Source organism: Emticicia sp. C21, from assembly GCF_003418935.1.
GTDB lineage: Bacteria > Bacteroidota > Bacteroidia > Cytophagales > Spirosomataceae > Emticicia.
The window spans coordinates 980,415-1,038,085 of record NZ_QVMT01000001.1 but is presented as its reverse complement, the minus strand read 5'-3'; the positions used below and the strand labels follow the sequence as shown (position 1 = coordinate 1,038,085).

Sequence of the window (57,671 nt, the reverse complement as noted above, 5' to 3'; positions counted from 1 at the left end):
CAAACCTAATACACCTCCGGGTCAAAGACCGATGGTACAGACACACCCAAGAATGTATACGATTGAAACTTCATCAGACGGTACTAACTGGCAGCCAAGCCTGAGCACACAAAAAGGGAATGATGGCGATAATATTATTGCCTTGGCCCCAAGAAAGGCAAAGTTCATCAGAATAAAACTCGACCAGGGCATAGACAACCCGGAAGATGATATTCCGTGGACGATGAAACAACTCAAAGTATTTGAACTTAATTAATGATAGTAAATAGTATTTTCATAATCGTAAAAAAGTAAGCGAAACATAATCATCCAATGGAAAAATCAAACAATCCCTCTGTGTCACGCCGTCAGTTTTTAGGAACTGCCGCAACACTTGTTTCAGGTTCGGTATTGGCAAGCAACTCGGTTTTCGGAGCGCCTGCTTACATTAAAAACCTTTTCGGGCCTAATTCACTTATCAATGGTGTTCAGATTGGCGTTATTACTTACTCATTCAGAGAAATGCCTGACCAAAGCGCAGAAGCTGTTTTGCAATATGTGTTAGAGTCGGGTATCAGTGCCATTGAATTGATGGGAGACCCTGCCGAAATCTATGCAGGCAAACCTAAAAGCTACGTTGATATGCGTTCTGTTTTCCCGTTAATGAGAAAAAGAAACGAAAAACAGGAATTAACCGCTGAAGAAAAAAAGAAACTGGAAGATGCCGAAGCACAAATGAAATCTTATAATGCCGAAGTGGCAAAATGGAGAGCAGGTGCTTCTCTGGCTAAATTTGAAGAGCTGGGCAAAACCTACAAAAAAGCAGGGGTATCTATATACGCCTTCAAGCCAAATGCGTTCGGCAGAAACAATAGCGATGCAGAAATGGAATTTGGTATGAGAGCTGCTAAGGCCTTAGGCGCTAATCAAGTAACATTAGAGCATCCATCAAACGATGACCATACCTTGAAACTGGGTACTATTGCCCAAAAAGTTGGTGTGAAAGTAGGGTATCATGGCCACGAGCAACAAACGTATACTTTATGGGATACAGCTTTGGCGCAATCACCGGCCAATTCATTAAACCTTGATTTTGGTCACTTCGTGGCTGCAGGTAACCCGAATCCATTAGATTTCATTAAGTTAAAACACGATCGTATCGTAAGCATGCACATCAAAGACCGTCAGACTCCGGCGCATGGCAAAGGTAATGTGGTATGGGGCCAAGGAGATACGCCAATCAGAGAGGCTTTGAAATTGATAAAGGACAATAAATATAATTTCCCTGCTACAATTGAGCTAGAGTACAAAGTACCAGAGGGCTCAACTCCGGTAGCAGAAGTGAAAAAATGTTTAGAGTTCTGCAAGAATTCTTTGAGTTAACCTATGATTATTATTAAATCAGTCCCGATTTCATGTAATAGTGGAGTCGGGATTTTTTTATTAGCTGATTTACAGTGATTTAGATTGGTTTAAGAATCTCATCTATCAATTTATACTACAAAACTGGTAGCTTTTGCCATTCATAAAAAGAAATATTTAAGGGTTCGGGATTTTTTCTAAATTTATTCAGTCTTACACCCACTCATTTTTATGTTAAACTTTACTTCCTCAATAATAACGCTCCTGTTTTATCTGTTGAGCGCAGCAATTCCCTGTGCTTCGCAGGCCAATATTACCAGCGAAATAGTTGCCGATATTGAATTGCTGTTAAAAGAATATGATCGCAAAAATAAACCAGGCTTGACTGTTGGTATTATCAAAGACGGAAATCTCGTATTCCAGCAAGGTTATGGTATGGCTAACATAGCGAAGAAAATACCTAATGCACCTGATGTCAGTTATGAAATAGCCTCGGTGAGTAAGCAGTTTACGGCTGCAGCTATTGTTTCCTTAATTCAGAAAAAACAATTATCGTTCGAAGATGATATTCATAAATATCTACCTGATTTCCCTGATTATGGAAAATCCATAACCATCTATCATTTGCTTTATCATACCAGTGGCATACGGGATTATATGGTGCTGATGTGGCTGACAGGCAGAAGTTTTGAAGCAGCATTTACTAATAAAGAGGCTCTGGAAATAATTAAACAGCAAAGCAGTTTGAATTTCCAACCGGGGCAACGGTGTGTTTATAGTAACTCTAATTATATCTTGCTCGCTGAAGTTGTTCATAAAGTAAGCGGACTATCATTGAGTAAATATGCAGAGAAAGAGCTATTTGGGAAACTGGGAATGAAACAAACCAGCATTGAAGAGAGCAAGCCTGCGTCTGTGTCTTTATTGGCTTATAGTTACGGCAAAAATGAAAAAGGCTATTTTGCTTATAAAAACGGGCACAGGACTATGGGAGATGAAGGAGCAGTAACTAATCTGAAAGACATAGCTATCTGGGATAATACATTTTATGATAAAAATTCTATTAGTTTCTCTCTTTTAAATAGAGGCAAGCTGGAGAACGGCAACCTTTTAAGCTATGGGATGGGTATCATGACAGGTTCATATAAGGGCGAGCCCATACATACACATCCGGGAGCCTATTTAGGATATAGAGCCGAGATATTACGCTTTCCCCGTAAACATATTTCTATTATAGTGCTGGGTAATTCAGGAGAAATCAACCCTGAAACTATCAGCAGGCGCGTGGCTGATGTCTATGTTTTTAATGATAAAAGTAGTTTGGTTAATGAAGTGCCGGTTAAAAAATCAGGAGTAGAGAATTATTGTGCCATTATGGGTAAATACGAAGTAGCTCCGAATGTACTGATTGATATTCAATATAAAGGCGGTGTATTGAGCGGACAAATAACCGGGCAACCAATGCTCATACTTACACCGGATACTGAAAATAGTTATAATGTTAGTAACGGTGATAAAGTAATTTTTGATAATAAGGTAGGCGGATTAATGCAGCAATTAACCGTGGTACAAAAACAGGGCAAAACCACAGCCACACGATTAGCCACAGTTACGCCCGATTTGTTTAAAAAGTATGTAGGCGAGTATGAGAGTGCTGAGCAAAAAGCTATCTATACATTTTATGCCGACAAGAATGCACTATGGTTTAAAGTGGGTACTAATGCTCCTGAAAAAGCAGAGATATTGAAAAAATACAATAGGCTACAATTCAGCTATCAGAATCTGGAAAGTGCTACAATGGTTTTTGAAGCAAATAGTGCAGGAGAGATTGAAGGTTTTACCTTAAGTTCTGGAAGAATAAACGGATTGAAGTTTGTGAAGAAAAAATAGGGGCTAATAACTTGTGTGCAGTTAATTTTAATGAAACATTTTGACAAAGTACAACGTTTCTTTAGAGTGGGAGAAATGAGAAAATTAAATATCCGAGTAACAAACATGATAAAAGTCCGTGGCCTGAAAGTAATAGTTTTAAGCTTAACCTGCTTAGCTATTGGCCTTATTAGCTGTCAGAATAAATCCAAACAAAATACTATGCAAACCGAAGAAATTAAAAAAGGAAATCCGTATTATTCACATATCGATAAAATGCCCTTGCATGTAAGTGATGCAGAATGGAAGAAAGTATTAAGTCCTGATGTATATGCTATTATGCGTCAGAAAGCAACTGAAAGGGCGTTTACCGGAAAGTACTGGAACTATACAGGCAAAGGTACCTATTATTGTGCTTCTTGTGGCAATAAGCTATTTCGTTCTGATGCCAAATTTGCCAGTATGTGTGGTTGGCCAAGCTTCTTTGAGCAGGAAGACGAAAGCAGCGTGGTATACGAGGAAGATTATTCGCATGGCATGCATCGTACAGAAGCCCTTTGCGGCCGTTGTAACGGTCACTTAGGCCACTTGTTTGATGATGGTCCTGCACCTACGCACAAACGTTATTGCATGAACTCCATTGCGTTGGATTTTGAGCCAGATGATAAAACGCAGGTGGAATCTAACTAATGAAACACTTACAAACAGGGCAATTTCATGGGCAAACCAATCGCACTATTGCATTGGAGGGCATTACTTTGACTGATACTGAATATACCCTGGATAAAGTAGACTGGCATTATCATGAAAATGCCTATTTTACTTTTATTCTGCAAGGCAAAGTGATAGAGGGTAATAAGAAAGAAGTCTATAATTGTAATGCAGGAAGTCTGTTGTTTCATAACTGGCAGGAGCCTCACTATAATATTAAACCACCTGGCTTTACCCGTGGCTTTCATATCGAATTAACCCATCAATGGATTAACGATATCGACTTTAGTTTGGATAAACTGATGGGTAGTCTGAATATTTCGAACCCTGCATTGAAGTTGATATTATATAAGATTTTTATAGAATCTAAAACGGATGATATAACAGCTCCTTTAGGCGTTCAGACCTTATTGTTACAATTATTGAGTCAGATGGAAAGAGATAATGAAAGCACCATCTACAAGAATCCGACATGGGTAGGGCAGTTGAAAGAATTATTGCATGATACTTTTGCCGAGCAATGGAGCCTCAATGAATTATCTGCCGAATTAGGTATCCATCCGGTTCACCTTTCCAGAGATTTCTCTAAATACTTTCATTGTAATATAGGTGAATATATCAGAAAGCTGAAAGTGGAGAAATCACTGTCGCTACTTTCTCAGAAAAACAAATCACTGGCTGATGTAGCTTTTGAATGCGGTTTTGCCGATCAGAGCCATTTTGGTCGCTGCTTCAAGGCCATCAACGGCATAAATGCTTTAGAATACCGTAAAAATGTTTTGAATTAGCACCTGATGTTAATTCTGTTCTATTTTTTGAGATTAGGAGATGTGTACCTTTGTAATTCAAAATAAAATGAAAAATGAAAAAGCTACTCTTAATCTTATTTACTTTCTACGCTGCCACTGCAAGCGCACAAATCAAAGATATTGTTCAAACCGATGGTTTTGTTAATCCTTTACACAAGGCCAATGTCGGGCGAATTGCCTTTCTGCCGAGCGATATTCCTATCGACCAATTAAAAGAAAGTGATTTCCTGACCAGTTTTGAGCTGAAATATGTATCTGATTTGAGCATCAGACCATTTCTGGGTAATTCAATCACCAATTATCTACACCAACTAGCACCAGATATTCTGGCCGACGAAATCATTACAAAAGGTAATTATCAGTTTTCTTTTTATGTCGATGGCAAACTTATCTACAAAGAAAATCTGCATCACGGTGCAGGCTTGAAAAAGCATACGACTACGACCTTTAGAGTACCCATAACTACCTCAAAAGGAGAAGACTGGTGGGCGGTTTATATGTTTAACCGATTCATGCTGAGAGGTGGCGAAGATGCTCTTACCGATGGAACACATCAGTTCAGATTAGAAATGCGCCCTTATATCAAATTAGGAGAAGAAGTAAAAGTAGGAGATTTGATTGCGCAGGGAGAAATCAAACTCATTATTAAAACGCCCGAACTTACACGGGAGCAGATAGCTGTACAGCCGATTCAACCAAATTCAGGCTGGGAGGTTTCAAAGGCTTCTATTGACGTATCAAAGATTGAGGAAATGAACAGACTGATTGCCATTAATAAGTTGAAAGAGATTTCAAGCGTTGTTGTGATAAAAGATGGTAAACTGCTTCTGGAAGAGTACTTTAATAAGGCTGATAGAGGCACTTTGCACGATACCCGTTCTGTGGGTAAGTCGTTTACCTCTACCATGATGGGCATTGCTATTGGTGAAGGCTATATCAAAGACGAAAACCAGACGCTGGACCAATTTTATGATTTAAAGAAGTATGCCAATTATAGCCCTAAAAAGGATAGTATAAAAATTAAGGACTTACTCAGAATGAGTTCGGCTTTTAATGGCTCTGATAGCGATGGTGCTTCTCCGGGCAATGAGGAAAATATGTATCCGACTGATAACTGGGTAAAATTTGGGCTGGATTTAGGAATGGACGACAAGAAAGTCAGCGGTAAGCAATGGGATTATTTTACTGTAGGTGTGGTTTTATTGGGCGATATCCTCAACAAATCAGTACCTGAAAGTCTGGAAAAGTATGCGGATAAAAAACTTTTTGCTCCTTTAGGCATTAAAAACTACGAATGGCAATATACTCCACAAAAGGTAGTAAACACAGCCGGAGGTTTAAAGCTGTCAGCTTTAGGTTATGCCAGATATGGACAGCTTTACCAGCAAAAAGGCAAATGGAATGGGAAACAGATTATTCCTCAAAACTGGGTCGACAAATCCTTTACCAGATACCTACCTATTCCGGGCAGAATTAATGAGTATTATGGCTATTTATTCTGGAACAAAACCTTTACTGTCAACGGTAAAGATTATGAAACATTCTATTGTGCAGGTAATGGCGGAAGCAAAATCTATGTCTTCAAAGATTATCCGTTAACAGTAGTCATTACAGCCAAAGCCTACAACCGCCCGTATGGTCATTCACAGGTTGATAGAATGATGCAGGAATATATTTTACCTTCGGTGGTGCGGTGATTAGAATGTTTTTTTCGTAGAGACGTCGGTTCGCCACGCGATTGCGATACGTCTCCAAGGGTCTGTCTATTTAAAAAAGCGAATTTAGGGCAAAGTATTGAAAGAATAAAGAATTATACTCCTATTGAAATACCAATGGAGACGCCTAAAAGTCGTCTCTACAAATGGTAAATATTTTCATTAGCTTTGTAAAATTATACAAAGCCATATGAAGAATCACCTGGTCTGGATATTATTACTTGGAAACCTAAACTTTGCTCACGCTCAAATGAAATTTATCAAAGGGCAGGAAAGAAGTATGCAGCAGATATTGGCAGATGCCAAAGCTAAAAATCAGATTATTTTTGTAGATGTGTATGCCACCTGGTGCGGGCCATGTAAGTGGATGGACGAGCATACTTTTGCCGATGCCCGTGTGGTAGAGAAATTCAATAAGCAATTTGTCAATTTTAAAGTCGATGGAGATACTTCCGAGGGACAGGTAGTCAGAAATCTTTATAAAGTAGGGGCTTACCCCACTTACCTGTTTATTGCTCCCGAAGGAAAAGTTCTCCATCGAATAGAGGGTGTAATGCCCTCGCAGATGTTAATGGACGAAGCTGATTTTGCCGCTAAACGCGCGACGACAAATTAAGCTAAATCTTCAAAACGTTCTAACATCAGAATAGACGCCTGAGGTAGAATAACATATTTTTCGCCCTCATACATTACCTCAATGGCATGGCGCTGTAAGTAAATAGCCAAATCACCCTCTTGCGCCTGTAGAGGCATATATTTTACCTTTTCTTCGGTTTCTTTCCAGGGCTCGTCTTCGGTTTGTTGCGGTAACGGGTAGCCCGGCCCAACCTTAATGATGTAGCCTGTTTGCACTTCTTCTTTTTCGGTTACGGTAGGGGGAAGGTATAAACCCGAATTGGTTTTGTCAGAAGGATTATTTGGTTTTACCAACACTTTATCGCCTACTACAATCAGTCTTTTTAATTTGTTATCTGCTGTTACGCCAATCATAAATGATGAAAATAAATGGGATTAGACTAAATATATTTTTGCCACAATGTACACTATGTAGCACTGTTTCACAATTATTACTATTCGGTCACATCGACTAGGTGTCCTATGCCCCTGGTGTACATTGTGGCACAACTCTATTAAAATGCAAAATTATGGAAAAATATGAAACCTCCCGAACTGGTTTCAGGAAGTCATGTGAGAAGCAAACGCAAATGTTTGAGAAAAAGTTTTATTTCAAAACCTGATAAACTACCAATGCCGCCACATAAGCCAGCACCGACATATAACCCAACTGAATAAGCGGCCATTTCCAGCCTTTGGTTTCACGATAAACCGTGGCAATGGTACTCATACACATCATGGCAAATACATAAAATATCAGTAATGAAAACGAAGTAGCTATCGAAAAAGTCTTTTGACCCGTATTGGCATTCACCTCATTGCGTAGTCTTTCTTTAATGGTCGACTCGTCTTCCGGGTCAGCTCCAATGCTATAAATGGTTGAAACCGTTCCTACAAATACCTCACGGGCGGCAAAAGAAGTAATCAAGGCAATACCGATTTTCCAGTCGTAGCCTAAGGGTGCAATAGCAGGCTCAATGAATTTACCGAAATGTCCTGCATAAGAACTTTCCAATCTCACAGAGGCTATTTTTGAAGCCAATTCTTCTTGCGTCTGGGTTGGATTGGCAGCAATCACCTGTTTCTCGGCCTGCTCCATTTCACTGCCCGGGCCATAAGAAGCCAGTACCCACAATAATATCGAAATAGCCACAATTACTTTTCCGGCTTCAAAAACAAAAGTTTTTACTTTTTCCAGAATCATAAACCCTACCTGTTTCCAACGTGGCATTTTGTAGGTAGGCAATTCCATGATAAAGTAACTTCGTTCTTTCGATTGCAGAATCAGTTTCATAATCCAGCCTGCTACCAGAGCAGAGAAGAAACCTAAAAGATATAAGCCCATCAAAGCAATGCCTTGCAGGTTGAAAATACCTAATACTTTGGTATCCGGCACCACTAAGGCTATCAGAATTGTATAAATAGGTAATCTGGCAGAACAACTCATTAATGGTGTAACCATAATGGTAATCAGGCGGTCTTTCCAGCTACCGATCGTGCGAGCCGACATAATAGCAGGTACGGCACAGGCCATACTTGAAATCAATGGGACTACCGATTTCCCGCTCATACCAAAACGACGAATGAGTTTATCCATTAAAACTACCACCCGCGCCATGTAGCCCGACTCTTCCAGAATCGATATAAAAGCAAATAAAAAGGCAATCTGTGGAATAAAGATAACCACACCGCCCACGCCGGCAATTAATCCATCGGTTAATAGACTTACTAAAACACTGTCAGGTAACACCGATTTCAGCCAATCATTCAACCCAGCTACACTTCCATCAATCAAATCCATCGGATATTCAGCCAGTGAGAAAACGGATTGAAAAATCAGGAACAGAATGCTTAAGAAAATGGCGTATCCCCAGATACGATGGAGCAATATTTTATCGATTTTCTCTGAGATCGTTTCTTTCTGTTCACCTGTTTCATGGATTACTTGAGTCAGTGTGCCACTAATGTCATGATAACGGTCTATAGTTTCGGCTGATTGAAAAGCATCAGCATTGAAGTTGTATTTCTCCACCAACGCCTGTAGGTCCTTCTGGGCATCATCACCTAGAAACATCATCTTAGGCGACTGAGCCGCATATTGCATGGCCAGGTATTTATTGGAAATATTATATTTCTTGCGAACCTCAGAGGCTATAACTTCCGATTTTTCATCAAGAATAGGCGGATTAACGTGTGTCTTTTTCGATTCAAGTTGGTTCAGAATCGTATATTTCAAACCATCGATCCCAATACCCTGACGGGCGTTTAACTCTACTACCGGCACACCCAGTATTTTTGAAAGTTTACCCGAATTAATGGAAATGCCCATTTCCTCCGCTACATCCAGCATATTCAGGGCGAGAATCGTTGGGATTCCTAAATCGCTTACCTGCTCAAACAATAGCATATTGCGTTTCAGGTTTGAGGCATCGGCTACTACTACGGCTACATCAGGATATTCAGGGTGTTGAGGATTCGCCAATACTTCTAATACAACCTGTTCGTCCAACGAATTAGGGTAAATACTATAAGTACCGGGTAAGTCAAGAATTTCAATATCAGTTTTGGCATCTAAACGGCAGAAGCCTATTTTTTTATCAACCGTAACACCGGGGAAGTTCCCGATTTTTTGTCGGAGTCCCGTCAGTTGATTAAATAAAGAAGACTTACCTGCATTAGGATTACCCAGCAGGGCTATAACTTTTTTCTCTTTCACATTAAATCCAGAATTTTAATAATCAAGCCATTGGTTGTCTTATGCCTGATTGGGTTTTAATACGATAGTTGCCGCCTCACGTTTTCTTAGAGAAAGATGATATCCCGCCACTCTTATACCTACGGGGCAACCTAATGGAGCAATGAAATCTAATGTTACTTCAGTTCCGGGCAAACAACCCATCTCTAATAATTTCAACGACATAGCTGGGTCTTTGAAAGTATTAATAATCCCTTTCTCTCCGATGTTTAGGTCTGCAACAGTTTTTTCGGGAAATTTTACCATTTCCTTATTTAGAATAATTTTAAATAAAACGCAAGTTTACTAGTTTTTGTTCGGAAATAAAAATGATTTTTAACAATACTGTCATAAAGGGCCGCAATTCATTTAACGTAAAATACAGGGGATACCATAATTTACTCAATCAGTTGATAAACCAATTGTATAGCATCATGTCTATAGTGTACTTTGTAGCTATAATTAGTTTTTTACTGTTTTACTTTGAAAGTAAGCTATTGGATATAAAAATTCTTAAGCAAAAACTTTAAAAAAAGAATTAAAATCATAAAATCCTAATCGTTTGCATAGTACCTTTGCCCCACGATAGGTACGACAAGGCAATCGTGGTTCAGTACATGCAAGAAATCAAAGCACTTATAGAAAAAGAAATCCGTTTAGAATGGCGTCAGAAATATGCGCTTAACGGGATGCTTCTATATATTGTCAGTACGGTTTTTGTGTGCTATCTTAGTTTTACGCTAAAAGTTAACAATATTGAGCCTATTACCTGGAATACCCTCTTCTGGATTATTTTATTGTTTACCGCTGTTAATTCCATCACCAAAAGTTTTACACAAGAGGGCGCAGGCAGACAACTCTATTACTATACGATAGCCAGTCCGCAAGGAATTATTATATCTAAGATAATATATAATACCTTGTTGATGTTAGTATTGTCGTTATTGGGTTTTTTGATTTATGTGGTTATGCTAGGGAATCCGGTCGGTAACCTGCCGATGTATCTGGTAAGTATCCTGTTAGGGTCTATAGGTTTTTCTACTTCCCTGACAATGGTAGCTGGAATAGCCTCAAAAGCCGAGAATACTTCAACACTCATGGCTATTCTGAGTTTCCCGGTTATTCTACCGATGTTGATGATGATTATCAAGCTATCGAAAAGTGCGATGGACGGTCTGGGGTGGGAGACAAGCTATGACGAAATCGGAATCTTACTGGCTATTGATGCCATAGTTGTAAGTATCAGCTATTTGCTTTTTCCGTATTTATGGAGAAGCTAACGAATTTGAAAAAACTGTTTTTATTATAATAAGTGTCTGATATGAATTAGCTTATTTATTCGCTGTGTGGCGGCCGCTAATTCACCATTCGCTAATTCACGATTGACTTATGAAACAATCTTGGTGGAAAATTCTTTGTGTAGTGATTTTGTTCTACACGATTATACAAGGGCTAATCGGCGCCATTCCTCGCCAGCCTATCCTGAACGAAACACTGCGTAATGTCTATTTTCATGTGCCTTTGTGGTTTGGTATGATGACCCTGATGGTAGCTTCTGCATGGTTTGCGATCAAATACCTGAGAGGTGGAAATATAGCGCACGATGAATATTCAGCTGAATTTGCCAATACAGCCATGCTGTACGGCGTTTTAGGCTTTGCAACCGGAGCTGTTTGGGGTAATTATACCTGGGGCGACCCACTACCAAAAGACCCGAAACTGATTGCCGTTGAAGTAGGTTTGTTAATATACGCGGCTTATTTCATTCTGAGAAGCTCATTTGAAGACGAACAGAAAAGAGGTCGTTTATCAGCCGTTTATAATATTATCGCTTTTGCGGCCTTTATGCCTTTGGTATGGATATTACCACGTCTGACAGACTCATTGCATCCAGGTAATGGTGGTAACCCTGCCTTTGGTAAATATGATATGGATAACCGCGTAAGAATGGTATTCTACCCGGCTATCATCGGCTGGACACTTTTAGGTGTCTGGATAACTAGTTTAAGAATCAGACTGAGAGTTATTAAAAGATTGAAAGCTGAGCAGTTTTAGTTTTAACGAGTAATTTTTGATTAAATATATTGATATACATGAAAAAAATATTAGCACTTTTAACCTTGACACTCCTTTTCACAACCAATCTATTTGCCCAACAGGAAGTAGAAATGGCTGATAAAATGCGTCAAGACGGGAAGATTTGGGTAGTTGTAGCAGTAATTGCTGTAGTTTTTGCGGGAATTATTGGGTATTTAGTTTTGTTAGATAGAAAGATTAGTAAAATAGAAAAAGGTTTATGAAAAAATCACATATTATCGCATTGGCAGTAATTGCGGTAGCTGTTGGAATTATTATCTCTACGGTGGGAGACGCCAGTACTTATGTTGGGTTCAGCGAAGCTGAAGAATTAGCAAAAGATGGAAACAATAAGTCTATCCACGTAGTTGGTAGTTTAAAGAAAGATGCGCAGGGAAATGTTGTCGGTATGATATATGACCCTGTGGCTGACCCGAATAGTTTTCAATTTACGATGATTGACTCACTGAATCGTGAAGAAAGAGTAATTTATAACCAACCAAAACCACAGGATCTGGATAAATCGGAGAAAGTGGTGGTAGTGGGTAGCATGGATATTCAGAACAAGGTTTTCCGTGCCGAACAAATTTTATTAAAATGTCCATCGAAATACAACAATAATAATCTGGAAGCAGAAGAAAGCAAACCAGCGGTTTCGATGCAAAATCCATAAAAACATGGTAATTCTGTTTGATGGTGTTTGTAATTTCTGTAATGCCTCCATCAATTTTCTGATTGACAGAGACAAGAAAGGTCTGTTTAAATTTGCCGCCTTGCAATCAGAACCCGGAAGAGAAATTCTAGAAAAGCACCACATAACTTCTATAACCGAATTTGATAGTGTGATACTGGAGAAAGACGGTAAACTCTATCAGAAATCTGACGCGGCACTAGAAATAGCCCGCCATATGAATGGACTGTGGAAACTTTTATATGGGTTTAAAATAGTCCCGAAGTTTATCCGTGATTTTGTTTATGATATAGTAGCTAAAAACCGCTATCGGTTTATGGGTAAGATGGATGCCTGTAGGCTTCCAACACCTGAATTGAGAGCTAGATTCTTATAAAACCAGAAAGTCTGTTCATTTGAACAGACTTTCTGGTTTTATGGAGAAACTCCTACAATATCCTCAACTTAGCAAAGCTCAATAACAAAGTCTTTTCGCCTTGTCCATCAAATACAATCGTTGCTTTTCTGTCAGTCCCATTCACATCCATTCTCTTTACCATACCAAAGCCGAATTTCGGGTGTTCTACTTTATCTCCCTCTTTCAGGCTACTGGTATCACTCGCCACGAAATCGCCTGTTGGCGTATGCTGCGGAGCAGGCACCGCCTTTTGCACAGGTTTCAGGTTAGAGATAATGCTCTCTTTCTTGGCAAATGATAGGGTAGAAGTCGGACGGTCGTTTCGGGTTGGGGAATCGTCAAAAGAAACCGAGCGGCTTTTCGACATCTGCAAAAAGTTCTTATCGATTTCTTCTAAGAAACGACTTGGTTCACAGTAGTTTAACCGACCATAGTTATAACGTGTTTCAGCATAACTTAAAGTCAGTTTCTTTTCTGCTCTCGTGATTGCTACATAGAATAACCGGCGCTCTTCTTCCAGATCGGTACGGTTTTGCAACATCATCTGTGATGGGAAGAGGTTTTCTTCCATACCGACAATGTACACGTATTTAAACTCCAATCCTTTTGCACCGTGAATGGTCATTAAAGTTACACGCTCATGGTCGCCATCTTCATCTTCCTGGTCGGCCGAGGTCATGAGGGTAACGGTCTGCAAAAAGGCACTTAAGGTTTTTTCTTCATTTTCAGGATTGTCAACGAATTGCTTTACTGAGTTGAGTAACTCTTGTACGTTTTCGTATCGTGATAGTCCCTCTACGGTTTTATCTTCATACAATTCGCGAAGAATACCCGAGGTTTTGGCAATGTATGCGGCAACGGTGTGCGCATCTTTGCCCTCATCAATCATGATTTTGAAACTCTTAATCAAGGTTGCAAAATCATCAATCGCTTGTCCGGCACGCCCGGCTACAAACTGGCTAATATTACTTACTACCTCCCACACCGAGCGGTTGTTTTCAGCGGCTGTTACTACGATTTTGGCAACTGTTGTATCTCCGATGCCTCTTTTGGGCAGGTTGATAATCCGCTTAAAAGCTTCTTCATCATTCTGATTAACCGTAAAGCGCAGATAAGCTAATAAGTCCTTAATCTCTTTCCGTTGGTAGAAAGATAAACCTCCAACGATACGGTACTTGATATTGATTTTCCTTAAAGCCTCCTCAAATGCTCTGGATTGGGCATTGGTACGATAAAGAATCGAAAATTCACTGTTTTTAAGTCCCTCGTTATTTTTCGCTTCAAAGATACTGGTAGCTATCAAACGTGCTTCTTCGTTATCGGATGCCGCCTTGATTACCTCAATCTTTTGCCCTTCGTCATTATCTGTAAAGACATTCTTCTCTAACTGCTCTTTATTACGGGCAATGACCGAATTGGCGGCATTGACAATCGTTTTGGTAGAACGATAGTTCTGCTCCAGTTTAACTACATGTAGTTCGGGATAATCACTCTTAAAATTCAGGATATTCTGGATATTTGCCCCACGGAAAGCATAGATACTCTGCGCATCATCGCCTACTACACAGATATTCTGATGTACCGATGAGAGTTTCTTGGTAATGAGATACTGCGAAACGTTAGTATCCTGAAACTCATCTACCAGCACATGCTTGAATTTATGTTGATATTTGTTCAATATATCCATATGGTCGCGGAAGAGAATATTGGTATTGAACAATAAATCGTCGAAATCCATGGCATTGGCCTGGAAACAACGCATCTGATAAGTCTTATACAATCGTCCGATTTCCGGCATACGGGCCGCTTTGTCATCTTCCATATAAATCGGATTATTGACATAAGCCTCCCAGGATACTAAGGCATTCTTGGCATTAGAAATACGATTCAATACATAGTTCGGGCGATAGGTTTTATCATCCAGTCCTAGTTCTTTAATAATACTACGTATTAAAGACTTTGAATCATCGGTATCGTAAATAGTAAAATCAGAAGTATAGCCTAGTCTTTTTCCTTCAAAACGCAGGATTTTGGCAAAAATGGAGTGGAAAGTACCCATCCACAGATTTTTGGCATCAGCGCCAATAATCTGCTCGATACGATGGCGCATCTCACCAGCAGCCTTATTGGTAAAAGTCAAAGACAGGATATTAAATGGGTCGACGCCCTGCTCGATAAGCCAGGCAATCCGATAGGTTAATACACGGGTTTTGCCCGAACCTGCACCTGCAATAATCATCAACGGACCTTCGGGGTGAGTTACAGCTTCGCGTTGGGGTGGGTTAAGTTTATCTAAGTAATTGTTCTGGTTCTGCACGGAATCCCTTTCTTTAAATGTAATGCAAATATAAATATATCGCGGCGATATATTTTTGTCAAGTCTTTTCTAAATGATTTCGATAGTACAAGGAGAAGAATACAAAGGTAATAACAATATTATTGAATGTTTAGTGTGAGTGGGAATTAATTAAAGCATGTATCTACATTCACCGAATAAAACGGTCCGCCGTCGCGGTCGGCGTCTAAAATAACAAAGGAACATTTTTATATATGTACGCCGGACTTAAGTCCGGCTATGTATACAAGACCTTTGTTGTATTAGGCGGTGAATTCATTCACCGTTACATGGGTTTATGAGATATTCATTTACCCTCAAAACTCCTTAGGCCTCTTAGGCGCTGGCTTCAAAGAAAAAGGAATCTCTTTCGTAACCCATTTAGTAGCCTTATCAATCTGAATGGTGGCAGGTTTGCCCCAATAAACGTATTCCATATAGTTTTTGCCATCTTTTGAGCCTCCGGTATAGAATCCTTCTACTCTTTTCAATTGCATGCCATTGGCGGCATAGGCTCGTTTCGGTTTAAATTCACCTGAATTATCTAAATCATCATCGTTGGTGAAATACGTGACTGTAAGTGGATTTTTCATTTCGAATTTATCAGAAGGGGCATTGACAGGCAAAATCTCTGTGGTGATTTCAACAGGATAGGTTATCTCAACTTTACCTTTAATTAAATCCGCATCGATAGGCTGGTCGCCGCCCGGAGGGTCAAGTCTGAAACTAAAGGTTTTGGGTTTGTTGTCATAGAAAGCGCCTTGTGGTGTATAAGGAGAATTTTTTCCTGCATCTGTTGCCACCACATCTTTAAACTCTACTTTGGCAAAAGCTGAATTGAAGCTATTAGGCATAGATAAAATAATTTTGTGGTTATTCAAACCATCATTAGTTCTATCGGCTTTGATAGTCAGATTCGCTAAATCTGCTTCTGCTATTTTATCATATTTAATAGTAGGTAGATTTTCATATCGCTCATGGGATAAAGTCGTTTCACCGTGTTGGAAATCTGGTGTCCTGTGTACCACAATCGGAATCTTTTTGCTGCTTGTGCCTTTGGGTTGTACAATTACCAGTTGCGCAATTGTACCCAATGCTTTTACATAGCTGATGATAGGTTCTTTGCGTAAATCATCAAATTTATCAACCAATTCTTTCTTCCTAGCTTCAGGTATTTTGCCATCTTTATCTAAAATACTATAAATAGACTTGGGCACTTCAGAGCGTATTACTTCTAACTGAAGTGGTTCACCTTTGGCATTTAAGGCATAATAATTCAGTCGGCTATCTTCTGTTTTACGTTTAATCTCAAAAACTGCAATATCATTCTCTATTGATAGCAGCTTCACCATTTCTCCATCAAGATCTTTTTCTTTACCAATATCTGCTTTGGTCAAGGTTATCTGTTTAAACTCTGTGGGATAAGTAAAAGAAAAAGTACCTTCGATGGTGTTTAGCGTTTTTCCGTTTTGAGGTTTATAAGTAACCACTTCATTGAAAAAATCCATTGAAGACATCCTGTTTTGGTCAGGTCTGGGTACAATTTCCAGCGTGCCACCTTCTTTAGTAGTGGCTTTATTCCAGAGAAACTGTCCGTTCACCAAATCCATATTCGGTAAATGAAATACATCTGCCTCAATACGCGCTTCGTTATCTCTGAAACTTGATTGCTGGAAATAAAAGCTATTGGTAAACAAGGCAAGTTTTTTGTCAAAATCGGCTGTATTGAGATTGGCAGGCAAACCTTTTTCTGAAATTACATCAGGTACAGGCGTTTTGCTGGGTGTAGGTCTCCCGAAGAAATCGGAGAGCATTTCAACGGCCTTTATCTTTTCTTCTCTTGATATTTTTTGCGCAATTGAAAGCGAGGCATTAATGCAAATTATAATAGATAATAGGACGTATTTTTTCATGGCTTCTGAACGGTTTAATACTAAACGAATTTCAGCCTTATTTGGTTATTATGATTGATTTTGGGATAAAATCTGTACGAAAATTTACTAGATGGTAAAAGGATATTATTATGTATGACGATTTTTTAAATCGTCTCTTCTGAGAGTAATAAACCCACATGCTATATTATTGGTTAAGAAAATCCTATTGAATTTTGACGATTTACAAAATCGTTATATTATGAAGATTTATTTTGTGAACCTTTAATGATATTTATCATAGTTACTACTCAATGAAAGCAGATCTTTAACGTTGTAAGCGTATTGAAATCTGCTAAAATATGTACACACCTAAACTAAAATTATTACTCCTTTTCTTGTATTGCTGTTCATCAGGTTGTAAGTATAAACCGAACCAAAATGAAGGCCTAGATTTGACTAAAATAAGTGCGCAACAACAGGCGGTTATACAACAATGTAGCTATACTGATCTATCGAAAGAATTCGACGTTAAGATATTTTTGAGGCGTTTCGAGCGAAAAGATGATATTTATGATTCATGCACGATCAATCTGACAATATCTGATAAATTAACTCATCAAAAAATGGATACTTTATATATAAATCCGTCTTTCTATGCCCCTGATGTTTTTAAGAAATGTAATCATGTTTTGTCATACTCTACTAAAGTTAGTTTTGAGGGGGTAGGAGACGATAATGACTATGGGGATATTATCATTGCAGACTTGAATTTTGACAATAAAGATGATATTGCAGTGATAAATAATTCGGGAGGGAATGGTGGAGTATTTTACAATTACTATATACAGGAAAACAAAAAGTTTGTTTTAAACAGATACCTAACAGACTCAATGAATTATTTTCCCACTAAAATAAATAAGTCTAAACGAACATTAACTACCTACGTACATGCAAGTGCAGTCTCTTTAGGAGAGCATATTTATTATTTAACTGCTGACAAGGGGTGGATTGAAAAGAGCCATAAATTTGTACCTTATCCCAAAGAACCTTGATACATTCTCAAAAAACACTGGCGCTCCGAAGTTTTTTTACGAGATAAAACCTATTTTTGCCTAGGAATCAATAAAACCTAACGTTGCACATGAAAAAAGCCTTTGGCTTATTTAGCCTGCTTATCCTCGCGTTTTCTACTATTGCTCAAAACAAATATGCCATTATCCCCAAGCCATTAGAGCTCACTCCTCTGACTGGTGAGTTTACCATTGATGCCCAGACAAAAATCCTGGTTCCAAAAGGTGCTACTGAAATCAGACCTCTGGCTGAAATGCTGGCTGAACGTGTGGTGGTAACGTCAGGCATTAAATTACTAATTGAAGAAGCAGATATACCAAATACTTTAGTGCCTGCCAATAAAACTATTGTTTTTGCTCCCTACAAAGAGCAGGTGATGAATAAAATATTGGGCGATGAAGACTATATTCTGAAAGCAGACGCCAAAGGTGTGATATTGGCAGGTGCCACAGGCAAAGGAGAGTTTTATGCCCTACAAAGCTTATTACAATTACTGCCACCACAGATATTCAGTAGCTCGCTTGAAAAAAGTGTAAAATTGACTGTTCCGGCTTGTACTATTTTCGACCGTCCACGTTATGGACACCGTGGTAGTATGCTTGATGTGGCCCGCCATTTCTTTCCGGTTTCATTTGTAAAAAGATATATTGATTTATTGGCTTTGCATAAAATGAACCGTTTCCACTGGCACTTAACTGACGATCAGGGTTGGCGAATTGAGATTAAGAAATATCCGAAACTGACCGAAGTAGGCTCGAAACGTAAAGAAAGCATGAAAGGTCATTATAATGAATGGAAATTTGATGGGATCCCCCATGGTGGATTCTATACACAGGAGGAAATCAAGGAGGTGATTGCTTATGCTCAAAAGAAATACATTACTATTATTCCTGAGATAGAAATGCCGGGCCATGCTTTGGCGGCTCTTGCCTCGTACCCTGAATTGGCATGTACAGAAAAATCATTGAAAGGAGGACCTTTTGAGGTTACTGGAATATGGGGTGTGCATGATGATGTTTTTTGCCCGACTGAAACAACCTTTAAGTTTTTAGAGGATGTATTGACAGAGGTGATTGCCTTATTTCCAAGTGATTATGTACATATAGGTGGTGATGAGTGCCCGAAAACTGCCTGGAAGCAGAGTGCTTTTTGTCAGGCTTTAATGAAGAAAGAAGGCTTGAAGGATGAACACGAATTACAAAGTTATTTCATTAAACATTTCGATAAATTCCTGACTTCGAAAGGCAAGAAAATCATTGGTTGGGATGAGATATTGGAAGGAGGTATTTCTCCCAATGCAACTATCATGTCGTGGCGTGGGGTAGAGGGTGGTATTGCTGCTGCTCAACAAAACCATGATGCCATTATGACACCAACGGGTTTTTGTTATCTGGACTATTATCAGTCAGACCCCTCAACTGAGCCTTTGGCTATCGGTGGTTACCTGCCTTTAGAAAAAGTATATTCGTATGACCCAACGCCAAAAGCATTAACACCTGAACAGGCCAAACATATATTAGGTATACAAGCCAATCTCTGGACTGAATATATCCAAACTCCAAGTCATGTAGAATACATGGCTTACCCACGTGCTTGTGCCATAGCAGAAACGGGTTGGACTTCAGCCAAATTGAAAAATTATGACGATTTCACTGCGCGTTTGAAAACCCATTTTGAACGATTGAAGTATCTGGCTGTTAATTATGCTAAAAGTTATTTTGACATTACCGCCTCTTCGGCCATTAATGATAAAAGCCAGGTGGTAATCAAATTACAATCGGTAGATAAAGCCGCCACTATCAGATATACAGTGGATGGTTCAGAGCCGACGGCCAGCTCTGCCTTATACCAGCCTACAGGTGTAGTTATTACCAAAGATGGGAGTGTGAGAGCGGCCGCATTTTCTGCAAAAGGAGAACAATTGGGTAAGGTATTAACCAAATACTTCTTTATCAACAAAGCAACCGGACGTAAATACACCTTAGTGAACCAACCAAAAAACTATACTGGAGGTGAAACATACGGCTTAACCAATGGTGTAAAAGGCGAAGACGCCAACAGCGCCACATGGATAGGTTTTGAAGGCAAAGACCTGGATGCAACTGTTGATTTAGGCCAGTCCATGACCGTCAATAAAGTATCGTTTGCTTTCAAAGGAGCAAGCGATTCATGGATTATGTTGCCAACCGAAGTTGAAGTGTCGATTTCCAATGATGGTAAAACATTTACCAGTATAAAGAAAATCCCAATGGCTGCTACGCCTCCAAAAGGTAGTGCAGTACAACAATTAGGTGTGGCAGTAGATGGCAAAAAAGCCCGCTATGTAAGAGTATTTGGTAAAAATTATGGCAAACTACCAGACAATCACCCGGGCAATGGCAACCCCGCCTGGCTATTTGTTGATGAAATTGCTATTGAATAAAGGATTTTTAAATAAAATTCATGATTTGAAACAAAAAAATCATCAAATTTGTATTCATTAAAGTGCGAAGATGGCTCAACCTTGAACCATCTTCGTAAATTTTAAGACCACGTAGTTCAACGGATAGAGCGAGCGTCGCACCGCTAGAAGTTTCCTGAACTTTAGAACTATAACTAAAAAATATAAAGACCACGTAGTTCAACGGATAGAGCGAGCGTCGCACCGATAGAAGTTTCCTAAACTTTTGAACTATAACTAAAAAATATAAAGACCACGTAGTTCAACGGATAGAATAGAAGTTTCCTAAACTTTAGATCCGGGTTCGATTCCCGGCGAGGTCACTCTTAATTAGAATACAAGTCTCCTGAACTTTAGATGCGGGCGCGGCGTATAGTCCAGGATGCGCAGTCGAGGTCTTAATTCTGTAAATTTCTTCATTCAATTACTCCACTCCGATGGAGTTTTACCATATACTTCCTGAAATACTTTTGCGAAATACGAGATACTTTCAAAGCCCACCTGATAGGCTACTTCTGAAACCGTAATATATTTATTCTGAAGCATTTTTGCCGCTTTCTGCAAACGATAATTGCGAATAAATTCAATAATTGTCTGGTCGGTTATGGCTTTTAATTTACGTCTTAGCTGGCTTGGCGTGATATTCATTTCGTCAGCCAATATATTTACACTAAAGTCAGTATTTATTAAGTTCTTATCTATTATGGCATGAAGTTGCTGTAGAAACTGGTCGTTTAAAGAATCCTCTTTGGGCTCATAGCTCAAAGGTTCCTGATAAACTGATTGACTGTATTTTTGTTGCAGTGCCTGTCTGATAAAAATCAGGTTACGCACCCGAATCTGTAATTCATCTGTATTAAAAGGCTTGGCCAGATAATCATCTGCACCTAATTCAAGCCCTTCCAATCGGTCTTCAAGCGCTGCTCTGGCGGTAAGCATGATTACCGGAATATGATTGGTGCGCATATCTGATTTCACGAGTTTACAGAAACCAAAGCCATCTAACCGGGGCATCATTAAATCGCAAATCACTAAATCCGGAATCAGCTCTACTGCTTTTTCATAACCTTCTTGTCCATCTGCCGCTTCTACAATCTGGTAGCTTAACTCAAAATGACTTCTGATATAAGCTCTTAAATCTGTATTGTCTTCAATAATCAGTAGAATTGGTAATTCTGAATCATGTTGAATCGATTCATTGTTGGTAAGGTTTGATGTTAAATAGCCTGAATCAGACCTCTCTATTTTACCAACATTAGGTTCGGTTAATAAAGCCTCCTTATTCAGGTATTTTCCCCACGTGGCTTTATCTGTCGGAATAGAGACCGTAAAGGTCGTACCTACGCTTATCTGACTTTCAACGTTTATTTGTCCCTGTAATACATCTACTAATTCTTTTACCAATGCCAATCCAATGCCCGTTCCTTCATAATTCCGAGTATAACTTTTTAGCGAAGCACTATCTTCAACCTGATAGAAACGGTCAAAAATAGACGTTAGCCGTTCTTGTTCAATACCAATACCCGAGTCCTGTACTTGTATGGTAAACGAAGTGTCGGTATAGGTAGTTTGTATAGCAATCTTTCCACCTTCAGGTGTAAATTTGAAAGCATTAGATAATAAATTGGTAATGATTTTCTCGATTTTATCACTATCAAAATACGCAATCTGTCTGGTATCGTTTTTATCATACACAAAGCTTATGTCCTTACTTTCTGCCAGAGAGTCAAACGAAGCCAGTAGCTGTTTGAGAAAACCGGCTAAATCTGCCTGCTGAATTTTTGGAGCCATTTTCCCTGCTTCCAGTTTCGATAAATCGAGTAACTGATTAATCAAGGTCTGCAATCGGCTCAGGTTACGTTGCATGACATGCACAATCCCTTCCTGAGGATATTTTTTCTTTAAATCAGACAGTGGGCCTGCCAGCAAAGTTAGCGGTGTACGGAACTCGTGCGAAATATTAGCAAAGAATCTGGTCTTCAATGAATCCAGTTCAGCCAGTCTTTCCGCTTCTTTGTCTTTATATATGAGTTGTTCCTGCAAACGAACCCTTTTTAACTGGTTCTTATACAAACGATAAACGGTATAAGTGAATAGGGTCAGATAAATAAGATAAGCCCACCACGTGCGATAAAATGGCGGATTGACACGAATGATTAACTCAATGGGTTTACTCCAAACTTCACCATTTACCGTACCCATTACCCTGAATGTATAAGTTCCACTGGGTATCTGAACATAGTTGGCAAAATGGTCAGTTCCTGCTTCTACCCAATCATCGTCCAGACCTACTAATTGATAGCGATAGCGGTTTTTGACAGGGTTGGTAAAGTCCATAACTCCGAACTCTAAAGAAATCTGATTCTGTTCGTGCGCTACTTCCAGTTTCCGGATATATTCAATAGGTTTTTCAAGCACAGCTGCTTTATCGTTGACTTCTATAGGCTTGTTGTTAATTTTTAAACCGAAAATCTTAATGACAGGTATGTCTTTACTATGATTAATATCCGACGCTTTAAAAATGTTGATGCCATTTATCCCACCAAAAAATAATTCACCTGTTGGGGCTTTAAAGTAAGAATTGGTATTAAATTCATCATCCTGTAACCCATCTGATTTATTAAAATTAGTAAATGCCGCCGTTTTAGGGGTAAATCTTGATAAACCTCTATTAGTCGATAACCATAGATTAGTATCATTGCCCACTAATATGCCATAAACAACTTTATTAGGTAAGCCTTGTTCTTCCGTAAAATGCTCAAATTTCCCACTTTGTTTATCTAGTCTTTCAAGGCCTCCGCCTTTCGTACTTACCCACAAATATTTGTCAGGTTGATTGGGGTCGCTTACTATAGCCGATACAAAATCGTTGCTTAAACTCTGCCCATCGGTTTTGTTGTTTTTGTAAATGGTATACCTGGGTTTACCCGAAAGCCCCTCGGCCTTTATTAATCCCTTTTGTGTACCAATCCAGATAATGTCTTTATGATCCTGATATATAGAAAAAGTCTCTACAGTGAGGCTGTTTTCAGGCAGCAGGTGCTGGTAATTAAATACCTGAAATGTTTCTGTTTCAGGATTAAACTTAATCAGGTTTCCATCCGTAACACCCAACCAGATATTACCGTCTTTATCCTCTAGCATTTTATAACTGTAAACGCCTCCTCCAAACACATAGACGGGGGGTAATTCATATTCTTTCAGCTTTTGCCAATCTGTAGAAAAATAGGCCATCACTCTTTTACCATTGATAGTATAAATCAGGTAAAAATTATTCCTGCTATCCTGCATCAGCAGATTGTCTACATAAGTGGGGTGGTCGATGCTATGGGGTATTGGTGATATAGTATTGCGAGCTTTATCTACCTGATAATATCTATACTTGGGCCGGTAGTTGCCATGTATATATAACCGCCCCTGTTTGTCTTGTAAAAGGTGGCTTGGCGAATAACCAGCCAGAAACGATTGAAACTGCTTGACATTTTTATTGAAGCGAAATAAACCATAACCAAAAGTGCCAGCCCATATATTGTCGCTCTTATCCTTAAAAAACTGTCTCATTCCTTCAAGGAGTCTGGGCATTGTAGCAAAAGCATTCGCAGGAGTCAATTGCGCTGTTTTTATTAATTTATCAGGCTTTATAAGCCACAGATATTCCTGATTACAAATGGTTAAAGTCTCGTCATCAAACTGATTGAGTACAGTAATTCCCAAAACAGAGGTTGGAAAAGGAATAGTTTTGATGATTTTATTATTAACAATGCAATGAATGGCGGTTTGTCCGGCTACCCAGTAGCGCTTTTGCTTATCTTCTAAAACTTTATAGGCTTCAAGGTCTATCTTCGCGTCAAAACTGGAGGGGAAATGATTTTTTATAGAGAATGATTTAGCTATTTGAAGACTCATTGAATGAACATCGTATCTGAAACTGGTTTTTTGTCTGGAAGCAAAGTCGGCTTCAATAAGCCAGTTACTGAAATCTGCCTGAGCAGGATACCCTTTTTGTGTAATGAAGAATGATTTTTCAGGATTATCCGTAATAACCCAGATATTGCCTGCTGTATCTTCTTTCAGATAAAAGATAACAAAGTTGCGTTCGTTGTTGGCTATTCTGGGATTGGCATGATAAAACTTTTGAGTAAGAGGGTCAAATAAATTGAGCCCGTCGTTTTCTGTACTCACCCAGATTCTACCTTTTGAGTCTTCTAAAAGCCGTGTGCAGTTATTACCCGAAATGCTATATTCCTTATAAGGATTGTGCGTAAATATTTTAAAATTATAGCCGTCATATCTGTTCAGTCCATCTTTGGTAGCTACCCACATAAAACCCTGCCTATCCTGAACAATGTCGTTAACCATTCCTTGCGAAAGCCCATCAGCAATGGTAATGGGTTTCCATAGATTCTGCTGCGCAACACAGGCTATTGAAAGAAATAGAAGTATGACAATTTTAAGACGCATGCAAGGAAGTAGGCTTTAAAAAAAATCAAATATAATACGATAAGAGGTCAATAAAAAACAATTCAATAGCTGAATTATTGAATGGTAAAAAATGAATGTTTGTTTGGGGAAAAATGCAAAAACAACGCATTTTTTTAATGAATGTAAAAAATGAGGGCAAGTTTGTAATTTTTGCGTTCACGCCTCCGGGGCTACCTATGCTACTTTTGAAACAGTTTGTAAGCCCGAAAAAACACTACTGCCAAGCTATGGAATTGATGAGAGAAGATGTGCTGATCCGCCTTGGATGGCACCACAAAATTGACCCAGATACTATCCTTTTGTTGAAGGCCGACTGCAACTATACCCAGGTTTATCTGGCTAATGGCACTATGATTTTATCGTCTACTACGTTGGGTATTCTACAAAAAAGATTGTCTGCCTACCAGTTTTTCAGACCCAACCGCTCAACGCTTATCAACCTTAATTATCTGGTCGATTTTGAAAAAGATACTGCTACTATCAAGCTGGCTAATAACGAACTCATACATATTTCGAGAAGGAGAACCAAGCAGGCCCGAAGAAGTATGAGACAATCAAACTAAGAACCTCTCTATTATTTATACTCACAATACAGCTATTGAATAAAATCTCTACCCCCATGAAAAAAGTATTTTTTACTACCCGGTTATTGCCATTCTTTGTAAAAAAGCAGATAGGATTTAGTGTAAAATTATTTTTGCTGATAATACTCTGGATTTGTGCAATTGATAAAACATCTGCCCAAACTTTAAATTTTATCCGGCAATCTACCGCTGGTTCTTCTTCGGATGAAGTGGTTGCGAAATCTATAGGTATTGATGCCGGTGATAATGTTTATCAGGTAGGATACTTTAAGGGTACAGCTACTTTTGGAACCACAACACTGACAAGTGCTGGTGCAGAAGATATTTTTATTGTTAAATATGATGCTTCGGGTAACTTTCAATGGGCTAAAAGGGCAGGAGGAACGGGAGTTGATAAAGCAAATGATATTGCGGTATCAGGCCTGGATATATATGTATCAGGCGAATTTAACGGAACGGCCAATTTTAATACTCCATCTGCTATTGGTAGTAATGAGATTGTCAGTGCCGGATCAACGGATATTTTTCTTGGCAAATATAATACTAGCGGTGAATTAGTATGGATAAAAAGAGCAGGTGGGAGTGGACAGGATTTAAGTAGAGGAGTAGCTATATCTGCCTCCAGACAGGATGTTTTTATAACAGGTGATTTTATTCTTACAGCCAACTTTAATACACCATCTGCTACCGGAAGTAACGAACTTGTAAGTGGAGGGGGGCTAGATGTATTTGTTGCTAAATTTAGTGCGGAAGGGGTTTATCAATGGAGTAGGAGAGCGGGGGGAACATCTCATGATTCTGGCAATAATATTGTATTAAATAATACTGACGTCTATATCACAGGCACTTTTGCAGGTACGGCTAACTTTAATTCACCTTCTACTAGTGGGAGCAACGAGATTACAAGTGCCGGGAGTTTTGATATTTTTATTGCTAAGTATAATCTATCAGGCGCATTGCAATGGGTACGAAGAGCAGGAGGGGCGAATGAAGATAAAAGTTCTGATATAGCGATACGGGGAAGCGATATATATATAGTGGGTATATTTAACAATACAGCTAATTTTAATACGCCATCTGCTTCAGGAAGCAATGAGATTGTAAGTAGTGGAGGGTCAGATGTTTTTGTAGCTAAATATAATTCATCAGGTGTCATACAATGGGCACGAAGAGCCGGAGGAAGATTTGATGATGAATGTTACGGCATCAGCACAGCTGGTACGAATATATTTATCACAGGTCGTTTTAATGAAACTGCCAATTTTAATACCCCGTCTGCCAGTGGAAGCAATGAAATTACTGCTGTTAGCAGTGATATTTTTTTTGCTAAATATAATACCAGTGGTGTTTTTCAATGGGCTAACAGAGCAGGGGGATTAGGGGAAGATTTCGGGAATGCCATTGTGGCATCTGATACCTATTTCTATTTTACCGGATATTTTACCGAAACTGCCAATTTTAATACTCCTTCTACCACCGGGACTAATGAACTGACAGCGGTTGGCGCTAAAGAATTCTTTCTGGCAAAATACAAAGATTTAACCTCAACTACTACTGCAATAACCACAGGTAACAATTCATCCAGTGTCGGGAGTAATGTGCAGTTTACGGCTCAGGTAGTGCCAAGTAGTGCAACAGGGACCGTCAACTTTAAAGAAGGCAATACTTTGTTAGGGGCAGGCACTCTGGATGGTCTTGGATATGCAAGATTCAATGTAAACGGATTCGATTTAGGTACACATACCATTACGGCTGAATATGTAGCTGATACTAATCATATTGCCAGTAAATCAAGTGGTTTATCGGTAGAAGTAATTGCTCTGACAGAGCCAAAGCTAAGTTTTATCCGGCAGACGGCTAGCACAGGTGCTTCAACTAATAAACATACAACCACGGATGCAACAGGTAATGTTTATGTAACGGGCCTTTTTAATGGAACACTTACCTTTGGCAATACTATATTGCAATCTGCAGGAGAAGAAGATATATTTATTGCTAAATACAATGCTGCAGGGGTGTTTCAGTGGGCTAAAAGAGCCGGAGGTACAGCTAATGACAATGGAAATAGTATTGCAATATCAGGCAACGACGTATATATAACTGGTATATTTAATGGCACTGCAAATTTTAATACGCCATCAGCCATTGGTACTAATGAAATCATCTCAGCAGGTTCAACCGACATCTTTCTTGCCAAATATGATGGTGATGGTAATTTTATCTGGGTTAAAAAAGCAGGTGGCACAAGTAGCGAATCATCAAAGAGTATCGCCGTATTAGGTAATGATTTGTATATAACAGGCGAGTTTCTTGGTACGTCTGATTTCAATACAACAGGAAATGCTGCTGGTAATATTCTTACGAGTGGAGGGTTTAATGATATATTTATTGCCCGATACAATTCTTCAGGAGAGTTACAATGGGTTAAAAAAGCAGGTGGATTGGGTGTTCAAACTAGTACAGATATAACAATATCTGGTACTGATGTATATATTACAGGGCATTTCTATGGTACATCTGATTTTAATACAACAGGAAATACTGCTGCTAATATTCTTACAAGTGCAGGAAGTGCTGATATATTTATTGCCAGATACAATTCCTCGGGCGAATTGCAATGGGTTAAAAAGGCAGGTGGAACAGGAGAGGATATAGGTAGAGGTATTGCAGTATCAGATACTGAGCTGTATGTTACAGGTTCATTCAGTGTGGTAGCAGATTTTAATACCTCTGGTAATTCTACCACCAATATCTTAACGTGCAATGGTAATACTGATATATTTGTGGCCAGATATGATACCTCTGGAGAGCTGCAATGGGTAAAAAGAGGTGGAGGAAGTGCATATGATAGTGGCTATGATATTGCCATTGTAAATAACAATGTATATGTTTTAGGTTTTTTCCAATATTCAGGAAATTTCAGTACTCCCTATATAAATGGAATTTATGAGATTATAAGTGCAGGTTCTGCAGATATTGTTATTGCCAGATATAATAACTCCGGAGAAGTTATCTGGTTGAAAAGAGCGGGGGGAACTGAATATGATAATCCTTATGGGATTGTTGGTTCAGGTAATAATATATATATCGCCGGGCTCTTTAGTGATACTGCCAACTTTAATACTCCGGCAAATCCAGGTAGTAATCAGTTAGTAGCAGCAGGTAGTTCAAATGGCTTTTTGGCTAAATATGATATTTCAGAAACCACTACCACCACCACCCTTACTTCCAACAACAACTCCGCGAGCTTGGGTGCTAATGTGCAACTCACTGCTACATTAACACCAAGCGGAGCTACAGGTACAGTAACATTTAAAGAGGGGAGTACTACGCTAGGCACAGCTACCTTAAGTAGTGGAGTGGCTAAATTCAATACAGATTTACTAACTGTGGGAACTCATAACATCACTGCTGAATACGCAGGAGATGGTAGTTATGCAGCTAGTACATCAAATGCTCTTTCACAGGTTGTTAATGCATTAAACACTCCTAGGCTGACTTTGATCCGGCAGTCAGCAGGTATTTCTTCTGGTAGTTCCACTTATGCAGAATCAGTAGCTACAGATGCCTTGGGTAATGTATATAAGACAGGTTATTTTAAAGAGATAGTTAATTTTGGCACTACAACCCTGACGAGTGTAGGAGGCGAAGACATTTTTCTTGTTAAATATAATGCCTCAGGCACAGTCTTGTGGGCAAAACGAGCCGGAGGGACAGGAAATGATCAGGGGGTTAATGTGGCGGTATCTGGCAGCTATGTTTATATAGTAGGAATATTTTTTAACACGGCCAATTTTAATACACCATCTGCATCCGGAAGTAATGAAATTATAAGTGCTGGTTCTTCTGATGCCTTTGTCGCGAAATTTGATGATTCAGGTAATTTTCAATGGGCAAAAAGAGCTGGTGGAACTGCCGGGGAAGAGGCCAGTGGACTGGCCATTTCCGGGAGTGATATCTATGTATCAGGTATAATGCAGGCAAAATCTAATTTTAATAATCCTTCGGCAACGGGTAGTAACGAGTTAATCAATTCAGGAGGTTCAAATTGTTTTCTGGCAAAATATAATAGCTCAGGTGATTTCCAGTGGGCAAGAAGAGGAGCAAGTACAAGCACTTATAACAGCAGTACATCAATAGCTGTATCAGGCACTAATGTTTATATTGCAGGTGTTTTTCAGGGGTCAAATAATTTTAATACGCCGTCATCCAGTGGTAGTAATGAGATTACCAGTGCCGGAAACGACGATATATTCATAGCTAATTTTACGACCTCCGGCGACATTCAGTGGGTCAGAAGAGGAGGAGGAACAGCAACTGATCGTATTTCCGCTATTGCAGTATATAATAACGATGTATACATAACAGGCCTTTTCAATGGTACAGCCAATTTCAATACACCCTCTGCCAGTGGGAGTAATGAGTTGGTAAGTGCAGGGGACAGCGATGGATTTATCGCTAAATACAGCAATACAGGTAGTATACAATGGTTAAAAAGATTCGGAGGAACAGGCATTGATGCCAGTACTAATATAGCTTTAACAAATACAACTATCTATCAGATAGGAATTGGTAGTTCTTTAGCCAACTTTAACACACCATCAGCTACAGGTATCAATGAGTTTTTATTTGGTTTATCCGATATGTTTTTGGCAGAATATAATCATTCCGGAGATTTACAAAAGATAAAAAGAATTGGGGGGGGATCCTCTCATCAGGAGGATATGGTAGTATCAGGCAATGATTTATACATAGTTGGCACCTTTAATACCGGTATTGCTTTTTATAACCTAGATGGTGTAGGCAGGGATCGGCTACGTGGAGTAAGCTTTTATGAATCCTTTTTAGTGAAATATGATATTTCAGCTTCACCAAGCACTACTACCCTCACCTCTAACAACAACCCCGCCAGTGTAGGTGCCAATGTACAATTAACAGCCACAGTTTTACCATCCTCGGCTACAGGCACTATTACCTTTAAAAATGGTGCGACTACCATAGGCTCAGCTACATTGAGTAGTGGCGTGGCAAAATTCAATACAACTTTACTCCCGGTAGGTACACATAGTATTACAGCCGGGTATAACGGTGATGATACCTATGCTGCCAGTATTTCGAGTACGGTTTCGCAAGAGGTAAATGCACTTACAGCACCAAATCTTGGTTTTATCAGGCAATCAGCCAATCTTAAAACTAATGGAACTGCATCATCCTTTAATAGTGCAACAGACGCTTCCGGAAATGTGTATATAACCGGTATTTTTTCGGAGACTCTTACATTAGGCGGCACAACGCTAAGAAGTGATGGAGGAAATGATATATTACTTGCCAAATATAATGCTGCTGGTGTGTTGCAATGGGCTAAAAGAGCGGGTGGCAATGGCAATGACGCAGGAATAAATATAGCAGTAGCGGGTACAGACGTATATATTATTGGGTATTTTGCTGGAACTGCCAATTTTAATACACCTTCAGCATCAGGTAGTAATGAGATTTCAAGTGCTGGGAATAATGATATCTTTATTGCCAAATACAATGCTTCAGGTGATATCCAGTGGGTAAAAAGAACTGGTGGAGGAGGCTATGATATGGGGAGTGCTATAACAGTATTGGGCTCTGATGTGTATATAGGGGGTAATTTTAACGGAACTATCAATTTTAATACACCATCGACCTCTGGTAGTAATGAGCTGACTAGTAGTGGTGGGTCTGATATATTTATAGCTAAATATACTAATTCAGGTGCTTTTCAATGGGCTAAAAGAGCCGGAGGCCTAAATGCCGATGAAGGTTATGCGTTAGCTGCTTCAGATACAGAGATATATTTTACTGGTATATTCAGTGAAACTGCCAATTTTAATACACCATCGGCTTCTGGTAGCAATGAATTGATAAGTGATGGAGGGTATGATGTTTTTGTTGCAAAGTACAGTTCTTCGGGTAATTTACAATGGCTTAAAAGAGCAGGTGGTAGTTCTGACGATGTTAGCAGTGCTATAGTGTGGTCTGGCACAGATATTTATTTAACAGGCTATTTTCTTTCAACTGCTAATTTTAATACGCCATCGGCTGCTGGAAGCAATGAGATTACTAGTATTGGAGGGCAAGACGCCTTTATTGCAAAATATAATCCTTCTGGTATTATACAATGGGCTAAAAGAGCAGGAGATACAAGTAATGATGTAGGGTATGCAATTACTACCTCAGGCGATAATATTTATATGTCCGGAAATTTTAGAGGTACAGCTAACTTTAATACGCCATCTGCTGATGGAAGCAATGAAATTACGAGTGTTTCGGGTAGTGATGTTTTTGTTGCTAAATATAATGATAGTGGTGTTTTTCAATGGGCTAAAAGATCAGGTAGTACAGGTAATGATTATGGCTGGGGTATTACTGCCTCAGGGACTAATATTTATGTAAGCGGAAGTTTTTCAGGTATATCTGATTTTAATACACCCACAGCTACAGGTAGTAATGAATTGAAAGCAGCGGGTCTTACAGAATTTTTTCTCGCAAATTATTCTGATATTAATATTCCAACTACCATAATCCTCACTTCAGACAGCAACCCTGCCAGTGTAGGAGCCAATGTTCAGTTTATGGCAACCTTATCGCCGAGCGCTGCTACAGGTACAGTTATTTTTAAAGAGGGGAATACAACTTTGGGCACAGCTACTTTAAGTAATGGCGTGGCCACTTTTACCACAAATACATTACTGGCAGGTACTCATTCAATTACAGCAGAGTATAGCGGAAATGGTACTTATGAGACCGGTACATCAAATGAACTTTTGCAAGTTATAAATTGTGTAAATCCAACTGATGTATCTGTTGATAATGCCAATATTTGCAGTGGGTCAAGCATAAACCTGACTGCCTCTTGTGCCACCGGAATAATAACCTGGTATAACCAAGCAACAGGGGGCTCTGAAATTGGAACAGGTTCAGGTCTAACGCAAAGTCCAATAGTAAATACTACTTATTATGCCAGTTGTAAAGATGGGAGTTGTGAGAGTGGCAGAGCAGCTACCAGTCAGGTAACTGTTAGTACGCCATCAGCCCCAACAATTACAGCATCAAATTCATTGACTGTATGTGCACCAAGCACTTTAACCTTAACAGCCAGCGGCTGTGCAGGAACAGTTACTTGGTCAACTGGTTCATCAGGCACAAGTCTGACAATTTCAAGCGTAGGTACTTATTCAATATCTGCCACTTGTACGGTCGGAAGTTGTACAAGCGTACCTAGTGAAACAATCACAGGTTTGCAAATTGTAACTCAGCCGTCAGCACCAACCATCACAGCACCGAATCCAAAAGTAGTGTGTGCGCCAAGTACTTTAACCTTAACAGCCAGCGGTTGTGCAGGAGCAGTAAACTGGTCAAATGGTTCTTCAGGTACGATTTTAACCCTATCAAGTGTGGGAACTTATTCAATCTCAGCTACTTGCACAGTTGGCGGTTGTACATCTCCTGCAAGCACAGCAGTAACAGGTTTGCAAATCATCACTCAACCATCAGTACCGACAATTACAGCACCGAATCCAAAAGTAGTGTGTGCACCAAGTACTTTAACGCTTACAGCCAGCGGATGCGCAGGAACAGTTACTTGGTCAACAGGTTCATCTGGCACAAGCCTGACGCTTTCTAGTGTAGGCACTTATTCTATCTCTGCTACTTGTACAGTTGGAAGTTGTACATCCCCTGCAAGCGCAGCCGTAACAGGATTACAAATCGTAACACAACCAAGTGCACCAACTATCACAGCGCCTAATCCAAAGGTAGTATGTGCGCCAAGCAGCTTGACTTTAACAGCTAGCGGTTGTGCAGGAACAGTCACTTGGTCAAATGGTTCATTAGGTACAAGTTTGACTCTTTCAAGTGTTGGCACATATAGTATTACAGCTACTTGTACAGTTGGTTCTTGTACTTCTCCTGCAAGCGCAGCAGTAACAGGTCTGCAAATAGTCAATCAACCGAGCGCGCCAACCATTACAGCACCGAATCAAAAAGTAGTTTGTTCACCAAGCACTTTAACTTTGACAGCCAGCGGTTGTGCCGGAACAGTGGATTGGTCGAATGGTTCATCGGGCACAAGTCTTACTCTTTCAATTGTAGGTACTTATGCCATCTCAGCTACTTGTACAGTTGGAAGTTGTACGAGTGTGCCTAGTTCAGCAGTGACAGGTTTGCAAATTGTTGCACCTCCAACTGTTAGCATTACAGGAAATATTAATTTATCTTGTAATACTACTTCAGTGACTCGAACTGCTAATGGCAGCGGAGTATCACCTACTTATCAATGGTCAGATGGGTTAGGAACTAATGCTTTAGCTACTATTACCTCACCAGGCACTTACACAGTTATTGTGACAGAAGCTAATAATTGCACAGCGACCGCCACCACCTCGGTAACCGTTGAAAGTTCAGTACCGAATGCACCAACAGTTACAGCCCCTACTACAAAAGTGGTTTGTTCACCAAGCACTTTAGTTTTAACTGCGAGTGGCTGTGCAGGAACGGTTATCTGGACAAATAATTCAACAGGCACAAGCCTGACTGTTTCAAGTGTGGGTACTTATACTATCTCAGCTACTTGTACAGTCGGAAGTTGCACTTCTCCTGCAAGCACAGCAGTAACAGGTTTGCAGGTTATAAGTCAACCATCAGCACCAACCATCACAGCACCCAATCCAAAAGTAGTCTGTGCTCCAAGCACTTTGACCTTAACAGCCAGTGGATGTGCAGGGGCAGTAACATGGTCAACAGGTTCAACAGGTACAAGTCTGACACTTTCAAGTATAGGTACTTATTCAATATCTGCTACTTGCACGGTTGAAAATTGTACTTCCCCTGCGAGTATAGCATTAACAGGTTTGCAGATTGTAACTCAACCATCTGCCCCAACAATCAATGCACCTACTACAAAAGTAGTTTGTTCACCAAGCACTTTAGTTTTAACTGCGAGTGGCTGTGCAGGAACAGTTAACTGGTCAACAGGTGCGACAGGTACAATTCTGACACTTTCAAGTGTAGGCACTTATTCCATCTCTGCTACTTGTACAGTTGGTTCTTGCACAAGTGTATCCAGTCCAACAGTGACAGGCTTACAAATTGTAGTACCTCCAACAGTCAGTATTACAGGGAATATTAACTTATCTTGTAATACTGCTTCTGTAACCAGAACTGCCAGTGGGAGTGGGGCATCACCTGCTTATCAATGGTCAAATGGCTTAGGTACTGATGCCACAGCTACTATTACCTCTGCTGGTACATATACAGTTACGGTAACTGGTGATAATGGCTGTACAGCAACGGCTACAACTTCAGTAATTGTTGAAAGTTCAATGCCGTCTGCCCCAACCATCACAGCACCGAATCCAAAAGTGGTGTGTGCGCCAAGTACTTTAACATTAATAGCAAGTGGCTGTGCAGGAACAGTCACTTGGTCAACAGGTGCAACTGGTACAAGTTTGGCGCTTTCAAGTGTAGGCACTTATTCTATTACGGCAACCTGTACAGTTGGTAGCTGTACTTCCCCCGCAAGTACCGCAGTGATAGGTTTGCAAATCATCACTCAACTATCAGCACCGACAATCACAGCACCGAATCCAAAAGTGGTGTGTGCGCCAAGTACTTTAACATTAATAGCAAGTGGCTGTGCAGGAACAGTCACTTGGTTAACAGGCGCAACTGGTACAAGTTTGGCGCTTTCAAGTGTAGGAACTTATTCTATTACGGCAACCTGTACAGTTGGCAGTTGTACTTCCGATGCGAGCGCAGCAGTAACAGGTTTACAAATCGTAACCCAACCATCAGCACCAATTATCACCGCGCCTAATTCAAAAGTAGTGTGTGCGCCAAGCACTTTAACGCTTACAGCCAGCGGATGCGCAGGAACAGTTAACTGGTCAACAGGCTCATCAGGCACAAGCCTGACGCTCTCTAGTGTGGGAACTTATTCAATCTCAGCTACTTGCACAGTTGGTGGTTGTACATCTCCTGCAAGCGCAACAGTGACAGGTTTGCAAATCATAACTCAACCATCAGCACCGACAATTACATCACCGAATCCAAAAGTAGTTTGTGCACCAAATATTTTAACATTGACAGCGAGCGGTTGTGCAGGCACAGTGAATTGGTCAACAGGAGCATCAGGCACAAGTCTGACCCTTTCAAATGTCGATACTTATTCGATAATTGCTACTTGTACGATTGGCAGTTGCACATCCCCTGCAAGCACAACTGTCGCAGGCTTACAGATTGTCACTCAACCAAGTGCACCAACGATTACAGCGCCTAATCTAAAAGTAGTGTGCTCGCCAAGTACTTTAACCTTGACAGCCAGCGGATGCGCAGGAACAGTTAACTGGTCAACAGGTGCGATAGGTACAAGTCTGACACTTTCAAGTGTAGGCACTTATTCCATCTCTGCTACTTGTACAGTTGGTTCTTGCACAAGTGTATCCAGTCCAACAGTGACAGGTTTACAAATCGTTACACCGCCAACTGTCACTATTTCAGGGAATATTAACTTATCTTGTACTACTGCTTCTGTAACCAGAACTGCTAGTGGGAGTGGCATATTGCTAACTTATCAATGGTCAAATGGTTTGGGTACTAATGCCATAGCTACTATTACCTCTGCGGGTACTTATACTGTTACTGTAACAGGCGCCAATAATTGCACAGCTATTGCCACAACTTCAGTTACTGTTGAGAGCACCGTTCCTGATGCACCAACCATCACAGCGCCTAATCCAAAAGTAGTCTGCGCACCAGGCACTTTAACCTTAACAGCCAGCGGTTGTGCAGGAACAGTTAATTGGTCAAATGGTTCATCAGGTACAAGTCTTACACTTTCGAGTGTAGGCACTTATTCAATAACTGCTACTTGTACGGTTGGCAGTTGTACTTCTCCTGCAAGTACGGCCGTAACAGACTTACAAATCGTTAGCCAACCATCTGCTCCAACCATTACCGCACCTAATCCAAAAGTAGTTTGCTCACCAGGCACTTTGACTTTAATAGCCAGCGGTTGTGCAGGAACAGTGAACTGGTCGAATGGTTCATCAGGTACAAGTCTGACACTTTCATCTGTAGGGACTTATTCTATCTCTGCTACTTGTACTGTTGGTTCTTGTGCAAGTGTAGCTAGCACGGCAGTAACAGGTTTGCAAATAGTCACTCAACCGAGTGCACCTACGATTACAGCGCCTAATCCAAAAGTAGTATGTGCGCCAAGCACTTTAACCTTAACAGCCAGCGGTTGTGCAGGAACAGTTACTTGGTCAAATGGTTCGTCTGGCACAAGTCTGACACTTTCGAGTGTGGGCACTTATTCAATAACTGCTACTTGTACAGTTGGAATTTGTACTTCCCCTGCAAGCTCAGCAGTAACAGGTTTGCAAATAGTTACTCAACCGAGCGCGCCAACAGTTACCTCACCTAATCCAAAAGTAGTGTGTGCGCCAGGTACTTTAACCTTAACAGCCAGTGGTTGTGCAGGAACAGTGGCTTGGTCGAATGGTTCATCAGGCATAAGTCTGACACTTTCGAGTGTGGGAACATATAGCATTTCAGCTACTTGTACAGTTGGAAGTTGTACTTCCCCTGCTAGCGCAGCAGTAACAGGCTTACAAATAGTCACTCAACCGAGTGCGCCAACCATCACAGCGCCTAATCCAAAAGTAGTGTGTGCGCCAGGTACTTTAACCTTAACAGCCAGTGGTTGTGCAGGAACAGTGACTTGGTCGAATGGTTCATCAGGCATAAGTCTGACACTTTCTAGCGTAGGCACTTATTCTATCACTGCTACTTGTACAGTTGGCAATTGTACTTCTCCTGCAAGCGCAGTTGTGACAGGCTTACAAATCTTAAGTCAACCATCAGCACCAACAATTACAGCACCTAATCCAAAAGTAGTTTGCGCACCAAGCACTTTGACTTTAATAGCCAGCGGTTGTACAGGAACAGTTAACTGGTCGAATGGTTCAACAGGTACAAGTTTAGTTTTATCAAGTGTTGGTACTTATAGTATTACCGCTACTTGTACAGTTGGCAGTTGTACTTCCCCTGCAAGTACAGCCGTAACAGGCTTACAAATAGTCACTCAACCATCAGCACCAATTATAACAGCGCCGAACCCAAAAGTAGTGTGTGCACCAAGTACATTGACTTTAAAGGCTAGCGGCTGTGCAGGAGCAGTGAATTGGTCAACAGGTGCATCAGGTTCAAGCCTTACCCTTTCAAGTGTGGGTACCTATAGTATTACTGCTACATGTACAGTTGGAAGTTGTACGAGTATAGCTAGTACGACCGTAACAGGTTTGCAAATAGTAAGTCAACCATTAGCCCCGACTATCACAGCACCCAATCCAAAAGTAGTGTGTGCACCAAGTACTTTAACACTGACAGCCAGTGGTTGTGCAGGGACAGTTAATTGGTCGAATGGGTCATCAGGTACAAGCCTAAGCCTCTCAAGTGTAGGCACTTATTCTATCTCTGCTACTTGTACTGTTGGTTCTTGTACAAGTGTAGCTAGCACGGCCGTAACAGGTTTGCAAATAGTCAATCAACCAAGTGCCCCAACGATTACAGCACCAAATCCAAAAGTAGTATGTGCGCCAAGTACATTGACTTTAACGGCGAGCGGCTGTGCAGGAACAGTAACTTGGTCGAATAGCTCATCGGGCACGAGTCTGACGCTTTCGAGTGTGGGAACATATAGCATTTCAGCTACTTGTACGGTCGGAAGTTGTACAAGCGTACCTAGTGAAACAATCACAGGCTTGCAAATTGTAAGTCAGCCATCCGCCCCAACGATTACAGCGCCTAATCCAAAAGTAGTGTGTGCGCCAAGCACTTTAACCTTAACAGCCAGCGGTTGTGCAGGAACAGTGACTTGGTCTAATGGTTCATCAGGTACAAGCCTTACTCTTTCAAGTGTCGGTACTTATTCAATAACTGCTACTTGTACAGTTGGCAGTTGTACATCCCCTGCAAGCACAGCTGTAACAGGTTTGCAAATAGTCACTCAACCGAGTGCACCTACGATTACAGCGCCTAATCCAAAAGTAGTTTGTGCGCCAAGTACGTTGACTTTAACGGCGAGCGGATGCGCAGGAACTGTTAATTGGTCAACAGGAGCATCAGGTACAGGTTTGACTCTTTCAAGCGTAGGCACTTATTCTATCTCTGCTACTTGTACAGTTGGTTCTTGTACGAGTGTTGCTAGTAGTGTTATAACAGGTTTGCAAATAGTCACTCAACCATCTGCTCCAACCATTACCGCGCCGAATCCAAAAGTAGTCTGTGCACCAAACACTTTAACGCTGACAGCAAGCGGCTGTGCAGGAACTGTGAACTGGTCAACAGGAGCAGCAGCAACAAGTTTAGTTTTATCAAGCTTAGGTACTTATAGTATTTCAGCAACCTGTACAGTAAGTAGTTGTACATCTTCGATAAGTCAGACTGTAACAGGTCTGCAGATTATTGCTCAACCATCTGCGCCAACCATTACGGCACCAACACCAAAAGTAGTTTGTGCACCTAATACATTGACTTTAACTGCCAGTGGATGTGGTGGAATTGTAAACTGGTCGAATGGCGGAAGTGGCACAAGTATCACACTTTCAAGTGTAGGTACTTATAGCATTACGGCGACCTGTACATTGGGAAGTTGCACTTCTCCATCTAGCAATGCTGTAACAGGTTTACAGATTGTTAATCAACCATCAGCACCAAACATAACTGCCCCTAATCCAAAAGTAGTATGTGCGCCAAATACATTAACTTTAACAGCCAGTGGCTGTGGAGGAACTGTAAACTGGTCGAATGGTGGAAGTGGCACAAGTATCACACTTTCATCAGTTGGAACTTATAGCATCACAGCAACTTGTACAGTAGGTAGTTGTACTTCCCCTGCAAGTACTGCAGTGACAGGTCTACAGATTATTTCACAACCATCTGCGCCAACCATTACAACTCCTAATTCAAAAGTAGTGTGTGCACCAAATACATTGACTTTGACAGCGAGCGGTTGTGGAGGAACAGTGAACTGGTCGAATGGTGGAAGTGGCACAAGTCTGACACTTTCATCGGTGGGAACTTATAGTATTACAGCAACTTGTACAGTGGACAGTTGTACATCTCCAGCAAGTTTAGCAGTTACGGATTTGCAGATTTTTACCCAACCGTCTGCACCAACCATTACCGCCCCCAATCCAAAAGTAGTATGTTCACCAGGCACCTTAACTTTAACAGCTAGTGGATGTGGTGGAACTGTCAACTGGTCGAATGGTGGAAGTGGTACAAGTCTCACGCTTTCTTCGGTGGGAACTTATAGTATTACAGCCACTTGTACAGTGGGCAGTTGTATATCCCCTGTAAGTCAGGCTGTAACAGGTTTGCAAATTGTTGCTCAACCATCTACGCCAACCATTACAGCCCTTAATTCAAAAGTAGTATGTGCACCAAATACATTGACTTTAACAGCCAGTGGATGTGCAGGCACAGTAAACTGGTCGAATGGTGGAAGTGGCACAAGTATTACACTTTCAAGTGTAGGAACTTATAGCATTACAGCAACCTGTACGGTGGGAACTTGTACTTCTCTTACAAGTCAGGCAGTAACAGGATTACAAATTGTAGCACCACCAACGGTTATCATTACAGGAAATATTAATTTATCATGTAATATTGCTTCGGTGACAAGAACAGCTAATGGGAGCGGGGTAACACCTACCTACCAATGGTCAAATGGATTAGGTACCGATGCCACAGCTACTATTAGTACTCCAGGAACCTATACAGTTACGGTAACTGGTGATAATGGATGTACAGCAACGGCTACAACTTCTGTAACTGTTGAAAGTTCTGTGCCGTCTGCACCAACTATCACAGCTCCTAATCCAAAAGTAGTTTGTGCACCAAATACATTGACCTTAACAGCCAGTGGTTGTGCAGGAACTGTAAACTGGTCGAATGGTGGAAGTGGCACAAGTATCACACTTACAAATGTGGGTACTTATAGCATTACAGCTATTTGTACTGTTGGCAGTTGTACTTCTCCTTCAAGTACAGCTGTGACTGGTCTACAAATTATCACTCAACCAGCAGCCCCCACAGTAAATGCACCGAATCCAAAAGTAGTGTGTTCGCCAAACACACTTATATTAACCGCTAGCGGATGTAGGGGAGGAGTCAATTGGTCAAATGGCTCTTCAGGTACAAGCCTGATGCTTTCAAGTGTAGGCACCTATTCAATTTCTGCTACTTGTACAGTTGGCAATTGTACTTCTCCTGCAAGTACTACAGTGACAGGCTTACAAATTGTTAATCAACCGTCTGCTCCAACAATTACTGCACCGAATCCAAAAGTAGTATGTGCACCAGGCACACTTACATTAACGGGAAGTGGCTGTGCAGGAACAGTAACTTGGTCAACAGGCGCAATAGGCACAAGCCTGACACTTTCAAGTATAGGCACATATAGCATTACAGCTACTTGTACAGTTGGAATTTGTACTTCCCCTGCAAGCACAGCAGTAACAGGCTTACAAATAGTTTCTCAACCGAGCGCGCCAATCATCACAGCACCTAATCCAAAAGTAGTGTGTGCACCAAGTACTTTAACACTGACAGCCAGCGGCTGTGCAGGAACAGTGACTTGGTCGAATGGTTCATCAGGTACAAGCCTTACTCTTTCAAGTGTGGGCACTTATTCTATCACAGCTACTTGTACAGTTGGAAGTTGTACAAGTGTAAATAGTACAGCAGTAACAGGCTTACAAATAGTCACTCAACCGAGTGCTCCAACGATTACCGCACCTAATCCAAAAGTAGTGTGTGCGCCAAGCACTTTAACCTTAACAGCTAGCGGCTGTGCAGGAATAGTGACATGGTCAACAGGAGCAACAGGCACAAGTCTTACTCTTTCAAGTGTAGGAACTTATTCAATAACTGCTACATGTACAATTGGCAGTTGTACTTCCTCTGCAAGCACAGCAGTAACAGGTTTGCAAATAGTCACTCAGCCGAGCGCACCAACTATCACAGTACCTAGTCCAAAAGTAGTGTGTGCACCAAGCACTTTAACATTGACAGCGAGTGGATGTGCTGGAACAGTTAACTGGTCAACAGGAGCAACAGGCACAAGTTTAGTTTTATCAAGTGTTGGTACTTATTCGATTTCAGCTACTTGTACAGTTGGAAGCTGTACATCCCCTGCAAGCACAGCTGTAACAGGTTTGCAAATAGTCACTCAACCAGCCGCCCCAACCATCACAGCACCGAATCCAAAAGTAGTTTGTGCGCCAAGTACTTTACTCTTGACAGCTAGCGGATGCGCAGGGACAGTGACATGGTCAAATGGTTCTTCAGGTACAAGTCTGACACTTTCATCTGTAGGCACTTATTCAATAACTGCTACTTGTACTGTCGGTAGTTGTATTTCTCCTGCAAGCACAGCTGTAACAGGCTTACAAATCGTCACTCAACCGAGTGCGCCAACCATCACAGCGCCTAATCCAAAAATAGTCTGTTCGCCAAGTACATTGACTTTAACGGCGAGCGGCTGTGCAGGAACAGTGACTTGGTCAACAAGTTCATCTGGTACAAGTCTGACACTTTCGAGTGCGGGAACATATAGCATTTCAGCTACTTGTACAGTAGGCAGTTGTACTTCCCCTGCAAGTGCTGAGGTAACAGGTTTACAAATCGTCGCTCAACCGAGTTCGCCAATTATCGCAGCACCGAATCCAAAAGTAGTCTGCGCACCAAGTACTTTAACTTTAACAGCCAGCGGTTGTGCAGGTACAGTTAACTGGTCGAATGGTTCAACAGGTACAAGTCTTACTCTTTCAAGTGTCGGTACTTATTCAATAACTGCTACTTGTACTGTTGGTAGTTGTACTTCTCCTGCAAGTACGGCCGTAACAGGCTTACAAATAGTCACTCAACCGAGTGCTCCAACGATTACCGCACCTAATCCAAAAGTAGTGTGTGCGCCAAGCACTTTAACCTTAACAGCCAGTGGTTGTGCAGGAACAGTGAACTGGTCAAATAGTTCGTCGGGCACAAGTCTGATACTTTCGAGTGTGGGCACTTATTCTATCTCAGCTACTTGTACAGTTGGCAGTTGTACATCTCCTGCAAGTACTGCAGTGACAGGTTTGCAAATAGTCACTCAACCATCAGCCCCAACCATTACCGCACCTAATCCAAAAGTAGTGTGTGCGCCAAGCACTTTAACTTTAACAGTCAGCGGTTGTGCAGGAACAGTGACTTGGTCAACAAGTTCATCAGGTACAAGTCTGACACTTTCATCTGTAGGTACTTATTCTATCTCTGCTACTTGTACCGTAGGCAATTGTACGAGTGTACCTAGCACTACTGTAACAGGTTTGCAAATAGTCACTCAACCAAGCGCGCCAACCATTACCGCACCGAATCCAAAAGTAGTCTGCGCACCAAGTACTTTAACTTTAACAGCCAGCGGTTGTGCAGGAACAGTTAACTGGTCGAATGGTTCAACAGGTATAAGTTTAGTTTTATCAAGTGTTGGTACTTATAGTATTACCGCTACTTGTACAGTAGGCAGTTGTACCTCCCCTGCAAGCACAGCAATAACAGGTTTACAAATTGTTAGCCAACCAAGTGCTCCAACGATTACGACACCCAATCCAAAAGTGGTCTGTGCGCCAAGTACATTGACTTTAACAGCGAGCGGATGCGCAGGAACGGTTAACTGGTCAACAGGAGCATCAGGCACAAGCCTTACCCTTTCAAGTGTGGGTACCTATAGTATTACTGCTACATGTACAGTTGGCAGTTGTACTTCCCCTGCAAGTACAGCCGTAACAGGCTTACAAATAGTCACTCAACCATCAGCACCAATTATAACAGCGCCGAACCCAAAAGTAGTTTGTGCACCAAATACTTTAACATTGACAGCGAGTGGTTGTACAGGAACAGTGACTTGGTCGAATAGTGCATCAGGTACAAGTCTGACACTTTCATCTGTAGGTGCTTATTCTATCTCTGCTACTTGTACAGTTGGCTCTTGTACGAGCGTTGCTAGCGCAGCAGTAACAGGCTTACAAATAGTCACTCAACCGAGTGCGCCAACCATCACAGCACCTAATCCAAAGGTAGTTTGTGCGCCAAGTACGTTGACTTTAACGGCGAGCGGATGCGCAGGAACTGTTAACTGGTCAACAGGAGCATCAGGTACAAGTATGACACTTTCGAGTGTAGGTACTTATAGTATAAGCGCTACTTGTACAGTTGGTTCTTGCACAAGTGTCGCAAGCGCTGCTGTTACGGGTCTGCAAATTGTTACTCCACCAAATGCTCAGGCTAGTAATACTGGCCCTTATGCTATTGGTCAGACTATTCAATTAAATGCTTCTGGCGGCACCTCTTATAGTTGGGCAGGACCAGCTTCATTTACCAGTTCGATTCAAAACCCTGTTATCCCCAATGCTATAGCGGATAATGGTGGAGTCTATACAGTTACTGTTTCTAACAATGCTTGCTCTGCTACGGCTACTACCCAGGTTATTGTCAGTGGAATAGACCCTTGTGTGCAGGTAGTTGATTTGCAGTATGTAAAATCAGGAGACCCTTATCAGAATATGTTCTCATTAAAAGATGGCATGGTTATCCAGCAGGTTCCTGAACAAGTCTCAATTATTGCCAAGCCGATATGTCCGACTATTTCAATCGGCAGTGTTGATTTAACCATCACAGGCCCTGAAATTAACTGGACTATCTTACAGAATGTAGAACCTTATGCGGTCTTTGACAACCTGGGCGTTAATGTGTATGGTCGTAATCTGATTCCCGGTACCTATACTATGACCGTAACAGGCTATGCAGAGGATAACCGGGTAGGGGGTACAGTCTATGGTCCTGTGGTGACAACCTTTACAGTGGTGGGCACAATGGCCGTGATTCATGCACCGACTGTTCCTAACAACCGTTTGTGTGCAGGCAGTACGGTTGATGTGACCTTTGCAACAACAGGCTCATTTGATTCAAGTAACCTCTTCAAGATTCAGTTATCAGATTCAACGGGCGGATTTACTAATCCAGTTGTGATAGGGACGACTACAGCAGCCGGAACAATTACCAGCCAGCTGCCACAGAATCTTTCAGCAACCGGGAAATATCTGATTCGGGTAGCTTCCTCTAATCAAGTGGTTGCCAGTAACCCGACTATGCAATACTTGTCGGTTACCCCAGCAACAAAGAATCTGACAGCTGATATTAATACAGGGACTGTCACCGAACAGGCATCCGTACAGATTAACGCAGATAACAAGATTACTTCTCCGGCCAATGTAACATACAATGCAGGGAAGGCTATTATATTGAATCCGGGATTTGAATCAAGAGAAGGAAGTGTCTTTAAAGCGCAGATTCAGGGGTGCAATAATTGATATGAAAGCGTAACGTTTTTTTCTGATGCAATTCAAAAGACAGAGTTTAGTGATTTTTATCTTGCTAAATTCTGTCTTTATAATGTGTAATGACACTCTAAGAATGCAGACGACATTGCAGACGAATTTCTTTTACTAATCTTAACTTATCTTACTTTTTTCTTGTGTCAAGAAAGTGTAATTAGCTGATAGTTAGTATGATTAAGTAAGGATAAGTTGTAAAGAAAAAGAAAGTTATGTGTCCCGGCGAGGTCACTCTTTAATGGAATATAAGTTTCCTGACCTTTAGATGCGGGCGCGACGCGTAGTCCGGTACGCGCAGTCGAGGTCACAAACTTAAGACATTCAATTATTCCACTCCGAAGGGTATTTACCGAATGTTTCAAAGAACATTTTTGAGAAGTAGGATAAATTTTCAAAACCTACCTGATAGCCTACATCTGATACACTGACCGATTTGTTCTGCAAGAGTATGGCTGCTTTTTGTAACCGATAGTTACGTATAAATTCAATGATATTCTGGTCGGTAATGGCTTTTAGCTTACGGCGCAATTGTCCGGCAGTCATATTCACTTCATCAGCCAGCTGATTGGTATTGAAATCAGTGTTTTGTAGATTTCTGTCAATGATGTCATAAAGTTTTTGCAAAAACTGTTCATCCAAGCTCATGAGTTTCGCTTCATTCACAGGCAATGGTGCAACAATAGTCTGACTGTATTTTTGTTGAAGTGTTTGCCTGATATTAATCAGATTTCTTACTCTGGTTTGTAGCTCCTCTGTATTAAATGGCTTAGCCAGATAATCATCGGCTCCTAATTCAAGGCCTTCCAATCGGTCTTCAAGTGCGGCACGGGCTGTCAGCATAATTACCGAAATATGATTAGTACGAATATCAGATTTAACCAGTTTACAGAATTCAAAACCATCAAGCCTGGGCATCATCAGATCACAAATCACTAAATCGGGGATAAACGCTAATGCTTTTTCGTAGCCATCTTGCCCATCAATAGCTTCTATAATCTGATACGACAACTCAAAGTGGCTTCTGATGTAAGCTCGTAAATCTTCATTGTCTTCAATAATCAATAAAATTGGTTGTTCGGTATCAATCGGTTTTTCAATAGCTTTTGGGTTACTATTCTTGCCATTGACTACAATGATTTCAGCTTTTGCTTTTTCATCGTCATTAGTAGGTCCTGGCTCCTGACTGATGAATTCCTGCCATGTCGATTTATCGGTGGGTATAGTTATCGTAAAGGTTGTGCCCACTGATATCTTACTTTCTACCTGTATTTTGCCTTTCAGCACATCTACCAGTTCTTTTACTAATGCCAGTCCAATACCTGTGCCTTCATAATTACGGGTATAGCTTTTGAGAGAGGTACTATCTTCTACCTGATAGAAACGGTCGAAAATAAATGGGAGTCGTTCTGTCTCTATACCAATGCCTGAATCTTGTATATTAATAGTAAAATCTTTGTCGGAATAGCTGGTTTTAACGGCAATTTTGCCTTTTTCAGGGGTAAACTTAAAGGCATTGGATAATAAATTACTGACAATTTTTTCGAGCTTATCAGCATCAAAACACGCTATATATGTGTTAATAGACCTATCATATTCAAAGCTGATATTTTTGCTTTGCGCAAGTGATTCGAAAGAGGCTTCCAGATGCCTGATAAAGGCTGCCAGGTCTCCTTCTTGTATCTGAGGCTTCATTTTCCCGGCTTCCAGTTTCGATAAATCCAATATCTGATTAATCAAATTCTGTAGTCTTACCAGATTACGTTGCATTACACCAAACATTGGTTCGTTTGGATATTTTTTACTGAAATCAGATAAAGGAGCAGACAATAGTGTAAGAGGTGTGCGGAACTCATGCGAGATGTTGGCAAAGAAGCGGGTTTTGAGTATGTCCAGTTCGCTCAGTCTCTCAGCTTCTTTGAGTTCAAATGAGAGTTGTTGCGCTAGCTTATTTCTTTTTAGTCGCTGGTAATTATAAATATAGTAAGCACCCACAATGACGACTATAAGTAACAGAGAAATAAATAATATCCAGAAGCGCGAATTTTCTGCCTGCTCATTAGCCAAATCGGCCTGAAGTTTAAATTTTTCGGATTCAAACCTGGCTGATGCCTCATTAGTCACTACTTTTAGTTCATGCTTATTTAATTCTGATGTCACCTGATTGTATAATTCCTGGAAATGGAAGGCACTTTTATAATCTCCCAGAAGTGTATCGGCAACCATCCGGTTCTTATATATAACTTTCAAGGCATAATTAATGGTAGCATTATCATTACTTTTATTATATACCCTCAACTCATTCATGGCTTTATTGTAGAGGTCATTTACCTTCTCCCGGTTATATCTTAGTCCCTCTATCAGACAAAGATTTCCAAAAACTTTGGCAATGTCGTCGGCACCATCAGGGGTGTAGTGCAATCTGTATTGTAGTTCTTTCAGAAAGTAAGGTTCGGCTTCCAGTGGATTTGGATAGTGGTTAAGAATTATCTCGCCGATATTACCACTAAGTGAGCCTATTCTGACACTGTCTTTCTTTAAACGAACCTGTGCTATACCAAGTTTATTGTACCTGATGGCTTCAGCATATTGTCCCTTTTCAACCAGACATTTGGCAATATTCCTGTAAAGAAGTATTCGTTGAACATCAATCGGGGTTTTATAAACATATTTTTCAGCTTCTCGCAGATAGACGAGCGCCAGGTCGTAATCATTTACTCTGTCATAATAGTAAGAACCCAAAGTAGATAACTTGTTTGCTGCAAACAATACCTTATCATAACCGAGTTTCCGGTATAATAAATCGGCAGAAAGAAAATGTGTGATAGTTTTAGCAGATTGCTTGCGTTCGTAGTAAGAAACAACACCCATGCTATATTCAATATTTGCCTGAAACATTTCAGTAAGAGGACTAAAAGGCTGCTTTTTGAGTGCTAATTGCAGATTTTTAAAATCTTCATAAAGGTTTTTTCTTCTCTTTTGTGTAGCGAGATAATAGCTCCTTTTTAAATAATCAGCAAAAATTTCTAACAATGGGTCTTTGGTTTTAAACGCATAGTCTTTTATGATTTCTATATCAGCAAATACAGTAAGACTATCTGCCGTATCATGCATTAAAACCTGCCTTACTTCTAAGCTGTCGAATCGGGTCTGCCCTTTTAAAAGCAAATAATTGCTTACACTTTTTTGCCCTGACGAAGGCATGGGAAGCATTGCTGATATAACCAAAGAAAAAAGCAGATTAACAAAAACAACAGCAAGACGCATGAGTTTGAAAGAATTACGTTTGGGTTAAATTCAGACCTTAGGATAGCACTCTACAAATATAATTAGAATGCAAAGTGTTGGGGCCTATACGTAAATGAATAAATCTTATTCATTAGTTGAGCCTCTCGATAGCCATTTTTTACTTTCCTACTACTGGTAATACCAATTGGCTGCAATAAATTCTTTTGAGCCAAACAAGCGAAAGAAAGCAGTTGTATAAAGAAAATTCTAATCAACATATAAGTTTCAATACCAAAGTTAAGCATAGAAACCAGGAATTGAAAAAAATAAGGACATGAGTTATTGAGTGGTAAAAACCTGCAAAAATACCCTTGAAACTACCCAAAAATGACAGAATATAAAAAATGAGCTATAGAATAGCAATTTTGAGTTAGCCCTTACAGCCTGTTTCAGACTAGTTTTGAAAACCCAAAATTAACCCGAAATACCCAAACGCAATGATGATTCAGGAACCCCTTTTACAACTTGGCTGGCGTACCAAAATAGACCCTTTTACTATTCTGTTTATGAGAGCCGACAGCAACTACACAGAAGTACATCTCAACAACGGAAACATGATTCTTTCGGCAACATCATTGGGGAGGTTAGCCAAACGATTGCCTTCCTGCCAGTTTATAAGACCTAACCGATCGGTACTGGTAAATCTTGATTTCCTGACAGAATATCAGAGAAGAGACAAATCTATTAAACTCAATAATAATGAAGTGATTCAGGTATCGAGGAGAAGAACTAAACAGGTAACCAGAAGCATCAATACTTATTAATCTTAAATAAATGAAGCTGAAAAACAAACAGCTAAAAAGACCTTTCGTGGTAGAAAGAATAGATTCGGAGGGAGTTCCTGACGAGGAATTTCTCTCCGGTCTTTACATCTCCTACCATAAATTAACCCAAAAACTTTCTGCCATTATGAAATATCTTTATTATTTAAAAAACAGTCTCACCAGAAGTATTTTAGTGCTTTGCATGCTCTGCTTTGCAAACGAAAGTTTCGCACAGCAATTAGACTTTCTAAGGCAGGCAATTATGGGTAGTAATACACATAGTTCAGTAGCATATAAGGTAGCTACTGATAATGCCGGAAATGTATATGCCACAGGTAGTTTTTATGGAAATATTACCTTCGGGGCCATAAGTTTAACCTCCGGGTCTCCTACTTACGGTGATGTTTTTATTGTTAAATACAATTCTTCAGGTACTGTACTTTGGGCTAAAAGAGCGGGAGGCATCTTTAATGATGGCGCAAATAGTATTGCTGTTAAAGACGGGTATGTTTATATATGTGGTAGTTTTACTAATACTGCCAATTTTAATACGCCTTCTTCTAACGCAACCAATACAATTACTAGTGCGAATTCTGAAGATATGTTTTTAGCTAAATTTGATGACTCAGGAAACTTTCAGTGGGCAAAAAGAGCAGGAGGACCAGAAAGTTTGGAAGAATTTACAGGAATTACAGTTACCAGTTCTAAAATCTATGTAACAGGTGATTTCACAGGCAGTTCGACTATCAATTTCAATACTCCAAGTGCAACCGGCACTAATGAATTGCAAGGCAATGGCAATAATAGATATATGTGCGTGGCTCAGTATGACCTCAGCGGAAATTTTCAATGGGTAAGGGGAGCAGGTGGTACCAGTGGTACAACTCATGCTTATGATCTTGTTGCAACAGAGGATGGCGTTTATGTTGTTGGGTCTTTCCAGGGAAACATCAGCTTTGACCAATCGGGTCAACATGATTTTTTATTGACAACTCCAGGCGGGAGTGATGGATATGTGGTTAAATATGAAACTAACGGAGATGTCTCATGGGCCAGGCAAGTTTCTTCAACGGACTATGCATATATAAAAGCAATCTCTATTAATGGGTCTTCGATTTATATAACGGGAGACTATAGTTCATCTGCAACCTTTGGTACAACGACTCTTTTTACGGCACCTGAGAGTGAGCCTTATACTTATATCTATGATGTTTTAGTCGCAAGATATGAGACAAATGGAGACCCTGTTTGGGCTAAAAGAGCTGGGGGAATACTTATAGGCCATTCAGCCGCAGGGTATGATATTGATGCTAATGATGCCGGAGTGTTTATTTCAGGTAAATTTAATAATACGATAAATTTTAATACTCCCTACTTTACCGGGCTCAATGAAATTTCTAATATATCCTCTGCCAGAGGATCTTTTGTGTCGAAATTTGACGAGACTGGTAACTTTCAATGGGCCAAACGTTCGGGTGGAGACGCCTCCTCATCTATTCAGAATAATAGTATAGCTGTTTCTGGTAATGCTATTTATTCAGCAGGGTTTTTTAAAGGAACTGTTAATTTTAACACGCCAGATTCTCCAGGAACCAACGAACTTACTGCAGTATCTTCTCAAAGGGAATTTTATCTTGCCCGGTATACAGATAGTGACGCGCCTAAAATAAATATTAAAGGAAACACTAATTGGGTAATAAACGGGAGTACGGTTCCGGATACAGAAAACAATACCGATTTTGGTTCTCAGAGTGCTTCATCGGGTAGCATTGTAAAAACATTTACCCTTTCAAATACGGGCACCACATTGTTAAATCTAACTGGCACACCCAAAGTTGCGATTAGCGGTACCAATGCCGCAGATTTTACCGTTACTATACAGCCTGTATCACCACTGGCAGCGACCATAGGTACAACTGACTTTCAAATCACTTTTGATCCTTTAGCACAAGGCTTAAGAACTGCTAATGTAAGCATCGCCAACGATGATACAGATGAAAACCCTTATACTTTCGCCATTCAGGGTACAGGTAGTACGCCTGCAAGCACCACCACAACCCTCACCTCCAACAACAACCCGGCCAGCGTAGGGGGTAATATACAGTTTACGGCTACTGTAATACCAAATACGACTACAGGTACGGTTACCTTTAAAGAGGGCGCTACCACATTAGGCACAGCAACGCTAAGTAGTGGGGTAGCTAAATTCAATACTGATTTACTGACAGTAGGTACACACAGCATTACAGCCGAATATGGTGGTGATGGTTCAAATATTGCCAGTACTTCAAGTGCTGTTTCCCAGGTAGTTAATGCCTTAACAGCCCCTAATCTGAGTTTTATCAGGCAATCGGTAAGTAGTTCACTCTCTTATCTTGGTGCTATTTCGGCTACCGCTATTGATGCTGACGGAAATGTTTACGTAACAGGCCTGTTTAAAGGAGATATTTCTTTAGGTAATGTAGGTCTCATCAATGCAGGAGGAGGGCTATCATATGATGTATTTATTGCCAAGTATAATTCCTCAGGTGCTTTACAATGGGCTAAAAGAGCCGGCGGCACAAATGATGATGTGGTTACTGATATTGCGGTATCAGGTACAGATATTTATATTGTTGGGACTTTTACTGCTACAGCTAATTTTAATACGCCTTCAGCCACAGGCAGTAATGAAATCACAAGTGCCGGAAGTACAGATATATTTATTGCCAGGTATAATAGTTCTGGTGATATACAATGGATCAGAAGAGCAGGAGGAGCTAATACTGATGCAGGCGAGGGTATAACTATTTTAGGAACGGATATATATATTACAGGTAATATCAGGCTTACAGCTAATTTTAATACCCCTTCGGCATCGGGTAGTAATGAAATAATTAGCGGTAGTGGTATACTTGACGATATATTTATTGCTAAATATAATGCCTCAGGTAATTTTCTTTGGGCCAGAAGAGCCGGAGGTTCAGGGCATGATCAAGGCTCTGGAATAGTAGCATCGGCCACAGGTATTTACGTAACAGGTTACTTCAATGAGACAGCTAATTTTAATACACCATCGGCTTCTGGTAGCAATGAGATTACAAGTGCAGGGAATGGAGATATATTTTTAGCTAAGTATAGTCCGGCAGGAGATTTACAATGGGTAAAAAGAGCAGGTGGAACAGGAGGAGATTTCGGAAATGCTATCGCCTTTTCTGGCACAGATGTTTATCTGACTGGTAGTTTTAGAGGTACTGCTAACTTTAATACCCCTTCGGTCACAGGAAGCAATGAAGTTACAAGTGCTGGAGAGACCGACCTGTTTTTAGCTAAATATAATGATTCAGGAGAGTTACAATGGCTTAGAAGGGCAGGAGGGACAGAGAGTGAAAATTTAAGCAGCGTAGGTGTCTCAGGTTCTCATGTGTACATGACAGGTAATTTTGCCGGTACAATTAATTTTAATACGCCCTCGGTCACAGGTAGCAATGAAATTACAAGTGCCGGGAATGAAGACGGTTTTCTTGCCGATTATTCTACCACTGGTACTTATGTTTTCAATAAGAGAATTGGAGGAACTGGTTATACGAATATAAGCGGACTTGCGTTAACAAACACGACTGTTTATATAGCCGGTGGTTTTATAGATAATATTAATTTCAATAATCCTTCGGCAAGTGGAAGCAATCAATTAGTAGCTACCTCAGGAACAGATGCTTTTCTGGCTAAATATAATTTTGCAACAACTTCAACAAACATCGCGCTTACATCTAACAACAACCCCGCGAGTGTAGGGGCAAATATCCAGTTTACGGCAACAGTAACGCCAAACACTGCCACAGGTACTGTTACTTTTAAAGATGGTTCTACTACTTTAGGTACAGCTACTTTGAGCAGTGGCATTGCCAGATTCAATACCGATTTACTAATAGTAGGTACACATAGCATTACAGCAGAGTACTCAGGCGACTTAACTAATGCTGCCAGCACTTCCAGTGCGGTTTCGCAGGTGGTGAATGCGCTCACTGAGCCACAACTTAATTTTATCAGGGGGTCTATTTCTTCCGGAGCACAATTTAACAGAACGGCCATTGATGCCTCAGGTAATGTATATGTAGCCGGGTTCTTCGCCGTAAGTGCCACCATAAGTGGTAATACTGTTCAAAGTGCTGGCGGTAACGACATTTATATTGCCAAGTTTAATTCTGCGGGTGTTTTGCAATGGGCTAAAAGAGCTGGAGGAACAGGCGATGACAGGGTTTATGGTCTGGCAGTATCGGGTAGCGACGTTTACCTCACAGGGAATATTACAGGTACTGCTAATTTCAATACTCCATCGGCAAGCGGTAGTAACGAATTGGTAAATTCTGGAGGCGATGGTTTTATTGTGAAATATAACGCCCTGGGTGATGTTCTATGGATCAGGAGAACAGGTGGGTCTGGTAGAGGAATTGCCATATCGGGTACTGACATATACGTGTGCGGCGATTTTGCAGGTACAGCTAATTTCAATAACCCATCAGCTTCTGGTAGTAATGAAATCGTAAGTGCCGGGTTAAGCGACGTTTATCTGGCAAAATATAATACATCAGGCGATATACAATGGGTAAGACGTGGCGGTGGCACAGGAACTGAGATAAGTTATGGCGCAATTGTAACATCAGGAAGTGATATTTACATAGCAGGGGGATTTGAAAGTACCGCCAATTTTAATACACCTTCCAATGCTGCCACTAATTCGGTCATAAGTGCAGGGAGTTCAGATATTTTCGTAGCTAAATTTAATTCAGCGGGCAATTGCCAATGGGCTAGAAGAGGGGGCGGAACAAATCAGGATTACGCTTATGGAATAGCTGTCTTGGGAACCGATGTATATGTTGGAGGTGTGTTTACAGGTACTGCCAATTTTAATACGCCATCAGCAAGTGGTACCTTCGAAATTGTAGATGTATTGAATAGTGACGCTTTTCTGGCAAAATATAATGCCAATGGTGCTATTCAGTGGGCTAAACGAGCAGGAGGATTATACGTTGATGGTGCAGTAGACATAAAGGCATCAGATACAAATATATTCATGGCAGGTGCTTTTGGCGACACGGCCAACTTTAATACTCCATCGGCCGAAGGAAGTAATGAAATCGTATCTGCCGGACAATCAGATGGCTTTCTGGCGATGTATGATGCCTCTGGTAATGTAAACGGTCTTAAAAGAATGGGAGGTATAGGTATGGAGAGAGCCAGTGGTATAGCAGTATCGGGTAATAATGTTTCAGTTGTGGGCAATTTTAGTAATAGCATTAATTTTAATAACCCATCAATAACCGGAAGTAACCAGTTGGTTGCGCTCAATAACTCTGAAGGATTTTTAGCCAGATACACAATCAACGCTAGTGTAACCACTACTACTGCACTTACTTCAAACAACAACCCTGCTAACCCGGGTGCTAATGTACAACTGACAGCCACGATAACACCAGGTGCAGCCACAGGCACCATAACATTTAAAGAAGGCGCTACGGTTTTAGGTACTACCACTATAAGCGGCGGAACAGCTACCTTAACTATCAATACCCTTACAGCAGGTACTCATGTTATCACTGCTGAATATAGTGGTGATGGGGTGTATGGGAGTAGTGTATCAGATGTACTTTCGCAGGTGGTGAATTGTACTGCCCCGACAGGTACGGCCAATGCTATTATTTGTAGCGGCACAACGGCCTCATTAAGTGCTTCATGTGCAACAGGAACAGTAAGCTGGTATAATTCAACCAGTAGTACCAGACTTTCAACTGTTTCACCATTTGTTACTCCACCGTTGACAACTGCTACAACCTATAACGTTCGTTGTGAAACTGTTGGATGCAACAGTGCATTTGTAAGTGTAAATGTGACAGTAAATGCGGCTCCTAATACAGTTATTTCCTATCCGTCTCCGGCTATTTGTAAAAATGCGGGCACTACAGATATTGTGCGCTCGGGTACAACAGGAGGCACATTCAGCTCAAGCCCTGGTGGTTTATCACTCAATAACAGTACAGGCCGCATTACACCGGGTACCAGTACGGCAGGCACCTATACAGTTACGCTCACTATAGCTGCATCCGGAAATTGCCCTGCATATACCGCAACAACTGCTATAACCATCACCGCCGTACCAAGTGCGACAATCGGATATGCAGGCAATGGTTTTTGTACTACGCAGGGTGTTCAGAATGTAACCCTGACAGGGACAGCCGGAGGTACTTATTCTGCTCAACCATCAGGACTGACAATTAATGCCAGCACAGGCCAGATTACGCCGGGCTCCAGTACACCCAATAATTATATAGTTTATTATAGTATTCCTGAGACAGGAGGTTGCGCCGCATACCAGACAAGCGCTAATGTGGCAATCGGCACACCTGCAAGCGCCACAATTGCGTATACAGGCTCACCCTTCTGTACTACTTCTTCAGTTAAATCAGTTAATCGCACAGGTACAACCGGGGGGACATTCAGTTCAAGCCCGGCGGGTTTGACTATCAGCTCAAGCAATGGGCAGATTACCCCTGGTACAAGTACACCTAATACCTATGCAGTTACCTATACGATTGCAGCCAGTAGTGGATGTCCGGCTTTTACAACTACTACCAGCATAGCAGTTTCAGCAGCACCCAGCGCCACAATCAGCTATGCGGCCAACAGTTTTTGTACGAACGAAAGTCCAAAAAGTGTTTCGAGAACCGGTACAACCGGTGGAACTTACTCTGTTCTGCCGTCAGGGCTGACAATTAATGCCAGCACAGGCCAGATTACACCTTCTACCAGTACACCTAACGATTATACTGTCTATTATACTATCCCTGCAGCCAATGGCTGTGCTGAATTCCAGACTTCTTACAATGTATCAATCAGGCAGGTGCCTGATGCTACTATTAGTTATACCGGGTCACCTTTCTGTAGTACTTCAGAGCCAGTAACTGTAAACCTGACAGGTACAGGTGGAGGTACGTTTACGTCAAGCCCCACAGGACTGACTATTAATTCAGGTTCAGGACAAATTACTCCGGCGAGCAGTTTACAGGGCAATTATACCATTACTTATACTATCGCTGCCAATGGCGGATGTGCAGCCTTTACCAGCACGGCAAATGTAGGCATCTCTACTGTACCCAATGCAACTATTACTTATACAGGTACACCATTCTGTGGTGCTACCACCCCTATTGAAGTCAGCCGGACAGGCACAGCCGGGGGTACTTTTACGTCAAGTCCTTCAGGATTAACTATTAATCCGGCTACCGGACAAATTACACCCGGTACCAGTTCGATGGGTACTTATACTGTTACCTATTCGGTTTCCGGAGCCTGCCCACTATATACTTCTACTACAAGTCTAAGCCTGAATGCATTACCCAGCGCGCCGACTAATGTTACTACCAGTACTAATTCAATTTGTGGCAGCGAAAGTGTATCACTTTCAGCTACTTGTAGTAGCGGTACTTTAACCTGGTACAATCAGGCTACCGGAGGAACTGCCTTAGGAACAGGTACTGCCTTTAGTCAGACACCAGCCACCACTACTACTTACTATGCAGCCTGTAAAAATGGTGCTTGCGAAAGTAGCAGGGTTGCTACTACTCCGGTCGTAGTTCAGCAGGCAAACATAGGGTATGACACCCCATTTAGTGAGACCGGAGATAATTTCCCGGGATTTTTAGTACAAAATAACTTATTTGGATACAAGGTCCGCATCACAAAACCTATCATGGTCAGTGCTGTTTCGGCAATCTTATCTCAGAATATCAACGGTGGGGCAAGAATCCGCTTTGCGGTTTACTCTGATGTGAATAATGTCCCGACAAATCTTTTGGCAAGTTCGTCAGGCAATTCTTCGGATAATGCACCAACACTCAATGCCGGACTAAACAGTTTTCCACTGGATAATCCGGTTACATTAAATTGCGGTGATTACTGGATTGCTTATGTAGTGAAGGCAGGTGTAAATAATGGTGAGTACTTTTTGCTGAATCAGCAACTGTCTAATCCAACTTTCTATCTTCCATTAAATTTTGCCAATGCATTCCCTGCTACCATTAATGCACAGAACGTAAGTAGCAATGGCAATAATGTACATAATGTCTATCTAACCGGGGTTCCTGATTGCGGGCCTGATGCCCCAACCAATATTTCGGTTTCTACTACCTCAGCCTGTTCGGGAGCAAGCATAGTATTATCTGCCACCTGTAGTTCAGGAGTAGTCCAGTGGTACAATAGCCAGACAGGAACTGCTGCCATAGGAACAGGCAGCGGGCTTTCGGTAACATTAACTAACAACACTACCTATTATGCTTCCTGCAAAGCTGGTGGATTAGAAGGATGTAGATTACCTACTTCTCTGGTGAGTGTAACACCAGCACCGACGTTAACAGCAGGTGCTGTAACTTC

At 40.8% G+C, this 57,671-nt stretch carries 25 protein-coding genes and 1 tRNA gene (2 of these 26 cut by a window edge); 19 read left to right on the top strand and 7 right to left on the bottom strand.

What is annotated here, in order from left to right; translation table 11 throughout:
- The 7 genes from D0T08_RS04165 to D0T08_RS04135 form a co-directional block, all read left to right on the top strand.
- Nucleotides 1-256, top strand: the final stretch of a protein-coding gene (locus tag D0T08_RS04165; protein ID WP_116981497.1) for a c-type cytochrome. 2,585 nt of this gene lie to the left of the window's left edge; the window shows 256 of its 2,841 coding nt (coding positions 2,586-2,841); its start codon lies beyond the left edge, outside the window; its stop codon occupies nt 254-256.
- Nucleotides 257-312: 56 nt separating this feature from the next.
- Entirely contained in the window at nt 313-1,362 is a 1,050-nt protein-coding gene (locus D0T08_RS04160; RefSeq protein ID WP_116981311.1) for a sugar phosphate isomerase/epimerase, read from the top strand.
- A gap of 210 nt (nt 1,363-1,572) precedes the next feature.
- Nucleotides 1,573-3,231, top strand: a complete 1,659-nt coding sequence (locus D0T08_RS04155) for a serine hydrolase (RefSeq protein WP_116981310.1) — start codon at nt 1,573-1,575, stop codon at nt 3,229-3,231.
- A gap of 105 nt (nt 3,232-3,336) precedes the next feature.
- Nucleotides 3,337-3,900, top strand: coding sequence for a peptide-methionine (R)-S-oxide reductase MsrB (gene msrB / locus D0T08_RS04150; protein WP_229238889.1), 564 nt, complete (start codon nt 3,337-3,339; stop codon nt 3,898-3,900).
- Nucleotides 3,900-4,709 carry an AraC family transcriptional regulator gene (locus D0T08_RS04145; RefSeq protein WP_116981309.1) on the top strand — a complete coding sequence of 270 codons (810 nt, stop codon included), beginning with the start codon at nt 3,900-3,902 and terminating at the stop codon, nt 4,707-4,709. The genes msrB and D0T08_RS04145 overlap by 1 nt, the downstream gene beginning before the upstream one ends.
- Before the next feature lie 74 nt (nt 4,710-4,783).
- A complete protein-coding gene (locus D0T08_RS04140) occupies nt 4,784-6,427 on the top strand; it encodes a serine hydrolase (protein WP_116981308.1) in 1,644 nt (547 codons plus the stop codon).
- 268 nt (nt 6,428-6,695) lie between these two features.
- A complete protein-coding gene (locus D0T08_RS04135) occupies nt 6,696-7,061 on the top strand; it encodes a thioredoxin family protein (protein ID WP_158561187.1) in 366 nt (121 codons plus the stop codon).
- Here the strand turns inward: D0T08_RS04135 and D0T08_RS04130 are convergent.
- The 3 genes from D0T08_RS04130 to D0T08_RS04120 all read right to left on the bottom strand — a co-directional run bounded on the left by D0T08_RS04130 (nt 7,058) and on the right by D0T08_RS04120 (nt 10,061).
- Nucleotides 7,058-7,435: a co-chaperone GroES family protein gene (locus D0T08_RS04130; RefSeq protein WP_116981306.1), complete on the bottom strand. Its 378-nt coding sequence runs from the start codon at nt 7,433-7,435 to the stop codon at nt 7,058-7,060. The two genes, D0T08_RS04135 and D0T08_RS04130, sit on opposite strands and share 4 nt — an antisense overlap.
- 232 nt (nt 7,436-7,667) lie before the next feature.
- The gene (gene feoB, locus D0T08_RS04125; protein WP_116981305.1) at nt 7,668-9,776 is read right to left on the bottom strand and encodes a ferrous iron transport protein B; all 2,109 of its coding nucleotides are present in this window, start codon (nt 9,774-9,776) and stop codon (nt 7,668-7,670) included.
- A gap of 39 nt (nt 9,777-9,815) precedes the next feature.
- Nucleotides 9,816-10,061, bottom strand: coding sequence for a FeoA family protein (locus D0T08_RS04120; RefSeq protein WP_116981304.1), 246 nt, complete (start codon nt 10,059-10,061; stop codon nt 9,816-9,818).
- Between the two features lie 350 nt (nt 10,062-10,411).
- Between D0T08_RS04120 and D0T08_RS04115 the strand changes: the two genes are divergently transcribed.
- The 5 genes from D0T08_RS04115 (at nt 10,412) to D0T08_RS04095 (ending at nt 12,937) form a co-directional block, all read left to right on the top strand.
- Nucleotides 10,412-11,074 (top strand): heme exporter protein CcmB, encoded by a 663-nt coding sequence (locus tag D0T08_RS04115; protein WP_199538109.1) that lies wholly within the window; start codon nt 10,412-10,414, stop codon nt 11,072-11,074.
- Between the two features lie 109 nt (nt 11,075-11,183).
- Entirely contained in the window at nt 11,184-11,849 is a 666-nt protein-coding gene (ccsA, locus tag D0T08_RS04110; protein ID WP_116981302.1) for a cytochrome c biogenesis protein CcsA, read from the top strand.
- A gap of 38 nt (nt 11,850-11,887) precedes the next feature.
- Complete coding sequence (locus D0T08_RS04105) at nt 11,888-12,094, top strand: CcmD family protein (protein ID WP_116981301.1); 207 nt, start codon at nt 11,888-11,890, stop codon at nt 12,092-12,094.
- Nucleotides 12,091-12,543, top strand: coding sequence for a cytochrome c maturation protein CcmE (locus tag D0T08_RS04100; protein ID WP_116981300.1), 453 nt, complete (start codon nt 12,091-12,093; stop codon nt 12,541-12,543). Before D0T08_RS04105 ends, D0T08_RS04100 begins: the two co-directional genes overlap by 4 nt.
- A gap of 4 nt (nt 12,544-12,547) precedes the next feature.
- The gene (locus D0T08_RS04095; RefSeq protein WP_116981299.1) at nt 12,548-12,937 is read left to right on the top strand and encodes a thiol-disulfide oxidoreductase DCC family protein; all 390 of its coding nucleotides are present in this window, start codon (nt 12,548-12,550) and stop codon (nt 12,935-12,937) included.
- Between the two features lie 52 nt (nt 12,938-12,989).
- Here D0T08_RS04095 and D0T08_RS04090 read toward each other — a convergent pair whose 3' ends face one another.
- Both D0T08_RS04090 and D0T08_RS04085 read right to left on the bottom strand, forming a co-directional pair.
- Nucleotides 12,990-15,275 (bottom strand): ATP-dependent helicase, encoded by a 2,286-nt coding sequence (locus D0T08_RS04090; protein WP_116981298.1) that lies wholly within the window; start codon nt 15,273-15,275, stop codon nt 12,990-12,992.
- Nucleotides 15,276-15,610: 335 nt separating this feature from the next.
- Nucleotides 15,611-17,206 carry a hypothetical protein gene (locus D0T08_RS04085; protein ID WP_116981297.1) on the bottom strand — a complete coding sequence of 532 codons (1,596 nt, stop codon included), beginning with the start codon at nt 17,204-17,206 and terminating at the stop codon, nt 15,611-15,613.
- Between the two features lie 413 nt (nt 17,207-17,619).
- On the opposite strand from D0T08_RS04085, the gene D0T08_RS04080 reads away from it, so the two are divergent.
- The 3 genes from D0T08_RS04080 (at nt 17,620) to D0T08_RS04070 (ending at nt 21,001) form a co-directional block, all read left to right on the top strand.
- Entirely contained in the window at nt 17,620-18,219 is a 600-nt protein-coding gene (locus tag D0T08_RS04080) for an XAC2610-related protein (protein WP_147322702.1), read from the top strand.
- Between the two features lie 89 nt (nt 18,220-18,308).
- The gene (locus D0T08_RS04075) at nt 18,309-20,660 is read left to right on the top strand and encodes a family 20 glycosylhydrolase (protein WP_116981295.1); all 2,352 of its coding nucleotides are present in this window, start codon (nt 18,309-18,311) and stop codon (nt 20,658-20,660) included.
- Between the two features lie 269 nt (nt 20,661-20,929).
- A tRNA-Arg gene (locus D0T08_RS04070) sits at nt 20,930-21,001 on the top strand.
- Between the two features lie 97 nt (nt 21,002-21,098).
- Here the strand turns inward: D0T08_RS04070 and D0T08_RS04065 are convergent.
- Nucleotides 21,099-25,139, bottom strand: coding sequence for a two-component regulator propeller domain-containing protein (locus D0T08_RS04065; RefSeq protein ID WP_116981294.1), 4,041 nt, complete (start codon nt 25,137-25,139; stop codon nt 21,099-21,101).
- 137 nt (nt 25,140-25,276) lie between these two features.
- Here D0T08_RS04065 and D0T08_RS04060 point away from each other — a divergent pair, with 137 nt between their 5' ends.
- Together D0T08_RS04060 and D0T08_RS04055 are read left to right on the top strand one after the other, a co-directional pair.
- Complete coding sequence (locus D0T08_RS04060; protein ID WP_158561186.1) at nt 25,277-25,723, top strand: LytTR family DNA-binding domain-containing protein; 447 nt, start codon at nt 25,277-25,279, stop codon at nt 25,721-25,723.
- A 56-nt stretch (nt 25,724-25,779) separates the two neighbouring features.
- The gene (locus D0T08_RS04055; protein WP_116981292.1) at nt 25,780-45,192 is read left to right on the top strand and encodes an Ig-like domain repeat protein; all 19,413 of its coding nucleotides are present in this window, start codon (nt 25,780-25,782) and stop codon (nt 45,190-45,192) included.
- Between the two features lie 345 nt (nt 45,193-45,537).
- Here D0T08_RS04055 and D0T08_RS04050 read toward each other — a convergent pair whose 3' ends face one another.
- Complete coding sequence (locus D0T08_RS04050; protein ID WP_116981291.1) at nt 45,538-48,480, bottom strand: ATP-binding protein; 2,943 nt, start codon at nt 48,478-48,480, stop codon at nt 45,538-45,540.
- Between the two features lie 458 nt (nt 48,481-48,938).
- On the opposite strand from D0T08_RS04050, the gene D0T08_RS04040 reads away from it, so the two are divergent.
- Both D0T08_RS04040 and D0T08_RS04035 read left to right on the top strand, forming a co-directional pair.
- On the top strand, nt 48,939-49,265 hold the full coding sequence (locus D0T08_RS04040) for a LytTR family DNA-binding domain-containing protein (RefSeq protein WP_116981289.1): 327 nt from the start codon (nt 48,939-48,941) through the stop codon (nt 49,263-49,265).
- A 10-nt stretch (nt 49,266-49,275) separates the two neighbouring features.
- A protein-coding gene (locus D0T08_RS04035; protein WP_116981288.1) for an S-layer family protein crosses the window boundary here: on the top strand, nt 49,276-57,671 show its 5' portion. The gene runs 6,175 nt beyond the window's last position; the window shows 8,396 of its 14,571 coding nt (coding positions 1-8,396); the start codon lies at nt 49,276-49,278; its stop codon lies off the right edge, out of view.

What these genes read in the sequence shown, in the direction of transcription:
- D0T08_RS04100 (WP_116981300.1), top strand. Translation starts at nt 12,091, where the DNA reads ATGAAAAAATCACATATTATCGCATTGGCAGTAATTGCGGTAGCTGTT.
- msrB (WP_229238889.1), top strand. Translation starts at nt 3,337, where the DNA reads ATGATAAAAGTCCGTGGCCTGAAAGTAATAGTTTTAAGCTTAACCTGC.
- D0T08_RS04050 (WP_116981291.1), bottom strand. Translation starts at nt 48,480, where the DNA reads ATGCGTCTTGCTGTTGTTTTTGTTAATCTGCTTTTTTCTTTGGTTATA.
- D0T08_RS04140 (WP_116981308.1), top strand. Translation starts at nt 4,784, where the DNA reads ATGAAAAAGCTACTCTTAATCTTATTTACTTTCTACGCTGCCACTGCA.
- D0T08_RS04075 (WP_116981295.1), top strand. Translation starts at nt 18,309, where the DNA reads ATGAAAAAAGCCTTTGGCTTATTTAGCCTGCTTATCCTCGCGTTTTCT.
- D0T08_RS04130 (WP_116981306.1), bottom strand. Translation starts at nt 7,435, where the DNA reads ATGATTGGCGTAACAGCAGATAACAAATTAAAAAGACTGATTGTAGTA.
- D0T08_RS04040 (WP_116981289.1), top strand. Translation starts at nt 48,939, where the DNA reads ATGATGATTCAGGAACCCCTTTTACAACTTGGCTGGCGTACCAAAATA.
- ccsA (WP_116981302.1), top strand. Translation starts at nt 11,184, where the DNA reads ATGAAACAATCTTGGTGGAAAATTCTTTGTGTAGTGATTTTGTTCTAC.
- D0T08_RS04135 (WP_158561187.1), top strand. Translation starts at nt 6,696, where the DNA reads ATGAAATTTATCAAAGGGCAGGAAAGAAGTATGCAGCAGATATTGGCA.
- D0T08_RS04055 (WP_116981292.1), top strand. Translation starts at nt 25,780, where the DNA reads ATGAAAAAAGTATTTTTTACTACCCGGTTATTGCCATTCTTTGTAAAA.
- D0T08_RS04065 (WP_116981294.1), bottom strand. Translation starts at nt 25,139, where the DNA reads ATGCGTCTTAAAATTGTCATACTTCTATTTCTTTCAATAGCCTGTGTT.
- D0T08_RS04060 (WP_158561186.1), top strand. Translation starts at nt 25,277, where the DNA reads ATGAATGTAAAAAATGAGGGCAAGTTTGTAATTTTTGCGTTCACGCCT.
- D0T08_RS04155 (WP_116981310.1), top strand. Translation starts at nt 1,573, where the DNA reads ATGTTAAACTTTACTTCCTCAATAATAACGCTCCTGTTTTATCTGTTG.
- D0T08_RS04115 (WP_199538109.1), top strand. Translation starts at nt 10,412, where the DNA reads ATGCAAGAAATCAAAGCACTTATAGAAAAAGAAATCCGTTTAGAATGG.
- D0T08_RS04085 (WP_116981297.1), bottom strand. Translation starts at nt 17,206, where the DNA reads ATGAAAAAATACGTCCTATTATCTATTATAATTTGCATTAATGCCTCG.
- D0T08_RS04145 (WP_116981309.1), top strand. Translation starts at nt 3,900, where the DNA reads ATGAAACACTTACAAACAGGGCAATTTCATGGGCAAACCAATCGCACT.
- D0T08_RS04160 (WP_116981311.1), top strand. Translation starts at nt 313, where the DNA reads ATGGAAAAATCAAACAATCCCTCTGTGTCACGCCGTCAGTTTTTAGGA.
- D0T08_RS04105 (WP_116981301.1), top strand. Translation starts at nt 11,888, where the DNA reads ATGAAAAAAATATTAGCACTTTTAACCTTGACACTCCTTTTCACAACC.
- D0T08_RS04095 (WP_116981299.1), top strand. Translation starts at nt 12,548, where the DNA reads ATGGTAATTCTGTTTGATGGTGTTTGTAATTTCTGTAATGCCTCCATC.
- D0T08_RS04120 (WP_116981304.1), bottom strand. Translation starts at nt 10,061, where the DNA reads ATGGTAAAATTTCCCGAAAAAACTGTTGCAGACCTAAACATCGGAGAG.